Here is a 57,671-nt window from a genome sequence, read left to right on the forward strand (position 1 = left end):
GGTAGAACCAGGGACTCCGCCGGTAGAACCAGGGACCCCGCCAGTAGAACCAGGGACCCCGCCAGTGGACCCAGGGACTCCGCCGGGAGATACTGAGACCCAACCAGGACAACCAAAGACACCACCAGTAAGTCCAGAGAATCTACCAGTAAACCCTGAGACCCCATCCACGGAAACCAATGTGTCAACTGAAACCGGTTATAAGGAAAACGCAGGTAAAAATCCTAATACAAAAGTGGAAACCACCGCGCTGAAGAAACTGCCAAAAACCGGCGAAGGCCTTCCGGTTAAAAATATTATCGATTTCGGAATTGCCGGTCTTCTTGCATGCTTACTATTATTAACTTTACGCAGAAACGGCAAAAAACAAGGCTTATAGATAAAGAAGATGTCGAGCAGACAAGTAGGTGACCAGTTGACTCTGATAAAAAAAATAATCCTATTTCTTCTTATTGGATTAATGATAATTAGAGGGTATTTATTCTACACTGACTGGTCCCACAATAAAGCAAGACAAGCGGCAGAGGAAATATTTCAGGAAACCATCTATAAAAAAACAAACAAAGCGTCCCAGGAAGCAGTGGAACTCAAAAAGGCACCTTTGCTCCCTAAGAATAATGCTGAAATCATTGGCAGGATTGAAATTGATGCTCTCCATCTTTCGTATATTATTTTGGAAGGTGTCACAGAGGAAAATCTATCTATATCTATAAGTAAAGTGACCGGTCCGCCAATCCATTCAAAAGGAAACCTTGTCCTTGCTGGTCATAATATGAGAGATGGAACATTGTTTGGAAAATTGAAGCATTTGAAAGTTTCGGACTCCATTCGGCTTCAGGATTTAACAGGAGTATCAAAAGAGTATATTATTTATGATAAAAAAATCGTAAAAGACACGGACCTTTCACCTTTAAACCAATTCATTTCCGAATCGCCAATTGTTACGCTCATTACTTGTACCACCCAAGAGGATGAACGGGCGATTTTCTTTGCTGAACAAAAATAGTAGAATAGAATTATCTATTAAAAATACATAAAAAGTTCCAATGGAACCACTTTTGTGTATTTTTTTTGTATGTAAAAAGGGGGTAGCCAGGTGGAAGGGAAATGGCTGATTGCAGATCGCGACTTAAACGAACGAGAAGGGCTTAAGTGGTTGTTAAAAACGTCGTCGATTCCGGTTACCAGCATTATCTTGGCAGCCGATTTTCAGGAATTTATCGTTTTATTCGAGAGAGAAGTTCCGGATATTTTGTTTATCGAACTTGATATGATTGCCAAAGAGGATTGGTCAAGTTTCCGAAATTTGATGCAAATCTATAATCCAATTTTAGTTTTAACAAGCGCCGAGGCTACCTTTGAAAAAGCGCGGCAGACCATCGAGCTGCAGGGGTTGGATCTAATGATCAAACCATTCTCTTCAACGAAAATTAAGTCGGTATTTCAAAGTGCTTTCCGTAAATTGGCCAGGAAAAATTCGAATGGCGCTTTCCCATCCAATTCCTATAAAGATGTTTCCTATGAACGTTTATTTTTGCCAGAGCCTACCGGGGAGGATCATTACCATATTGCCGCGTTCCAGACTGAAAGTAGGGAAGGGATCAGCACGCTATATTCATTTTTATCGGAATATCCGTTTAAAGACGATCAAGGAATCTTTGGATTGAGTGAGTCTGTTGTCGTTTTGTTTAAGGATTCCTGCAAAAATATGACAGAACAGTGCCAGAAAGCGATGCGCAAATGGGAGGAGGAATTCTCGGAACCTCTCGCAATTGTAGCGCATTGGAATCAAGCATCCCAGCTCCCTTTAAATGAGAAATACCTGCAAACGAGGAAGATGCTGGATTTTACCTATTATAAAGGATATCGACAAGTGGTCGAATTTTCCTCCTACCCGGAATGGGTCCATATCGATCCGTTTTTGGCACCTCCTGAACAGAGGGACTGGGTGGACATGCTAGCAAATTTTGATTTAGAAAAAATCAAAAACTGGTTATATGAAGAATTTCTAAACCTTCAGGAACCCTATCCGGACCCTGGACTCGTTCGAATCCGCTTGACTAGTATCCTTGCACAAATCAGAAGGTTCATGAAGACCAATCATCTCGATGAAGAGTCACGATATGAAAAGGAATATCGATATATATTTAACTCGATTCTGTATGATGCCGTCCTGTATAGGACCGTACAAAATCTTATTTTGTTCATCCAAAAAATTTTTGTTGGAACAAAAGAAAACATTCAAAATTTTAAACAAGACCCGATTGAACGGGGGATCGCGTTTATGGAGGCCAATTTTTCCAACAGCGGGTTAAAGCTAGAGGACGTAGCCAAGTTTGTCGACCGCAATCCGTCCTATTTCAGCCACCTAATTATGACGAAAACAGGGTCAAGCTTCACGGATGTCTTAGCAAAGATCAGATTAAAGGAAGCGAGAAGACTGTTAGTTGAAACCACGAAGCCAATTAAAGAAATTTCGATGCTGACAGGCTATCAAAATGCCAATTATTTTAGCAGGATGTTTAAGGAATCCACCGGGATGTCACCCAGGGAATATCGGATGAATACAAATAGACATGGATCAGTTTGAAACACTGGTCCTTTTTCTATCTAAAAATAAGTGTGGTTTTCTAAAAAATTTATTGTTTTTGGACAAAATACCTAAAATTAATCCTGTTACAATCAAAAAATATTTTCCTTTATCCAATGAACAGGTTATATTTATCAGAAGATTCCATCTCTATAATAATAGTATGAATTACTATAGGGAGTGGAGATTATGGAAGCGCATACAACCAACAAAAGAGTTGTCAAAAATTATAAGGGTACGGAGTTGCATGCAAAGGGCTGGATTCAGGAAGCGGCATTGCGGATGCTGCTTAATAATTTGGACCAGGAGGTTGCCGAAAGACCGGAGGATTTAGTCGTTTACGGCGGAATCGGAAAGGCGGCACGGAACTGGGAATCCTTTGACGCGATTGTGAAAACACTTTTGGAATTAGAAGAAGATGAAACATTATTAATTCAATCCGGGAAACCGGTAGTTGTTTGGAAGTCCCATAGAGATGCACCGCGGGTATTGCTGGCCAACTCAAACCTGGTTCCGGCTTGGGCCAATTGGGAGCATTTCCACGAGCTTGATAAAAAAGGTCTGATTATGTACGGGCAAATGACAGCGGGTAGCTGGATATATATCGGCAGTCAGGGAATTGTCCAAGGTACGTATGAAACGTTTGCTGAGCTCGCCCGTCAGGAATTCGGCGGTTCTTTGAAGCATACGATTACGTTGACAGCAGGTCTTGGCGGCATGGGCGGCGCACAGCCATTGGCCGTTACGATGAATGATGGTGTTTGTATTGCCGTTGAAGTAGATGAAACGCGCATCGACCGGCGAATTGAAACCCGTTATCTCGATGTGAAAGCTTATGATTTGGATGAAGCATTAAAGATGGCACATGAGGCTAAAGCAGCCGGAAAGGCTTTATCCATTGGCTTATTAGGAAATGCGGCGGAAATTTTGCCATTAATGATTGAAAAAGGCTTTTATCCCGAGGTGCTGACAGACCAAACTTCAGCACATGACCCGCTGAACGGTTATATTCCAGTAGGCTATACACTGGAAAAAGCAGCGAAGTTACGCCAAGAGGACCCTAAACAATATGTGAAGCTGTCCAAGCAAAGCATGGCGCTCCATGTAAAAGCAATGCTGACGATGCAGCAAAAAGGCGCCGTTACTTTTGATTATGGCAACAACATTCGTCAAGTCGCCAAAGACGAGGGTGTGGAAAATGCGTTTGATTTCCCTGGTTTTGTTCCGGCTTACATTCGTCCATTATTCTGCGAAGGAAAAGGGCCGTACCGCTGGGCAGCGCTTTCCGGCGATCCGGAAGATATTCGAAAAATTGACGAAGCATTGCTGCGTGAATTTAAAGATGACGAGCGTCTTTGCAAATGGGTTAGAATGGCTCAGGAGAAAATCGCCTTCCAAGGTCTGCCTGCCCGGATTTGCTGGCTTGGCTATGGGGATCGAGCGCGCTTTGGGAAGCTGATTAATGACATGGTAGCTTCCGGGGAAGTTTCGGCACCTATCGTTATCGGCCGCGACCATTTGGATGCTGGTTCCGTTGCTTCGCCAAACCGTGAAACGGAAGGCATGAAGGATGGAAGTGATGCAGTATCAGATTGGCCAATTTTAAATGCATTAATTAATGCTGTAGGCGGTGCCAGCTGGGTATCGCTGCATCATGGCGGCGGGGTTGGCATGGGTTATTCCCAGCATTCTGGTATGGTCATTGTTGCTGATGGTACGAAAGAAGCAGAGGTCCGTTTGCAGCGGGTATTAACGACCGATCCTGGAATGGGGGTTGTCCGTCATGCCGATGCCGGCTACGATCTCGCGATTAAAACCGCAAAAGAAAAAGGCATTAAGATGCCTATGCTGAAGCAGGATTAAGAGGGGAGGAATGACGGATCTTGACAAAACCAATTTTTATTAGGAATGCAGCTCAGCTTGTCACGTTACAGGGTAGTTCTGATGCGCCACGTGTAAAGGAACAAATGTCCGAACTTGGCATCATTGAGAATGGCAGTGTTTGGATTGAAGACGGAGTTATTCAAGCTGTTGCAAAAGATGAAGAGTTGATGGAGAAATATAGCGCCCGCCTTGGTGAGGCGGAAGTAGTGGATGCTAGCGGCAAACTTGTCACACCTGGTCTGGTTGACCCGCATACACACCTAGTTCATGCCGGCAGCAGGGAAAATGAATTTAATATGCGCCTTCAGGGAAAAACGTACATGGAAATCATGAATGCGGGCGGCGGGATTCATGCAACGACACGGGCGACAAAAGCGGCGTCACACCAACAGCTTTTTCAGGAAAGCTATGAGCGCCTGAACCAATTCTTGAAGCATGGCGTCACAACGGTTGAGGCAAAAAGCGGATATGGAATGGAATGGGAAACGGAGCTTAAGCAGTTGGAGGTGGCGAAGCAACTCCAGGAGAAACACGTGGTCGATGTTGTTTCCACCTTTATGGGGGCACATGCGGTTCCAAGGGAGTATAAGGAGAATCCGGATGAGTTTGTCCGGGTACTGGTGGAAGAAATGATTCCTAAGGTGGCGGAGCTTGGTCTCGCAGAATTCAATGATGTATTTTGTGAGCATGGCGTGTTTACACCAGAACAATCGAGGGTAATTTTGGAAGCTGGGAAGCGTTATGGCCTCATCCCGAAAATCCATGCCGATGAAATTGAACCCTATGAAGGAGCGGAGCTTGCGGCAGAGGTCGGTGCCATCTCGGCGGACCATCTTTTAAAAGCTTCCGAAAAAGGCATCATGGCAATGGCCGAAAAGGGCGTAGTCGCAGTGTTGCTGCCGGGAACAGCTTATTTTTTAATGGCAGAGTCGGCAAACGGCCGGAAAATGATTGACCTCGGAGTGCCGGTTGCCTTATCGACTGACTGTAACCCCGGGTCTTCCCCAACTGTCTCGATGCCGTTTATTATGAGCCTTGGCTGTTTAAAAATGGGCATGACACCTGCAGAGGTCATTACGGCAGCAACAATCAATGCTGCTCATGCGATTAACCGCGGCAAGGTGGTTGGCTCACTCGAGGTAGGGAAGAAGGGTGATGTTACCATCTTTAATGTCGGGAATTATATGAAGCTTCAATATTCTTACGGAATGAATCACACAGATACCGTGGTGAAAAATGGACGGGTGGTTGTTAAGGGAGGTCAATTGGTTGAAGAGCTTTCTTTATCCTAAACTGAATCCGCCAAGTTTTACATGGGTACGACCCGAAGCAGGCAGGTCTTCCGCTGCCAAAGTTCATGAATGGATTGAGCCGCTATCGGCAGCTTCCGATCCTGAAAAAAGCAAGGAGGCGGACTTCGTTGTAGTGGGTGTTCCGCTTTCCCGTTCTTCGATTAGTGCATCGGGTGCTTCGGAATTTCCGGATTCATTCCGGCGTTCCTGGAAAGGATTTACCACCTACAATCTGGACGAGGATGTCGATCTCGCAGAAATGACGGCGGTTGATGCCGGTGATGTTCCGATGCACGTAACCGATATCCGCCGCTGCCATGACAATATTATTGCGGCTTCGGCGGAACTTCATCGGCATTTTAGAGGTTCAAAGATTTGTGCCATTGGCGGCGACCATTCTATAACAGCAATGATGGTCAAAGGGCTGAAACAGGCAAGACCACAGGAGCGGATCGGAATTATTCAGTTTGATACGCATTTTGACTTACGGGACATGAGTGATAACGGTCCATCCAATGGTACGCCGATGCGGAATCTAATTGAAAGCGGTGTGGTGCGAGGCTCGGATATGTACAATATCGGCCTTCACGGGTTCTTTAACACGAAAGATTTAAAGCAGTATGCCGACGAACAGGGTGTTAACTATATAACCTTGGGCAAGGCTCGCAAAAAAGGGATCGAAGCAACGGTTGAGGCATGTTTGGAGGAATTGGCAGCGAAAGTGGATACCATTTACTTAACAGTCGACATGGATGTCTTGGACATCGCCTATGCCCCAGGGGTACCTGCCTCAACGCCGGGGGGCATGGCAACTGCCGAACTGCTGCAAGGTGTCCTCGCAGCAGGTAAGCACCCAAAAGTCAACGCCATGGACATCGTCTGCCTCGACCCGCTCAAAGACAGCGCCGTCCAGCCAACCGTAAAACTCGGCACCCACGTATTTCTAACCTATCTAACTGGGGTAATGTTGCGTTAGGTGTATTGGTGTCAGGCACCACAAAAAGACATTTTTGAGTATTTGTCCACCAGGGGTGGACAAATACTCAGTTAATGGATTAATCAACCGTATAGGGAATAAAGGGTGGGTTAATCGAACAAATGTTATGAAGGATTATTAAGGGGGATGGAGTATGGCAAATCATTCATTAGAAACTGGAAAAGTGGTACAAACTGAGGTACCGAATGGTAATATGTTGAATGTGATGAAGTTCTTTGTGTTTAGTGCAATTGGCATTTTTGTTTTCTTTGTACCTGTTACTATTAATGAAAAGTCTTCAATCATGCTGGATCATTTTGTTTCTTTTATTCAAACCGCGGTTCCTGGAGTGCTGCCTTATTATGCGTTACTCGTTATTTTGCTTGGGGCAGTTTATCCTTTCTATAAGAATACATGGAATAAGGATAAAGTTACGCTCGTGTTTTCAATTCTGAAAGTAATAGGTTTTGCCGCTGGGGCGATGTTTGTATTTAATGTTGGACCGAAATGGTTCTTTGACCCGGACATGGCTCCATTTTTATATAATAAACTAGTCATCTCGGTTGGATTACTGGTGCCAATTGGTTCTGTGTTTCTAGCCTTATTAGTAGGCTATGGCCTGCTTGAATTTGTCGGAATATTCATGCAACCGGTTATGAGACCAGTCTGGAAGACACCCGGAAGGTCTGCAGTCGATGCGGTTGCTTCGTTTGTGGGAAGTTATTCGATTGGGCTGCTCATCACCAACCGCGTATTTAAAGAAGGAAAATATTCGATTAAAGAAGCAGCGATTATTGCGACCGGATTCTCTACAGTGTCAGCCACGTTTATGATTGTTGTCGCGAAAACGTTGGACTTGATGAATATGTGGAATGCTTATTTCTGGGTAACGTTTATTGTGACATTTATAGTAACCGCTATCACAGTCCGAATCTGGCCATTATCAAAAATGAGTGATTCCTATTATCAGGATATGGAAGGCGAACAAGAGGTCCTTATTAAAAAGGACCGTGTAAAAACGGCGTGGAAAGAAGCGATGATTACTGCAAGCCAATCACCAAGCTTCGGTAAAAACATTTGGGACAACTTAAAAGACGGCTTTATCATGACAATGGGGATTCTGCCTTCTATCATGTCAGTAGGGCTCTTGGGACTTATTTTAGCTGAGTTTACTCCGGTGTTTGACTGGTTGGGCTATATTTTCTATCCGTTCACAGCCCTTGTCCAATTGCCGGAACCGATGCTGGCGGCAAAGGCAAGTGCTGTCGGAATTGCGGAAATGTTCCTGCCTGCCCTGTTAGTAACAGAAGCAGCACTTGTGACGAAGTTTGTTATCGGGGTTGTTTCAGTTTCATCAATTATTTTCTTCTCAGCGGTCGTGCCATGCATCCTGTCAACCGAAATTCCACTGACTGTCGGCCAACTTGTTGTCATTTGGTTTGAAAGGGTTGTCCTCACTATTCTGCTTGCAGCGCCGATTGCCTACTTAATTTTGTAAACTAAGAATCTTTTTGAAGCCTCGAGAAAAAACCTTGATTTTTTCAAGGTTTTTTCTTTTCCCCAACTGTATTCGGAAATTACGCTTTCACAAAATAGTCCTTTAGATGCATGATACAAGCCTTAACCAATTTGTCCATATATGAATTTACTATAGAAGGAGGCAGAACAAATTTTAATATTGATAACAATGGAGAACAGTCTTGGATCACGATGGTAGTGTTCTTCATTTTTGTCAAATGAACTCCAAGAAGGGAGGAACAAAATGAATATTGGACATTTGGAAATGATGATTGGGGGCATTCAGGTTGATAAAATGCCAAGGGGCGATGTAAATGTGATCAACTATTCCCAATTATACATGCTTGGAAAAGGACCCCTAGGAGCCATTTTCCACTATCAAGACGGTATTGGTGTGATGGTCTTTGCAAATGAGGATGACTGCAACCATGTCTTTAATGCCCTCAAACCCGGAGAGGATACCAATTTGGTGCCAAAGGTTTATGCTAAAGGAAGGCATTATATTGCAATTGAAATCGTGAAAGGGGTGGATATGCAGGAATATCTCAGAAACAGACCATCTTCAAACGTACTCTCAGAAAGATTAACATCTGTACTGGATGAACTGGTTACAAAAATCAGAGTTGAAAATAAAATCAACGCTGATGTGGATGTCGTTAATGATTCAGGGCTTGAAATGATGGGCAAGGGTCGGCAAGGTGCCGTTTTCCGTTATTCGGATGGCATTTGTGTAAAGGTTTTCGGAAATGAAGAAGACTGTAAGCGCGAATATTACGCCTTGTCACTTGGCCAGCACACCAATTTGTTTCCCAAAGTTTACGCGAAAGGGACGCTATATATTGCTATGGAGATTATCAAAGGGGTCGACTTGCGTGAATACCTACAATCTCAGCCATTAACTCCTGAACTTTCACGAAAATTAATTGAGATGCTGATAATCTTTAAAGAAATTGGCTTCGAGCGAATAGATCATCATAAACGACAGATTTACTTACAGCCTGATGGAAGTTTAAAGGTCATTGATGTTGCTAGAACCGTCTGGCGTGACCGGGTTTATCCTTATCCGCGCAAGCTCCTGATATCACTGGGTGAGGATAACAAAGCAGTGTTTATGTCACATGTTCGAGCAATGGCACCGCAGCTTTATGAGGAATGGCTGCACTACATCCGAATGGAAGAGCTGTCACGGAGAATTTATTCTGTACTGATTGAAACCTCTGACAAAAATAAAAAATTGAAAATCAACAACCTCCTAACCACAGCTGACGATCAAAACTACGTTAATTTGCTAGCTGGTCTCATGCACAAGGTTTTTAAAGAGGAATGGGTAAAGACAATGCTGGCTCGCGGTAACGATCCTGAGGAAGTCATGGCAAAAATCGATAAGTTTTTGGAGAAACGCGGACAAGGGGAAAAAATCGACCTTGGATTTGGAAAATGGGAGGATTACAACTTAGCGCAGGATTTTTCGGCCGAAGAGAAGCGTGATAAAGAAAAAGACAAGGACAAAGAGCGCAGTAAAAAGAAGGGCTATTCCAGAAGGTATGAAGGTCATCGTGAACGTGACCGACATGGCCGGGACCGTCATCATGAAAAGGGAAAAGGAAAAGGCCATCATAAATATGATGGACACCGTAAGCATTAATCAATATTTTGGGAGGAGAAGTCAGCAAAAGAGAGGTGAAACAAACGATGAAAATACTTGTCATCTGGCGTTTACTCACAGTTGGCGGGGTAAATGCCGGTTGGCGCAACCGCTCCATTTATTTTAAAAAACACGGGATTGAAACGGAATTCCTATACACTACGGACCATGGCGGACTCCATATCATGCAGGATGTGGCAAAAGTTTACCTTACCAAAGATGGGCAGGAGATTATTAAAATCATTAAACGAAATAACTATGGCGCCATTATAGTTTGTGATACAGGCGCCGCTTACAAATGGATCCGCAAAGCCCAATTTAAAGGTCCTGTATTGATTGAAGCCCGCACCCCTGAACTAATCAAGTTAATGCCCCATTTACAATCATTTCGTGGGATCAAACCACAATTAATAGTCGTTCCCTCCCATTATCAAAAGCGACTCGTCTCGATTCTGACCGAGGATATTCACATCCAGGTCATCTACAATGGTGTCGATACAGCTTTTTTCAGGGCGTTGGAAGAATCGGAAATTGATTACATTAGTTTGCCGGAATTGCCCAAGGGAAAGAAAGTCATTGGCTGGATCGGCCGGACCGACAAACGAAAAAACTGGCCGATGCTGATTGAAGTGGCCAAAAAAATTAAAGAAGAGCGGGATGACGTTGAGATTTGGCTGATTGGCGGCGCACAGAGTGTCCAGCGTGAGGAATTTTCGGCAGCCAGGGAGCAGGAGCAGCTTACCGATGTGATTAAATGGTTCCCGGTTATACCGTACCAGCAAATGCCTCATGTCTACGCAAAAATTCGGCAGTCCGGCGGATGTACCTTGGCAACGACCAAGTCTGAATCCTTTGGCAATACGTTTATTGAATCGATGATTTGTGGTGTTCCTGTGGTAGCATCCAATATCATGCCGATAAACGAATTGGTGGTAAATGGAAAGACCGGGCTTTTGTATCGCGGCCAGAATGTCGATGATGCGGTTGCAAAAATTTATGATGTTCTAGATAACGAGGGACTTCATCGTCAAATGTCCCTGGCTGCTATTAACCATGTAGAAAAAACATTTGCTATTGAAGTCGTTGCTGACCAATATGTTCAATTATTAAAAAAGATTATTGCTGGAAATAGCGAGGTCGGAAATCATGATAATGCCTATTAGCTATCAACGGAAACTTGATGGTAAGTCTAATGCTCATTTAATCACGTTTGATGATGGCAAGGACTATGTGGTGAAATTTATGCAACCGGGATTTGAAAAATCATTGCCAAATGAATGGGTCGGCTATTGCTTGGGGCGGTATCTTGGTATTCCAATTCCTTTTGCGAGAATAATAGAAATCCCGCGCGATTTCTGTGAACAGGTGCCCGAGCTTGCCGAGATGAGTGAATCGAAATTTCAATTTGCTTCATTATATATTCCGGATTGTAAAAATGGTCATCAAGTTTCGATTATTCCACAAATCAAAAACCAGCAGTGTTTAGCGGGTATTATTGTTTTTGATTACTGGCTCCAGAATCGCGATCGAACGCGCAAAAATATTCTTTTGCATGAAAAAGCGCCGAATGTTTACCAGCTTTGGGCAATTGACCATGCGGAGGTTTTTGGCTCCTACAATTGGCATCAGAATGAGATTGAAAAACTTCCTGCAAGATTAATAAAAAGTGCTACCCATCAATTAATGGCGAGCTTTATTAAGGACGAAAAGCAATTTTACGAGCAGTTGGAAATCGTCCAAACCATTCCTATTCTACTAATCGAGGAGATTGTGGGGTTAATCCCAGACGATTGGAATGTAACGAAGGAAGAGAAAAAGGCGATGGTAACGGCGTTAGTAACCCGACGTCAAAAGGTGCTTCCAAACTTAATAGATAGATATATAAAGAGAAGATATCGGCCACTTCATAAAAAAGGAAAGGAGAAAATTTGATGAAAGTCCGAAAGGCCATTATTCCAGCCGCCGGCCTTGGTACTCGGTTTCTGCCTGCTACAAAAGCACAGCCGAAAGAAATGCTTCCAATCGTTGACAAACCAACCATACAATATATTGTTGAAGAAGCAGTTTCATCGGGGATTGAAGAAATCATCATGATTTCTGGCAGGGGAAAAAGGGCGATTGAGGATCATTTTGATAAATCCTACGAGCTGGAAGATACACTATTGAAAAAGAATAAGTTGGCGGAATTGGCGGAGGTCCAGAAAATATCCAATATGGCAACGATGTATTATGTACGCCAAAAGGAGCCGTTAGGTTTGGGACATGCTATTCTTTGCGCGAAAAGTTTTATAGGAAATGAGCCATTTGCGGTTTTACTTGGGGATGATATTGTCGTTTCTGAAACTCCATCTTTGAAACAGCTCATTGACGTTTATGAAAAAAAGAAAAACTCGGTGATCGCTGTTCAAAGTGTACCGGATATGGATGTTAACAAATATGGAATTGTAAAGCCGAAAGGGACAGCGGGTGAGGATCATCTTTATTATGTAGAATCCCTCGTGGAAAAGCCCACGATTGACGAAGCACCCTCCAATCTGGCGATTATGGGCCGTTATGTGTTGGCCCCGGAAATTTTTGAAATACTGGAAGGACTTCCGATGGGAACAGGGAATGAACTGCAGTTAACTGACGCCATCAATGAATTAAACAAAACTCAGGAAATAATCGCCTGTGATTTTAAGGGAACCCGCTATGATATCGGCGACAAAATCGGATATATCAAAGCAACAATCGACATTGCCCTTGGGCGGGAAGATACCAAACAGGCTGTTATGGACTATTTACACGGATTATTGCTCGGGAAAGCGCAGGAATAGACATTTCTCGAGAGGGTTTGTCGAAGGTGGGCGATGTTTGAGAAGGCTCGAGCAGGTCATTATATCACCAGTTTGATATAATGAAAAAAACAAATAATACTGGGAGAGGCGCAATGAGCAAACATATAATTGTTTATACCACCAACGACTGTATCGAATGTACAATGGTCAAGAAAGTTCTTGCTGAAGAAGGGGTCTCCTTTGAGACACGGAACATATTAGAAAATCTTGAATATCAACGGGAAGTGGAGAAGTACGGTTTTCTCGGAGTCCCGGTTACGGTTTTCGAAGGTCGTGTAGTGAAGGGCTTTACGAATGAACTGAAGGAACTAATTGAAATGGCGAAAGCAAATAACTAGTAGCAATGTGAAAATGGTGTAAAACAATGTGGTTTTACGCCATTTTTATTTAATTGAAGGGAATTTTGAATCTTTAAAGAATTTATACCTTATAGAGGAAAATCAAATTTGGAAGGGGGCATTCGGAATAATGAATTCAAAAGGAACCTTATCTAAGTCCGGAGTTTTTGTCTACGAGAGTTATAAGGATAATATCATCATAGACAAGTATAATCGTGTCTTTAGTAAAATGAGGGGTTCTAAGCTTGAGGCCATTCGGAGCATTAATAGTGAGGATTCGATGACCTGGAACGCTTTTCGGACACTGCAAAAAATTGATCCGGAGATTTGGCTCCCATTATTGTTTCAGCAGACGTTCCAGGAACAACGTTGTGATCTTGTTGAAAATATGAAAATATCACTGTGGAAAAGGCTAAGTCCGCCTGTGGGATGGGGATTGCGCGAGGGGGATTCCGAAATCGATGTCATGCTGGAAAATGACCATTTTGTTTGGATCATCGAAGTGAAATATAAGAGTGATGTCAGCATGGGGACCACCCATGATAAAACGAGAAACCAAATTCTCCGGAATATTGACCTAGGAACCGATTATTCCGGCGATAAGGATTTCTATTTTTCACTGTTAATCCTGGATGAAAAACACTCCCCAAAAGGAATCGGAATAATTGAAAAGTATGGAAATACCGGAGAGTCGGTGGCGGAAGAACTCCCACACCGGGGCGGGCAATTACGGAACCTGAAGAAGATCTCGTTATTGAAATGGCAGGAGTTAAGGGATCTTTTCGGTTATTGCGAAGAGAACGCCCTATACGAAGACGAGCAGCTGCTGTCAAGGCTTGCTAAAAATGATTTGGAGCGTAGGATCATAGGGCGGTAATTCACTTTGGATTTTTTTAACTCAAACACGGGGGAGTTTATGGGTATATCGTCCTTAGAATTAGCATAAACATGGCTATGTCTATTATAACGGGGGAGGAAGAATATGCGCGTAAAATTGGTTCGTAATGTTGTGTTGACAAGTGCATTATTGATTTCGGGTATCTTTTCAACTTCGGCAGCAAAGGTGGAGGCACAAAAACCGGTTGTCGGGACAGAGGCCTACCAGCATGTTTATCATTTAACCGAAAACATTGGATCAAGGGTTGCCGGATCTGTAAACGAAGGAAAGGCTGGAGATTATATTTTTAATGAACTAGAAAAGCTTGGCTATCAACCTAGCAAACAAGATTTTACATACACCAGAGCAGGCAGGACAATTAGTTCAGCCAATATTGTTGGAATCAAGGAGAGCCGTTCCAATAAATATAAAGACAACCCGCAAGTTATTATTGGGGCCCATTATGATTCCGTAAGCCTTGGCAAAGGGGCGGATGACAACGCCTCGAGTGTAGGGGTTATACTAGAAACTGCAAAAGCTATTCAAAAAAGAAATCTTCATTATGATATCAAGTTTGTGTTTTTTGGTGCTGAAGAGGCAGGATTACGAGGTTCAAATTATTATGTTTCGCAAATGTCCCAAGAAGAAAAGGATAGAACCATTGTTATGATCAACCTCGATAGCTTGCTTGCCGGTGACAAAATCTATGTATATGGCAGCCCTGGTGAAGATGGCTGGATTCGTGACCTAGCCCTCGATATTGCCAAAAAGAAAGATATCCCGCTGGAAACCAATCCAGGAATCAACCCAGAATATCCGAAGGGAACAACCGGAGATTGGAGCGATCATGCCCCATTCCAGAGAGCTGGCATTCCTATCGGCTATCTTGAAGCAACAAACTGGGAGCTTGGCGACTTAGATGGATATACACAAACCGTCAAACACGGCGGGGTTTGGCATACGAAAAATGACAACCTAGAATTCCTTGAAAGGGAGTTCCCGGGCAGGGTGCAGGAACATCTTCAGCACTTTACGGAGATATTAACACAATTATTGTTGGATATGAAAAAAGTTCAATAAAACATTGGGGACTTTTTCCTATTTTAAGGTGATTCACCCTTATTATGGGCAATTCCCTTTACATTTGAAGGTTAAAAGATTAATCTGTACTTAAATTCATAGTTTGTAAAACTACTAGGGGTGCCCTGTTAGCGGGCTGAGAGAAAACGGCAACGTTTTTAACCCTTCGGACCTGATCTGGGTAATACCAGCGTAGGAAAGTAGAGTATCTATCATGACGGTTTCTCACTCTTACTAAGCCAGGTCCAATTATGGATCTGGTTTTTTTATTTTTTCAAAAAAGGGGAGAGCAAATTGGAAAAAAACAGAGTTTATGAGATCTTGCAAAAGGTGAGGGAGGAAAATCCGCTTGTCCACAACATCACCAATGTGGTTGTGACCAATTTTACCGCAAACGGCCTTTTGGCACTGGGAGCTTCACCAGTCATGGCCTATGCGGCAGAAGAAGTGGCGGAAATGGCACAGCTTGCCAGTTCATTAGTCTTGAATATTGGAACACTAAACACCCAAACGGTGGAGTCGATGCTGCTTGCCGGAAAGGCGGCCAATGAAAAAGCTGTCCCGGTGATCTTTGACCCGGTCGGGGCAGGTGCTACCCGGTTTCGGACTGAAACGGCCAAGAAAATCATGAACAAGGTCAAGGTTGAAATTATTAGAGGCAATGCCGCTGAGATTGCCAATGTGGTGGGTGAAAAGTGGGAGATAAAAGGTGTTGATGCAGGCGAAGCGCAGGGGAATATTTTCGAACTCGCGGAAACAGCCGCAAAGAAACTAAATTGCATTGTAGTGATTACGGGTAAGGAAGATGTGATTACTGACGGCGAAACGATCTATCTTGTTGGCAACGGACACCCGCTGTTAACGAAGGTGACTGGTGCAGGCTGCCTGCTTACATCGGTTATTGGGGCATTTGCGGGAGTCGAAAAAGATTTACTTGCATCGGCTGTCGCGGCGCTGACATTTTACGGGATAGCGGCGGAAAAGGCTGCGGAAATCACAGCTGAATGCGGACCCGGCAGCTTTCAGATCGAATTTGTGAATCAACTATCACAAATCTCCCAGGAAGATATTAATCTCAAAGCCTCATTTAAAAAATTGACTGGAGCTGAAATGTAAAATGAAAAAAGCGCTAACAATTGCTGGTTCGGACAGCGGCGGTGGAGCAGGAATCCAAGCCGATCTCAAGACTTTTCAAGAGCTCGAAGTGTACGGGATGTCGGCATTGACTGCCGTAACCGCCCAAAATACATTAGGGGTCCATGGGGTTTACCCAATGACGGCGGAGGCAGTGGATAACCAAATGAAAGCAATTGGGGAGGATATCGGCACAGATGCAGTAAAAACCGGGATGCTGTTTAATGCAGAGATTATTGAGATTGTTGCTGAAAATCTCAAAAAGTTCCAATGGCCAAACGTAGTCGTGGACCCGGTGATGATTGCAAAAGGGGGTGCGTCCCTTCTGCAGCAGGAAGCAATTATAACGATGAAAAAGTACCTGCTGCCCCTCGCTAAAATCGTTACACCGAATATTCCTGAGGCAGAGGTGCTTACGGAAATGACGATTTTAACTGCAGAGGATAAACGTGAAGCCGCGAAACGTCTTTATGAATTTGGTGTTAAAAATATTGTGATTAAAGGCGGTCATGAGGAAAATCAGTCAGACTCGATTGATTTATTGTTTGATGGCAACGAGTTTTATAGTATTACCAGCAAGCGGATACATACAAAAAATACCCACGGGACCGGCTGTACTTTTTCAGCGGCGGTCACGGCAGAACTGGCTAATGGATCTTCTGTCAATGAAGCTATTAAGCTTGCAAAGGAATTTATTCAGGCAGCAATTGAAGATGGGATTGTGATCGGACATGGTCATGGCCCCACCAACCATTGGGCGTATCAAAAAAGAAAAATCGAGTTGGTGGAATCATGAATCGGCTGCGGGATGCATTGAAGGTATATTTTATTATGGGAAGCACCAATTGTCTTAAGGACCCGCGTGAAGTGTTATCTGAAGCGATTGAGGGAGGGATTACACTGTTTCAATTTAGGGAAAAGGGTGCAGGTGCATTGGAAGGTGAGGGAAAAATTCAGTTGGCCAAGGCGTTGCAAAAACTGTGCCGGGAACATGGAATCCCGTTCATCGTCAATGATGATATTGACCTTGCACTTGCGGTAGATGCGGACGGCGTTCATATTGGCCAAGAGGATGATTCTGTTGAAAATGTAAGGGAAAGAATAGGAGGAAGAATCCTTGGTGTTTCCGTTCATTCAAAAGAAGAGGCGCTTGCAGCCATTAAGGGCGGAGCCGATTATTTTGGAATTGGGCCCGTGTTTCCAACCAATACTAAATTGGATGCAAAGGCTGTTCAGGGAACGAAGTTGATTCGGGAATTGCGGGAAGCGGGATTTACCGTCCCGATTGTGGGGATTGGTGGAATCACGCCGGAAAACGCTGCATTGGTAGTGGCAGCAGGTGCTGACGGGGTTTCTGTCATCACCGCCATCAGCCATGCCAAATCGCCGTTGGAGGCTGCAAGAGCGTTATATAAGAGCGTGAAGGAGGTAGAAGTCAGTGAAAAAAACGCATAAAATGACATTGACGGCGATGATAATCGCAATTGGCACCCTGTCCAGTAATCTAGTCGTAATTCCAATCGGTTTTACCAAGGTGTTTCCAATGCAGCATTTTCTGAATGTGTTATCCGCAGTCCTTTTGGGTCCTTATTACGCGGTGGCCCAAGCGTTTTGTGTCTCCATGCTGCGCAACCTGATGGGCACAGGTTCTATTTTTGCCTTTCCGGGAAGTATGGTCGGTGCATTTCTGGCAGCGATGTTATTTGTAAAGTTTCGAAAAGTTCAATTTGCTTTTTTGGGAGAAGTAATCGGTACCGGTATTCTTGGGTCCTTGCTCTCATATCCGATTGCAACACTTATCCTTGGGCAAGAAGCAACTCTATTTGGGTTTATTCCACTTTTTATCTTTAGCTCAATTGCCGGAGCACTTCTAGGGTTTGTCATCCTAACTGTATTCATGCGAAAGAAAGTCATACCCATGAATATGAATATATGAAGCTGCTTCGAGAGTAGTATATTGCTAGCAATAAGATATCAATATTATAGCAAGCGCTATTCATTAATTTATCATGGCCTCAGGCACCGTTCACATTACATATATAGGGATTCATTGGTAACTGTCCACCCCAGGCGAACAAATGTCCTCGAACGGTGCCTGACACCATTTCTCACTCCATCACCTTAAAAATGATAAATAATAGGGTCTGGAGATCATGGTCATGAGGTAGGCTGATATGTTCGCGTTTTCTCTTCGTTTTTTGTTTAGGAAGTCGATGATGGTCTTGGCGTTTTGGATGCCGACTCCATGACCATAGTATTGGTCGCCGCCAAAATAGACTACGTTTTCGGCACGCCACCACGGTTCCTTTGGGCTGAAGTCAGGATTGTTGAAATGCAGGACATCTCCGGGCAGGAAGTCGTCCCCATACCTATGAATGACGGGCAGGTCTTCGTCAAATTGCCAGCTTAACAAGTAGAGCCTGTTAAACAGCAGGTCAAATCTACTGCTTCCGATAGAGTAGAGTGCAGCAATATAGAAGACAATGGCAATACCTGTTGTACAATCAGTGGCATATAGCTTACCGTTTTTCAGAATATCCAAAATGGCAGCAGATGGACTGACATTCGGCTTTAACAGGAAACCGCCATTACTTAATCGATCCCAGTATTGCTTATTGCAAAATGCATAGGCAAACGTTGTAAAATGGAGACCACTTTTATTAAGCTCTCTTGCTGCACGCATTGTATTGGTTCTAAATTCCAGTTCAAACTTTAAATGCTCAACCGTTAAGTATGCATACACTTCACTGTAGGCGGCCATTTGTTTAACGATGTTTCTTTGTTCGGTATTTTTTATCTCCTTGAATAGTGCCTCGGGTTTGACCGTTTGATTATTTATTCTTATCATAACTCTCCCCCCAATTCTCCTGCTTTCTTAAAAATATGTGAAATAGCAAATATTTATTTATATTGTTTCAAAAGAAAAAGCCAGGGCAAGTGAAGCCCTAGCTTTTTGCAAATGCCGGTTTGTTGTTCTTCATGAATTTAACGTACATGAGCAGGAACACGAGGGCACTCATGAATCTCAACACAGTGCTGATATTAAGAGCTGGAATCATGCCGGTCAATTCGAGCAACCCGATGCCGATCTGCGGAGCGACAAAGGCGACGAAGGATAGGAGAACATTGTAGGTTGTGATGCAGTACGTTCTTTTTTCCTTCGGTGATTGTTCCAGCAACAAATTAAACAACAGCAACATCGTCCCAGACACGAAGAAGCCCGATGTCATGCTGACGAAGGTCAAATAATATAGATTCGTAGATAAGGCGTTAAGGAATGGAGCGGTCGCCATTCCGAGTGCAACCCAAACTAGCATCAACGTATTAGACTTTTGATCGGCCCACTTTTTCCAAAGTGGAAACGAAAAGATCTGAACCAATTGGTTAGCCACGGAAAAGATGCTAATCCAAAGAATCGTCGCATGGGCATATTTGACATTGTAAATATTGAAAAGCCCCCATGCCATCTGCCAGGTAAAATTAAAGGTTAAAGCTGCGATGAGGAACCATTTATAGCCCTGGTCTTTAAAAATCGACCAATCCATAGTGGCATTCCTTTGCCCCTTAGCGGCTTTGTGTTGCACTGTTTCTTTATGCTTCATTAAGAAAACTACCTCAAGCAGGCCAAAAGCAAAAGCCAGGCCAAACAAGATTTGATAGGCAACGGCACTGTTGGACTGATTTTTCATGACAATCCCGATGATGAGCATGGTGATCATCCCAACAATCGTTAACAGCCGGTTTCGGTCGCTAAAAAAAGCTCCCCTTCGTTCATCGGCAATCATCCCGCTAATCAGCGTTTGCCAGCCGACGTTGGAAATGGTTCCGGGCACATTCATTAGCGCAACAATAATGAGAAAGGTCCACGCTTGAACCGAAGGTTGCAGGTAAACCACTCCGGCCAGCAGAAAAAACATAAGCCTGCTCCATAATACATTCATTGCCACCGTTTTCTTTTGCTCGTCCAGCCGGTTTAAAATAATCGCTGCCGGTATAGTCATAATCAAAGCAACCAAAGGCGGCAGGGAACTGATTAAGCCGACCTGATAATTGGTTGCTCCGAGGATGGATATGGCGAAAATCGGATAATAGTTGCTGGCTAAATTCGCTGCTACGGTTGATACCATTCCATGATAGATGCTGATTTTTTCATTGTAAGTACGCATGGGCTCACCATTTTCTATTAATATACAAAGCTATTATACAGCCAAATTTCTTCGTTGCACTAAATATTTTTTTAAAAATGAAAAACAACGACAAATTCTTTCGATTTCCGGCATTCTATCCGGACATGCTATAATGAAACCACAAAGAAAGTGGAAGGACGTGAAAAAATTGGCAGCCCAACAATCGCAGCTTCAAAAACAGACACAATACATACCGCCAAAGAGCGACTACGCAACCTTTTTGGATGAGGCCCATTTTAAGGAGAAATTGAAGGAGTGGGGTCTTCCCATCGCAAAAAAGGAATTTTTGTACAAAGACCGTGGCTTTCAAACGGTTGTATCGATCAAAGGCTATGAAAGCTATGGTATCACAGGCGAATACAACACGTTGGTCATTGAATTTGATGACGGCAAGTTGAGCTTAATCCATCCTGCGTATTTAAAAGAAATGCAGTCAGCCAGTTTTGGCAAGGAAAGCCTCGTGCCGCTTGAAGAAAAAAGCAGCGGTGGGGCAGAAACGCTGGAAGGGGAATCGGTGGATACCGCACCCGCTAAAACGCAATCTCCGATGAAAGTGGAACAGGAAGCCGCGAAAGCTGATCCGGCTACACCAAAGGCAGTGAAACCAAAGGAGACAAAACCAAAGAAAGAGAAGGCGCCAAAGCTGGTGCTTCCGGCGGATAAAGTCCATTTTACCGCCACAGTTAAACAATTTGCCTTAACATATAATCCATTTAATGAAGAAAATGACGAAGTCGTAGTTCTGGAGAATGTCCAAATTGTTCAGGACGAGCCACTTGAATTGGGCCTTTCCTGGTGCAGCCACAGCAAAACCTTGAAAAAATTCGATCTCGCTCCCGGCAACCAGCTTGAGTTTGATGGGAAAGTAGCGGCGAAGAAACTGGCAAAGGGGAAGGACGCAGCGGAAGAATTCATTGTCGATGAACCGGTGTTATACAAAATCAATAATCCATCCAAAATTGTAAAAAAATAAAATGGGACTGAAGCCAGTCCCATTTTTTGCTTTTGAAAAGCTAATCTTCCAGGCGGTTCGTTGCGTTCCATAAATATAAGGGAAATAGGTTAAGATTCATGTGCATAGGCTTCCACCCATGCCCCATTTGCCAGGGTCACATACACTATTTTGTACCAAGTTTGAGGAGGAGGAAAAGAGAGATGGATCAACAAGGAAGTTTAGGATTAGGCGGCGCTCCAATGATGGGCATGCCAGGCATGGGAATGGGCATGCCAGGCATGGGAATGGGCATGCCAGGCATGGGAATGGGCTCACCAGGCATGGGAATGGGCTCACCAGGCATGGGAATGGGCATGCCAGGCATGGGAATGGGCATGCCAGGTATGGGAATGGGCGGCTATTATCCAGGGCATGAATATGGTCACGGCGGTTTTTATCCTGGTTATGGCCACCACTATGGACACGGAGGCTATTATCCAGGCCATGGCTACCACCATGGTCACGGCGGCGGCTATTTTCCGGGCATGGGCTACCAACACGGCTACGGCGGCTCCTTTCCGGGGCAAGGTTATCAACCCAGACCTGGAACATGCTCAGGTGGCCAAGGTTGAAAAAGATAATAAAATGAACAGGGTGTTCATGAATAAAAGCGGGAGCAATCCTGCTTTTTTAATTTGTTTGCCAAAAACGACCCGTAGTAAGATATAATACTATTTTGGATGTTATTATTTTGAGGAGCTAGCATTATGAATCAAACTTTTACACTTATGGAAAAGACGAAACAAATTTTCGTTTTGTTAATCCCTATTCTTATTACGCAGCTTGGGATGTTTTCGATGGTGTTTTTCAACACCATCATGTCGGGAAAATATAACTCCTCTGCCTTGGCCGGTGTCGCGATTGGTTCCTCGATTTGGAGTCCGATTTTCGTGGGATTAAGTGCGATTTTGCTGGCCGTTTCGCCGATTGCCGCCCAATACTTTGGCGAAAAGAAAAGCCATGAGGTCTCATCTGTCGTCAAGCATGGTGTTTTTCTTTCGGTCATTATTACATTTATCATCCTTGTTATGGGCGTTTTTCTGTTAAATCCGATACTGGATAAAATGGCCTTGCCTGCGCAGGTCCAGGAAACGGCCTTCCGATATCTGGTCGGACTTGGTTATGGAATTTTGCCACTATTTTTGTTTAACGTTTTGAGGTCATTTATCTATGCACTGGGGAAAACTCGAGTGGTGATGGTAATCATGATTTCCACGCTGCCGGTGAATTTTCTGCTGAACTATGTGTTTATCTTTGGAAAGTGGGGCTTTCCGGAGCTTGGCGGAGCCGGGGCAGGTTATGCAACCTCCATCACATATTGGATCGTTTTGGCTTTGACGATTGTTATTGTCAAAACACAGGTGCCGTTCTCAACCTTTCCTGTATTCGCAAATATGACGCAAATATCCTGGCAGAAGTGCAAGGAGATCCTCAAAATTGGCGTGCCGATGGGACTTTCTAGTTTCTTTGAGACCAGCATGTTTGCCTGTGTGACGATTTTGATTAGCAAGTTTAACGTGACAACAGTTGCCGCGTATCAATCTGCACTAAACATCGTCTCGTTCCTATACATGGTTCCGATCAGTATTTCGATGGCACAGACCGTTTTGGTCGGTTATGAGGTTGGAGCCCGCCGCTATAAAGATGCGCATGTTTACAGCTGGCTTGGCATCGTCTTGGCCATCGTCATTGCCACTGTGACCGGACTGTTGGTGGTTGCCTTCCGTTACGATGTAGCCGGACTTTATTCAAATGAGACGGCAGTCATTAGTTTGACCGCACAATTCTTGATTTTCGCCATGTTCTTCCAAATATCCGATGCGATACAGGCGACAGCCCAGGCGGCATTAAGGGGTTACAAAGACGTCAACCTGGCCTTTATTATGACGCTAATCGCCTACTGGCTGATTTGCTTGCCAGCCGGGTATTTATTAGCTCACTTCACCGGGCTCGGGGCAAGAGGCTACTGGATTGGCCTTACAATCGGCCTGCTCGCCGCAGGCATCGCCTTATCCCTACGGCTCATCTACATCCAAAAGCGGAAATTTGTCAACGCTGGGATGAAAGAAGTAGGTAGACCTTACTAGAAAAACTATGAATCTAAAAAAGACGCCAATCTATTAACTGGCGTCTTCATTTTTAATATTAAATTTAAAAAAGCTTTTTTAATCCTAATAATTTCAACAATGGATTTTGATTTTTATCCGTAATAATTAACTCATTCATAATCAATTTTTCCTGATTATCGCTAATCCATTTTTTTAATTCGTGCTTGTCTTTGCATTGTGTATAATATGTTTCCCCACCCTTACCAAGAGCATTGACAACATACCTACAAGTGTTCCCCATAGTGCCCACCTTTATAATGTGTAATGTAACTCTATATTGCATTATAACAGGCTTTTAAAAATAGTCCATCGTTATTTTATATCATATTTCTACATTTTTTTCATGAAAACGTTTGTATTCTATTAGAATATAAAAAACGTTTAAAAAGACTGGTGGTTTATTTCGTAATTTGCTGGCAACACAGAAAATAGGAATAAATACACCTATAAATTGCCAACTTTTTTCACTTATAGGGCCAAATTGTGTTTGGATACAATAAACAGTGTAATGCCATATTTCGTGGAAGCAACCTTAAGTTATTTTTTTGAAAAAAATAGGAAAGGTTGTGGATGGTTATGGGAAAATGCAATGTATATGTAAATGAACATAAGCTGCCCAGATTAAATCAGGGGAGCGATGGCCTGCATGTAGTTTGCGGATGGATTGTTCCGCATTCTTTAGTTGGGGTTCTTCGGAATTCGCTTGCAAATTCATTTCATGAGCTTAAAGGGAAAAACCATTTTCATAATCGAAAAGGAAGAAAGCTCCTCAAGCAATTAATCATTCAAATGCTCGAGATGGGCTGTATTCCGATTACCTCTATCAATGATCAACAATTTGTTGCTTCCGCCAAATTGGGCCGTTTGCTAAACGACGCTATTAAAACACCAGTGCTACATAAACTGAATGTTGCCGTAAACGAAGAAAACACGGTCCTTTTCGCCGATATGCTGGTGAAAAAATGTCCAGAAGAGGTACAAGAATTTCTACAGCTTTCCAAAAACCCCGACAAGCAAAAATTGAAGGTTTTATTTAAAACGTTTCGTCAAAAACTTTTAAATGAGCGGACTATGTTCGCTCACCTTTTTTCCGAACGAGTGATTAATTTGGACGAATTGGTCACCACATTAAAACAGAACAAAGCCCTTCATCCTAAAAAGGCTGCTTCCCTTTCTAAAACACCAATCTTTACCCCGCTTATTTCCTCGCTTGAGACTTTTGGCAGAAAAAATGAGGTCAAGTTGCATGTCTACGGAAATGAGTCCACTCCGATGATGGACCATTTCAGAACATTTTCTGCCGGCAGCTTAACGCATGTTAAATATCGAGGGATGGTCAAAGGGGACAAAGAACCGTTAATGAAAATGTCCGAAGTGTTATCGTCATTAATGAACTCGTTGTTTTCTTACGATTACACTGGGGGCGAGGACCGCGATTTGTCGCTCATCGGCTATTTGGTCATGAAGTATTCAATGAAATACCAAATGCTGATCAATTTGATGGACATGAATAAATTCTCTGTGCATGTGAGGGAATGGCGACAAACAAACGGGGCACAAATCGTGAATTAAGTGTAAAAAAGTGTAAAACCAATTATAGGGTTTTACACTTTTTGTTTTTTGCGTCTAATAAAAAACCATCTGAGAAAAGGGGGGACAGCAAAATAAATGAAAAACAGCCGGAACAGCTGGTAGCCGGTAACCATTGATAAATCGGCATTAATCTCGTGCGCCATGATTCCCATTTGGTCCATACCGCCGGGTGCTACGCTTAAGAAACCGGTTGATGGCGTGAGCTGATCATACATGACAAGCAAATAGCTTAAACCCAATGAGCCTAAAATCATCATCATCCCGCTAATCAAAGCAAGGCTGATGATTCGTGATTTATGCTCCAATTTTTCAGGCTTTAATAATAACCCGATATATCCGCCAATCATAAATTGCGAGAGGTCCAAAATGGCAGGTGGCAAGGACGGTCCCCGTAGCCCCGCAATGGTCAATATGGCGGTGATTAGGATGGGACCAAGTAAATACGGGGTTGGTGCTTTTATTTTTTTGGCGATAAAGGCGGAACCCGTACATAGTGCCGCAAAAACAATCAGATTTGGAATCGTACCATGCAATGTGGGACCGGAAAGGATTGGTGCCTCCTGAATGATGACATCCTGATGAAAAAACGGACCGAAAATTAAAAATGGCACGAAAAAAATAATCATCATCAATCTGGCCACCTGTAGGAAGGTTACCGTCGTGATATCAATCCCTTTCATTTCCTCGGCAAACGTAATCATTTGCGAAAGCCCACCAGGTATACTGCCAGTTAGCACTGTCGGATAATCGACGCCTGTCAGTTTCGAAACCACAACGGCGATGCCTGCGCAAAATACAATCAGTGTTACCGTCATGAGCAGCATCATGGGCAGTTTGGCAATGATTTGAAATAGGGCGGCTTTTGTAAAAGAGAGCCCAATCGAATAGCCAACGATTATTAACCCGGTATCCCTGACCCAGCTTGGCCAATAAAAGGGGATCTTGGTGAATCTTGCACCAATGAAAACAGCCGCCATCGGACCGAGCAACCAGGGGATGGGCGTATGGATGCTTTGAAAAATGAGCCCTCCGGTAAGGGCGGCCAGGAGCGTTACCAAAAATCGTTTTATCATAAATTTAACCTTCAATCTTAAAAAAGAATAGTAACTTTCTTAATTGTAACATTATGAAACAATTTCCGGACCGTTACCGTCTATTTCTATATTATGGAAATGTATATTTTTATAGATAGGTAGATTGGGGTGTTTTAATTGGAGAGGAACAATGTAACGAGAAGGCAATTTTTAACGTATACACTTACTGGGGTAGGCGGGTTTATGGGGGCTGGTACACTGATGCCGATGCTGCGCTTTGCAATTGACCCCGTGCTGCAGCCAAAAACAGATGACGGTATGGTAGCTGTAACGAGGGTTGAAAAGCTGACCAGCAAGCCGCAAAAGTTAGTCTACAAGGTCCACCAACTCGATGGTTGGTACGAGGATGATTTTCCTTATACGGCCTGGATATATAAGGATAAAAATGACAAGATTGTTGCGTTGTCACCGGTGTGCCAGCACTTGGGTTGCACGGTTAGCTGGTACGACGAAGGGGACCATGCCAACAAATTCTTTTGTCAGTGCCACGGCGGGTTATATGAAAAGAACGGCAAGAACGTAAAGGGCACACCACCGTTGCGCCCGTTGGACTTATATGAGTATAAGGTGAAAAATGGAGATCTCTATTTGGGAAGAACGGTTCCGAATAAGGTGTAATCAGGAAATCGAACCTGGCGTGTATTTCGGTTCGATTTTTTTCTGTGGAAAAATGGTCCCAGTGGGCCATCTGCAGATATATTTGGATTTTCGCAGATATATTCGATTTATCGCAGATATATTGAAATTATCGCGGATATATTAGTCGGAATCGCAGATATATTCGATTTTACCGCGGATATATTTTTCAAGAGTGAAAAAAAGGCCCATTTTTACGGGAAAAAGTTAATGACAGGGGTGTCATTCGAATTATGGTATGTTTTTTTGTAAGGGAGGGACTAAAAATGGACAAAAACTACGTGTTTGTATATGGCACATTACGCAGGCATGAACGTAATCATCGGTTACTGCAGACTGCGGAGTTGGTGGCTGAGCAGGCGTGGACAAAGGGTGAACTTTTCGATACCGGACTCGGTTATCCGGCATTGAAGCTGTCGGAAACGGGCACCGTTTACGGCGAGCTCTACCAAGTTTCGGAGCAAGAGTTATCCTTGTTGGACCAGTTGGAGGGTTACAAGGACAATGCCCAGGATAATTTATATGAGCGGCCCAAACGAACCATTTATCATGATCGCGGTGAAACAGAGGCGTATGTTTACACGATCGCAAGCCATAATGAAGGCATGCTTCGGACCCTGATTCCATATGGTGATTGGCGGGTTGCTCTGTTTGAGAAGCAGCAGAGCAATGTCCTGTATTTTGCTTATGGCAGCTGTTTGGATGATGAGCGGTTTAAGCTTGCCAGTGCGGATCATTATTTTCAACAGGTTGTCGGGTGCGGTGTACTTAATGGGTACACGCTCCGTTTCACAAAATGGATGGCAGACGGTGGCCGGGCCGATATCGTGGAAGAGGGCGGTGTGGTCGAAGGAAAAGTGTATGACGTTCCTCGTGAGTGCCTGACCTATTTATACCGACGGGAAGGAGTTCGGTCAAGGCTCTACCGTCCGGCATTGGTGGATGTTTCTGTGAACGGAGAGACGTTAAAGAATGTATTGACCTTTATTGTGGTGGAAAAAGATCCGGAGACCGCCCCGCCGGACCACTATCTTGAGGAAATCGTCCGCGGCGGGACTGGATTTTTAAGTGATGCCTATATGGCAGGGTTGAAAAAGCATGTAGAAACACTGGAAAAATAATTGACAGGCACGTAGAGGTTCTACGTGCCCACTTTTGTGAAAAAACAGGTTATTGGTCATGTAGCGGCATGCGTGCCCGGTTGTGCATACCATCTTACCGCCTAAATCTCGATAATAACCGGCAAAATCATCGGTCTTCTTTTTGTGTTGGAGAACAAGAATTTTCCGACCGATTTTTTAATTTCTCGTTTAATGACATTCCATTGACGGACATCGTCATCTTGCAGGTCATTTACCGTCTTTTTAACGAGGCGATTAATTTCCCGCAGCAAATCCTCGGAATCCTTCACGTACACGAACCCGCGTGTAATCGTGTCAGGGCCTTGAATAATTCGTTGATCCCGCTTGCTTAACGTCAAAACGATCACAACCATTCCATCTTCGGAAAGCTGTTTGCGATCGCGCAGGACAATTTCACCGACATCGCCGACACTTACCCCGTCCACATACGTATCGCCAGCAGGTATGGTTCGGGTCTGCCGGGCGACCCCGTCCCGAATATCGACCACATCTCCATTGCGAATAATAAAGGTATTTCCTTTTTCTACACCGACTGATTCCGCCAGTTCCCGGTGATGGTGCAGCATCCGGTATTCGCCGTGAATCGGTATAAAGAAGGTTGGTTTTATCAAGGTGAGCATGAGCTTTAAATCTTCCTGATAGCCGTGCCCGGAAACGTGCATCCCTGTTGTGCTTCCCGAACCGTAAATCACGTGCGCACCAAGCTGAAATAAGTTGTCGATAATCTTGGATACGCCCTTTTCATTACCGGGAATAGGAGAGGCGGCCATGATTACGGTATCACCGGGATAGATGGAAGCGTCCCGGTAATTGCCGGTTGCCAGTCGAGCAAGGGCGGCATTTGGTTCCCCTTGGCTGCCGGTGCACAGGATGGCCACCTTTTCAGGAGCAAAACTTTCGATTTCGCCCGCCTCAATCAACATCCCCTCCGGAACGAGCAAATAGCCCCGCTCGATCGCCACATCGACCACATTCACCATGCTTCGGCCAAGCAGCGCCAGTTTTCGGTCAGTCCGAATGCATGCTTCGACAACCTGCTGGACACGATTGACGTTTGAGGCAAAGGTTGATACGAAAATTTTTCCATCCGCTTTCATAAACGCTTCATAAAGATGATCGCCCACCATTTGCTCTGATGGGGTCAACCCTTTGCGCTCGGCATTCGTGCTCTCCGACACTAACGCTAGCACACCTTCCTGACCGATCTTCGCCATTTTATGAATATCGGAATACTGGTTATTTTCCGGAGTTAAATCAAATTTGAAGTCGCCGGTATGGACCACTCTTCCTTCAGGTGTGTCAAACACAATCCCAAGACAATCCGGAATACTATGGCTGACCCTGAAAAACGAAACTTTAATTTCTCCAAACTCCAGTTCGGAATTGGAATCAATTGTGACGAGTTTTGTATCGCGAGCTAATCGATGTTCATCTAGCTTCAATTCAATCAACCCAAGGGTAAACCGGGTTGCATAAATAGGGACATTAATTTTTTTCAAAAAATAAGGGACCCCGCCAATATGGTCCTCGTGGCCGTGTGTCACAATCATCGCCCGGATTTTCTCACGATTCTCCTCCAAATAGGTCATATCTGGGATAATTAAATCAATGCCAAGCAAACTTTCATCCGGAAACATTCCGCCGCAGTCGACAATCACAATGTTGTCATCATGTTCGATGCAATACATGTTTTTCCCGATTTCGTTAATACCGCCTAAAGCAAAAATGGATAATGTTTTCACTTTCATTGCCTCCAATTCAAATCGGATGTTCTTAATATTCCCGGAAAATGTTGTATCTATGAACCCAGAATTAATTGCGGAACAACACCATTATTTTGCGTGTTTTCTATAATTTCCCACCTTATAATGAATATAAGGATATTTACGGAAAAATATATAAGAGGAGGAAGATTATGAAGGAATACCAATCCCGAAATCCAATCGATGATCCGCTTGATAATGATTTAATAAAGTACAAAATTGTCGCCGATCATACATCAGATGTCATTGTACTGGTCGATAGCAGGGCAATTGTCCGGTATGTATCTCCGTCCATCGAGACCACAACAGGATATACCGTTGAACAATACGAAGGCATAGATGCGTTCGACATTATCCATCCTGAAGACCGTGACCATGTCCGTACTATGCATAATCAGGCTGTTCAAACCAAAACGTCCGTTACAATTATGGAATATCGCATCATTCATGCACAAGGCCGGACGATTTATTTTGAAGGAAAAGTTAAGCCGGTATTGGACAGTTTCGGCAATGTTAAATATGTGGTTGCCGTGGTTAGGGATATTACAGAGCGGAAAAAAACTGAACAGCTTTTGGAACGTATTTTGGAAAATGTCAATTCTGCGGTTTGGTCTACAGATAATAATTTCAGATACTTTAATTATTGTTCCAAAAGCATTGAAAAAATTTCCGGCATCCCCCGGAAAGAAATCATGTTTAATCCTATTCGCTTACACGATCATATTCACCCGGAGGATAATGAAATGCTTAGGGGTGAAGTAAAAAACAAACTGAATAAAGGAATCCCAATGACCAAGGTAGTCCGATATATTCATGTTGAAAATGAAACGAAATGGGTCAGGATCATTGTTCATCCAATAATGAACAATAAAGGTGTGGTTGAGCGCTGGGATGGAATGAATATGGATATCACCGAGTTGAAAAAATCGGAGCAGGCATTAGAAGAAAGTGAACAAAGATATAAGTCTTTATTCGAGAATAACTTGGATGGTGTTTTTTCGATAGATTTAAAGGGGAATTTTGTTCATGCCAACCAGTCGTTCGAAAAAATTACAGGGATTCAAATCGAAAAACTCACAGACCGCTGTTTTATCGGCTTGATTTATGATGAAGACCATCGCCCGGTTTATCAGGTTCTATCAGAGGTCATGCAAATGCAGGAACCGCGAGATGTCGAATGCCGAATTATCCGGCCGGAACGTGGCGAGCAAATTGTGAGTATCACGTTTGTGCCTATTTTTCAGTTTGGAAAACTGATTGGGGTTCATGGCATTGTTAAGGATATTACCGAGAAAAAGCGGGAGGAACAGGAATTAATCAAAAGTGAAGAGAGATATAAAACCCTGCAGCAGAGTATTAATCGGTTTTCCAACGACCTCGCGAATGTAATGAAGGTATCCGAACTGGAAAATAGGTTGATGGAAGAAGTGAAGCAGGTTTTACCCGTTGCAAGTGTTTCAATTGAGGAAGTGGCGGGGGAAACTCCAATTAACGAGGACAATCATGAAATATGGGCGAAAATTGCCGAGAAGGAACACCAGATTTACTTGAGGGTCAAGATTTCCCATCCGCTTTTAAAAATGGAGCGGGAGTGGCTGGAAACCGCTGTTCATTATGTGACGATTCTCTATGATAATCTCCAGTTTATCGAAGATTTGATGAAACGCCTCGAGTATATGGTTGCAAGTAATGACAGGCCGAAATGGATGTTAAGGCTGTTGTTTAGGCTTTCGGAAAAAGAGCGGGCATCGCTGTCTAGCGACCTGCACGATTCCGTTCTGCAGGATTTGATTATTTGGTATCGAAAGCTTGAATCGTTGCGATCCACCAGTACCTTCAACAAAGAAATAAAGGGTGAACTGATTGAAATTGAAGAGGGACTGTTGGATGCAATTCACCAAATTCGGATTACTTGCAATGAACTCCGTCCGCCGTTTCTCTTAAAACTTGGATTGGTAGAGTCATTGAAAAGTCTATTTTCTTATTCTAGAATGTTTTCAAATTACGAGATTGATTTTACCGAAGCAAACCTGAACCAGCCGCTCAATGAAGATCAAATACTCGGGCTATACCGGATTGTACAGGAGTTATTGAACAACGCCAACAAGCACTCGCAGGCTACCAGGGTCACCATTGCTTTGAAGGATCATGGCGAAACCATCCATTTTTCCTATAAGGATAATGGGGTAGGGATGGATTTGTCTCAATCCGAGGCCTCATTTAAACATATGGGTCTTGCCGGAATTCAAAACAGGGTTGTAAGCCTGGATGGGGAAGCCAAAATAAAATCTGCTCCTAAGCAAGGAGTCCAGGTCGATATTTTAATACCAACAACAATGCAAAAAGGTGATTATTATGGAAATCTTATTGGTGGATGACCACAGGTCGGTCGTCGAGGGGACAAAACTGTTGATTGAATCTGAACCCGATATGAACGTCACAATTGAAACAGACGTTTATTGTGTATCGGATTTGGTGCGTCTTAAAAATTTTGATGTGATCCTATTTGATTTATACATGCCCAATATTAACGGTGCTGATTTGGCTCGCAGGGTGCTAATGGATGTGCCGGATGCAATTATCTTGATTTATTCGGGATTCGATATTGCCCCGCATTTTAATTTGTTAATGGAATCGGGTGTGTCTGGATTTATTTCCAAAACTTCAACCAGAGAACAATTGATTCAAGCCATCCGCAGCGCGGCAAGGAAAGAGGCGGTAATCCCGATGGGGCTTCTAAAACAGCTAAGGCGCCAGGAGATTGAGGTGCATAGTGAAACTGGGGCCGAAACGACGGTCATTGGCAAAAAGGAAGAAACACTCCTCCGTGAATTGGCCAAAGGCCATAGCAATAAAGAGATTTCCAAGACATTGTTAATCAGCCAGCGCTCGTTGGAATACAGCCTAACAGAACTTTTTCTAAAATTAAATGTCAATTCGCGGGTAGAAGCCATTAAAAAAGCCAAAAACCTCGGGATATTACCGACTGAAGATTTATATTAACAGAGAAGACCTTAGCCATTGAGTTAGGGTCTTTTTTTGTGGTTTGAGAGTAATTTTTGCTTATCTGAGAGTAAATGTTGCTTATCCGAGAGTAATTGAATCCCATCCGAGAGTAAATGCCTCTAATGCGAGAGAGAACCAATTTTATCCGAGAGAAAAGCCTTCTGCTTAATGACATCCTTCAAAAATCGTGCGGGGATGCCCGCTTTTTCTGCGGTGGTTCTCAAAATGTCTGCGGTTTGTGAAGTCGGAAACCACCGTAGAATGAAATCATCGAATCAGGGAGGTAAGAGAAATGACAAATCAAAAGAAGAAGGGCAAAAAGAAGATTGTACTTTGGACGATCGGCGGGCTTATAGCTGTTGGAATAATTTCAAGTGTATTATTTACGCCGAAGGGTCCAGGTGCTTTTGAAAAAGAAACAGCACAAACCGAAAACATTATAACCTACTACAGTTTTTCAGGAGCAGTAGAAGCAAAGACCAAGAAAACGATTAACAGTGAAGAAGTCATGCAAATTAAGGAAGTAAAAGTCAAAGTGGGGGATCAAGTAAAAGACAGTGATGTCCTCCTGGTAACGAAACAAGGAAAGAAAATTAAGTCAACCTTAAACGGTGAAATTACAAAAATCCATGTAGAGAAAAATGCCGATGTGATGGCAGGTGTGCAACTAGTGGATATCGTTGACTATAACGTTTTGCAAACAAAAGTGAAGGTCGACGAATACGACTTAAAGTATATCGCTGTTGGCCAGGAAGTGAATGTTGCCATCCATGCACTTGAAAAAGAAATTAAAGGAACGGTTTCGGCCGTTTCAAAAGAAGCGGTAAACGAAAACGGGATTTCCTACTTCACGGCAACCATTGACCTTGCCAAAGACGACACGGTTAGAGTCGGCATGAGTACGGAAGCAAAAATTTTGAAACAAAACGCTTCGTCTGTCATAACCCTTTCAATGAAAGCCATTAATTTTGATAGTAAAAATAAGTCATATGTTTTGATTCCATCCGAAGAGGGAGCGCCAACGAAAAAATACATTCAAACCGGAATTAACGATGGAACAATTATCGAGGTAAAAGATGGGATTAACGCTGGTGATGAAGTAATCATCAACGATAAAGAGGATGCTGTTCCGGTCATGATGCATGGAGGTACTCAATAATGAGCAGCCATATTTTAACAATGTCACAAATTACAAAAACCTACATGATGGGTGAAGAAGAGCAAGTGGTGTTAAACAATATCAATCTGGAAGTAAATAAAGGGGATTTCGTTGCAGTTCTGGGACCATCGGGATCCGGGAAATCAACGCTGATGAATATCATTGGCTGTCTTGACTCCCCAACTAGCGGCGAATATATCCTATCGAATCAAAAGGTTGATGAGCTGGACGAATCGTCACTTGCGGTGATCCGCAACAAGGAAGTAGGCTTTATTTTTCAACAGTTCCAGCTTTTACCAAGGCTTAGCGCGATACAAAATGTGGAACTGCCGCTGGTGTATGCAAGAGTGCCGGAAAAGGAACGAAAACGGCGGGCAAGCGAAATGCTCGAAAGGGTGGGCCTTGGTGATAAATTGCAAAATCGCCCGAATCAGCTTTCAGGCGGGCAGCAGCAACGTGTTGCCATTGCCCGGGCGATGGTGACAGAGCCGACAATTTTACTGGCAGATGAACCGACGGGTGCACTCGACCAAAAAACAGGCCAGCAAATTATGGAACTGTTTCACGAACTTCATGAAGAAGGAAGAACCATCATCATGATCACGCATGATGTCGAGATTGCCAAACACGCCAGCCGAATTGTCCGGATATTGGACGGCAAGCTAAGAGAGGAGTTTGCCTATGTTTAAGGAAAATTTCAAGATGTCGTGGATGAATCTCATCCATAACAAAATGCGCTCGTTCCTGACGATGCTTGGCATTGTTATTGGTGTTGCGTCGATCATCGCCCTTATTACGATCGTAAAAGGGGCGATGGACGGAATGACAAGTGAGTTTTCGTCCTTTGGTGCCGATAAAATTACGGTGCAGGCGATCGGTACGCCGCTAAAGCAAGGCCTGATGGATAATGATATTGAAAAACTTTCTGAAATTGAGGATGTGGCCGGGGTATCTCCAACCCTTTCCGGCAAAACGACGGTGGTCTATGATGGAAAGGAGAAACCGGAAGTATCTGTTCAAGGGAAGAATGACGTTTATTTTTCCAAGACAAAGGACCTTGTGGAAACAGGAAGGGGTCTAAATATTTTAGATATTAATAGTAAAAATAAAGTGTGCCTGATTGGTGCTGATATTGCCGACGAGTTGTTTTGGGGAGAAGACCCTGTAGGTAAAAAAATGCAAATCGCGGGGGTCACCTATACAGTCATTGGAACATTGCAAAAGTCAAGCAGCTTTTCGGACTCATCCAATAATGGTGCAGTAATTATCCCATACACGACCGCCATGGGCATTCTTGGAACCGGGTTTATTAATAATGTTGATGTGTATATGAGTAATGCCAATAAATCTGAAAAAATCACCAGCGATATCGAATCTGTTTTAAACCAGGCGTTTAATTATAATAAAGATGGTTTTATGGTCATCAATATGGAGGATATGCTGTCATCCATTAATAAGGTGACTACGATGTTATCGCTGATGCTTGGCGGGATTGCCTCGATTTCCCTTGTGGTAGGGGGCATTGGTATTATGAATATGATGTTGGTCTCGGTTACGGAGAGAACGACCGAGATCGGGTTACGGAAGGCTCTTGGGGCCGAACCGAGGCGAATTCAACAGCAGTTTTTATTGGAGGCAGTGTTTTTGTCGCTCTTCGGTGGGACGATAGGATTGTTGCTAGGTGCTGGAATTGCCTATGTAGTCTGTTTTATCATCGGGGCAAGTTATACACTCGCCACCTCAACTATCCTCCTGGCGTTTGGGTTTTCTGCGGCTATCGGAATTATTTTTGGCCTTGCTCCAGCGAGAAAGGCATCCAAGCTGAATCCGATTGATGCTTTAAGAAGTGTATAGATATTTATGAAAGGGCCGGTCATCCGGTCTTTTTTTGTATGCAAATAAAGTGAATTGCAGGGCTTCCCCATTTTTTTGCGGGGGGAACTACAATATTTGCGCGTGGAAGAGTCCCTAACTGAAATATGATGATTTCATAAACACATACGTTTAAAATGCTTGAAAGGATGAAGAGAATGACTATTCTATTACTGCAGTGGGGGCTGTTCTCGTTTATGATCGGCATCGTATTGTCGCTGCCGCTAGCGGCCGTTTACTATCAAAAAGATTCGCTGGCAAGAAAAATTTTCACCAATGCCAGAAAGTTGAAATCGGCGCACCTCGACTATTTTATGCAAGCCTTTGCGGTTGGGGTCGTATTTTTGCTGGAATTTGCCACAAAGACCGAATTGCCACTATATGTCGTGATCCCTCTAATTTACGGCACCATCATGAACCCGACGATTTTCTTGATGGAAGCAACACCCTACATCCGAAGCGGCACAACACGAGTTGTTTATCAACTTCTCAAAGGGACCAGCCCTGTTTCGCTTTTGTTCGCCTGGTTTGCCATCGCCTATTTATACTTGCCTTTATTTCTAAAAATTTCACTTTTGGTTATTATCGCCATTGGTTTCATCATGTTCGGGTATCACTACTTGCAAGCTAAAAAACAAGGGAAAGATCATCAAACAGCTCTATAGCAAAAAAACGGCCTTAACACCTCGTGTTAGGGTCTTATTTTTTGCAAGCCCCCTGCAAGTTTTTGCGGGTACTGCCCCAAAACCTTGCGGCGGCCCTCTGAAACAGTGCGGTTTGCCTGGGGTAGATTCTAAGTAGAATGAGACTATCAAACTAAAAAAACGGAGGTTACAAAGATGATTACCATTCAAGATATTTCAAAGGTGTATTCATTAGAATCAGGTGAATTTTATGCATTAAAGAAAAATAATGTCCAGATCGAAAAAGGAGAATTCGTCGCGGTCATGGGGCCAAGCGGCTCAGGAAAAAGTACGCTGCTCCAGTTGATCGGCGGCCTTGATCAGCCTACCTCTGGAAGCATAACCGTGGACGGAGTGCAACTAAACAATCTGGGTGAAAAAGACATGACACTGTTCAGGCGGGCGCGTGTGGGGTTTGTTTTTCAAAACTATCAGCTGCTGCCGATGATGACCGTTGGCGAAAATATTGCGCTATCCATGGCGGCCAATAAAGCATCCAAGTCCGAAATCGATACACGGGTAAAACAACTCCTGAAAGAAGTCAATCTGGAAGGGAAAGAAACACAATTCCCATCGCAACTAAGCGGTGGACAGCAGCAACGGGTGGCCATCGCCAGAGCACTGGCAATGAAGCCGAAACTGATTTTGGCCGATGAGCCAACCGGCAACCTGGACCAGAAGAATGGAGAGGATATTTTACAGCTCCTCTCCAGATTAAACAAAGAAGAGCAAATAACGATTATCATGGTTACCCATGACCAGCAAGCTGCTGCTTCAGCAGAACGGATTATTGTGATTCGCGATGGCGAAATTACTGCAGACCGAAAAAAAGGAGTGATGAACCATGAATCAATGGTTGGTAGCATGGCGTAACTTAATGCGCAGAAAGATGCGCTCATTCTTGACGATGATGGCTATTGTCATCGGGGTGGCCTCGATCTTCGGAGTCATCGCCGCCGTAGACTCAGCCGAAAAAACATTTCCAACCTATTTAAAGCAGACCTTCGGAAAGGCAGATTTTAACCTGAACGGAAGCGATGCCTATTTTTCAGAGGATATATTTAAGGATCTTAAGGAACTGGATCAAGCCGCTGCAGTAGCGGTATTGAAAGAAAACTCCAAGCTCCACCTGGAACAAAGCGGAGTCTCAGCGATTCAAAAACGGGTTCATCTGTCCGGGTACAGCGATTTGGATACGCGGATTACCGATTTTAAAGTGATTGAGGGTAATTTGAAATCCGACGGTGCAATTATTACGGATAAAACCGCAAAAGTATGGAAAAAAGAGGTCGGTGACACGATTTCATTTGATACGGATAAGGGCGTTAAAACGATTAAAATAACCGCAATTGTCAACTATACAGTTGAACTGATGGGGCCATCCAGCTGGATGATGGCAAAGTATCACCCATGGTCAGTGGCGGTTCCATTAACAGTGGTCCAGGATTGGTATGACCTATCCGGAAAAATCGATAATGTGCAAATTAGGGCAGCCAGTGAATCTAGCTTAAAATCAGTGGAAAAACAGTTAGAAGCATACGTAAAACAATACGACGGAATTTATATGACACCGGTGGTCCTTGATTTTGAAGCTCAATTTAAAATGTTGGATTCCTTCTTCCTTGCTTTATATCTCGCCGGATTTCTCGGTATCGTGCTTAGTGCATTTATTATCTTCAATTCTCTATATGTGAGCATTAAAGAACGAAAGAACGAGTTTGCGGTATTGAAAACGATTGGCTATACACCATCACAGATTCAAACCATGGTATTTTTTGAAGTGCTGCTGCTATCAGTCATCGGGACCGTTGCCGGCTTGGTATTGGGTTATGGCTTAGGGATCGGCTTGAAAGCACTCATCTTCCTGATCAGCAGTGTTCACAGTGAAGGTAGCATGGTGTTGGGTAAAGGTTTGATGATCTCCGTCCTTGCCGGTATCCTTGTACCTTTGGCAGCGTCTTATTATCCGATTCGTCAAGCTGGAAAAATTAGTGTTATCGAAGTGTTAAAAGAGAACCGGGCAGCGGCGTTTAAACCGAATAAGTGGCTGGCTGGTCTTGGAATTTTGCTTATTTTGTCCGGATTCTTTATCAAACATTTGCTGCTGATTGTTCCATTAATGGCCGGCATCGCATTACTGTTTCCATATCTATTCAAAGCGTTCGATTTCTTTTTAAAAGGAATCTACCGTCTGGTGTTTGGAATGCCTGGTGAACTGGCCAGCCGCAATCTCAATCGGAACCTGGGCCGGACTTCGATGACTTCGGTGATTCTTTGTCTGGGGATTGCGATGATCGTATTGATGAGTTCGTTGAATTCGGCACTGCTGCAGACATATGAAAAAGTAATTTATTCCTCCTACGGCGGAAACTTAGATATCATGCTTCACCATATTGAAAAAGACGATTTGGAAAATTTGAAAAAGGTGGAAGGGGTGGCTGATGCGACTACCTACTCCATGCAGGCAATCATTTGGTCCGATGGGGATAAAAAGCGGAAACTGCCTGTCTATGGTGTTGGCGAAGAGTGGATTGACCGCTTCCCGCTGTTTACCACAACAGATAAAACACCTGGGGATGTAATCGGTGACCTGGCAGCAAATGAAATTGTAATGGACAGAATTTCCTATAAGATTTGGGGAGGGAAAATCGGAGAATCGGTTACCCTGGATACCCAAAAGGGCCCGCAAGCATTTAAAGTGGCAGCCGTTGTCGATACGATGAAAAACAGCGGTTACGGCGCTTTTATGAAAACAGACAGCTTTAAGGATAGCTTTGGAATCAATTATGAACGAAACGCGCTTGTGCTTAAAGATGAAACAACCAGCCCGCTGCAATTGAGGGAAAATATTTTCGCCCTTTTCGGTGAAAGAATTGAAGACATGTTCGGTCCTGAAGATTGGGTGTCCGTGATAAGTGCTTCGTATACAGGATCGTTTTCGATTATCAATGCCCTAGTCGTATTGGCCATCATTGTTTCCGGTATTGGCATCACCAACACGCTGCTGATCAGCATTTTGGAGCGGATCCGTGAAATTGGGATGATGCGTGCTGTTGGCGTGACAAGCGGGCAAATCATCGGGATGATTTTATTGGAAGGGTTTGGAATCGGGCTGGCAGCTACGGTCATTGGTTCCTTGTTTGGGGTGCTGCTAATCTTTCTGTCTTCAACCTTTGTAGAAATTAACTCGCTCACCTTTGAATTCGGTGTAACCTGGTGGATTATCCTTGTCATTTTCTTGTTTGGGATTCTGGTCAGTTTGATATCCAGCTTCGCACCCGCATCAAGAGCGGCTAAAACTCAGTTAAGTGAGGCGTTACGGTATGAGTAAATGGATGTTCCTATTCATATTGCCATTCGTTCTATTGTTGTCCGCATGCAGCGGTGGAACGGATGAATCTTGGGAAAACGAGGAGGTCACGGAGGCGAGCACACGCCTCCTGGCTGATGATGTGGTGGTTCTTTGGAAGGTTGATGGTTCTACAATCAAACTGAAAATTGTTCAAGACGATGGAAAGCCAATAGAAAAATTCGACATTAACCATGAAAAGCTGCTTCATTTGATTATTGTCAGCAAGGATCTGTCGTATTTCAATCATATTCATCCCGAGTATAAAGGAGCGGGGTTGTTTGAGATTACTAACGACTTTCCTTCTGGAGGCGAGTACAAACTAATTGCCGATTTCAAACCAGCGGATGGCGGGGCAATGACGAAAATGGAATGGGTAAAGGTAAAAGGGAAACAATCGGAAACGGTTCCTTTAGTGGTCGATGAAACTTTGGAAAAAACGATGGATGGAAAAAAGGTAACTTTAAAAACGGAGGCACTTGGGGCGAGCAAAGAGCTGACCCTTAAATTTACCCTTTTGGATGCTATTTCAGGGCAGCCAATTACCGATTTGGAGCCTTACCTCGGGTCGATCGGGCATGTAGTGGTAATGTCAGAAGACGGTGAGCGTTACTTGCACGTGCATGCTGTTGACGGTCAAGGAAGCGGACCAGAGGCATTGTTCGAAACAAATTTTCCGAAAAGTGGGGTTTATAAGATTTGGGCCCAGTTTCAGAGGGATGGCGAAGTATTTACGGTGTCATATGTCGTGAAAGTCTCCTAATCCGGTAAAGGAAGTAGTCGGTGGTAACATTGAGGGGGTCTTACGTGCCCGAAAAGTGTTTGGAAGCCAAAAATAGGTAACGTAGAGGCAGTCTACGTGCCCAAAAATGGTATGGAAGCCGAAAATAGGTAACGTAGAGGCAGTCTACGTGCCCGAAAAGTGTTTTGGAAGCTAAAAATCGGTAACGTAGAAACGTTCTACGTGGCCAAAAATGGCTTGGAAAACAAAAATCGGTAACGTAGGAGCGTTCTACGTGCCTAAAAATGGTTTGGAAAACAAAAATCGGTAATGTAGAAGCATTCTACGTGCCCGAAACAGGTCCGGAAACCAATAAGCGGTCACGTAAATCTAAACTACTCATTAAACTAAAAAGGTAGAGAATCTTTTTCTATGGGAGAAACTACCTATTGATGATAACCTAGATGCATAAAGGAGTGAAATAATGTGGTATATGATGTGGTAGTAATTGGCGGTGGCCAGGCAGGTTTGGCAATGGGCTACTTCCTAAAACAAACTTCCTTAAAGTTTGTCATTCTTGATAACCTAGAAAGAACTGGTGATGTTTGGCGGAAAAGGTACGACTCCCTAGTGTTGTTTACCCCCCGCTCATACAGCGCATTACCTGGTCTTGCATTATCCGGGGACCCGGATGGTCTTCCAGCAAAGGATGAAATTGCTGATTATCTTGAGCATTATGCACAGAATTTTGATTTGCCAATCCTGCATAATTGTAACGTTCAAAAAATTAAACAAGAAAACAATCTATTCACGATCGAAACAAATGAATCACGGTTAACGGCAGAGAAGGTCGTTGTAGCAACAGGCCCCTTTCACACTCCAATAATCCCACCCTTTGCCAAAGATCTACCAAGCGATATTCTCCAATTGCATTCTTCGGAGTATAAAAACCCTGCCCAGCTTAACAAGGGGGCTGTCCTAGTAGTCGGCGGTGGCAATTCCGGAGCGCAAATCGCCGTAGAATTATCGGAGCATTATGAAACTTTCCTTTCTGTGGGACAAAAGCCTCGGTTTCTTCCTTTAACAGTGGTTGGAAAAAGTATTTTCTGGTGCTTTGATAAAGTGGGACTCCTGCAAGCAGACCGAAATTCCCGGATTGGCAAAAAAATTCAAAGCCAGCCCGACCCAATCTTTGGTTTGGAGTTAAAAGACAAATTAAAGAATAATAGAATTACTCTAATAGGCAGGACAAAATCAATAGTGAATAACCAAATTCAGTTTGAAGACTCCTCCACGATTGCCGTCAAAAATATCATTTGGGCTACAGGTTTTAAGCAGGATTACTCCTGGATTGAGATTCCAAATCTTGTAGATCATACTGGAAAAGTAAAACAAAATCGGGGTGTGACAGATATCGAGGGGTTATACTTCCTAGGACTGCCATGGCAGCATCGAAGAGGATCCGCTTTGCTGCTGGGGGTAGGCGATGATGCGGAATTCCTATCTCAAAAAATCACGGCACAAAATCTAGTCTATTTGAATTAATTCGCAGGCTTCCAAACTGGAAGTCTTTTTTTTGGTTTTTTTCACATGATCCCCCCACAAAATCTTGCGGGATAACTCAAAAACACTGCGGCTGTGTTCGAAAAGAATGCGGTTGGGAGGAGCCGGAACCGCCGTAAAATGAGAACAAATAGATTCGTGTGAAAGGAGTTTCCCAAAATGAAAGATTTTAAGTTATTTTTACCGTATGTTAAGCAAGTCCGCAGTCTATATATAATTGGTTTCGTCGGCAGTCTGTTTCGCTTTCTGATCCCGTTGTTTGTACCGCTCATATTAAAATACATTTTCGATCAGCTGTTGCAAAACGAGTCATTAACCCGCGGCCAAATGCTAGAACAATTACTGTATATCGCCGCTGGCATGATTGTCGTTTTCCTATTCATCCGTACACCGATGGAATATATGAGGCAATTCTGCATTCATAAAGCCAATAACAATATTATCAAGCAACTCCGAAGGGACGCTTTTAAAAAAGTTCATTCGTTAGATGCAAAGTATTTTGTCGATAACAAAAGCGGCGAAATCGGCACGCGATTTTTTGATGATATCGAAAAGGTGAAAGGCTTCCTGACAGCAATGTTCGGTAATATCTGGATTGAGATGATCGTTCTCCTGTTTGTCATCGCAGTAATGATGACACTCAATATAAAATTGGCAATCCTTTCTGTCCTTCTTGTCGGTTTTCAATTTGTAATGGCCCATATTCTTTCGAAAAAATTTAAGCAATCCACTGGCAGCATGATGAAATATCGCTCTGTGATGAGCGGGTTTATTTTTGAAAAAATCCAAGGGGCTTTCCTTTCAAAATTGTTCGCTGCAGAACAGCGTGACAAAGCGGAACTAGAGCAGCACTTAACCAAGTTTGACAGATTGACAGACCACCAAGCCAAAATCAACGCGGTTATGCTTTCCCTCGTGAACGTACTCAGTGACATGACGCCGTTTATTGTCGCCATCGTCGCCAGCCTATTCGTCATCGATGGCAGCTTAACTGTCGGCAGTTTAATTGCCTTTTTTGCCTACGTGGATAAAATGAGAAGTCCGGTTGCTGCACTCGTAAATGCTTATCCGGCTATCACTGAAGGCAGTGTCGCCCTAAACAGAATCTTTTCCTTTTTCCATACACCTTCAACGATTAAAGAAATAGAAAACCCGGTAGAACTAAAGGAGTTTACAAATTCTATTGAATTCGAGGATGTTTCTTTTTCCTATGATGGCAAAAAGAACACACTGCAGCATGTTTCCTTAACGCTTGAAAAAGGGAAATCATATGCATTCGTCGGGGAGAGCGGGGGCGGCAAGAGTACAATCCTCCAGTTGCTGCTGAGAATGTACGATGCAACAGGAGGTGAAGTATCGATCGATCATATCAATATCAAAAACTACTCGTTAGCCAGTCTCAGGGATCACATGGGTATTGTCACCCAAGATAACTTTTTATACAGCACATCGATTAAAGATAATCTTAAAATGGGGAAGCTTGATGCGACCGACGAAGAAATAATCGCGGCGGCCAAAAAGGCCTATGCCCATGAGTTTATTTCGATGCTGCCCCAGGGGTATGATACCGAAATTGGAGAGCGGGGCGTTAAACTTTCCGGAGGCCAAAAACAGCGAATTTCACTCGCTCGTGTCTTTTTAAAGGATCCTTTGATTATGATCCTCGATGAAGCGACTAGTGCACTTGATAATGAAAGCGAAAAGCTCGTTCAGAACTCGATTAATCAGCTTGCCCACGACAAAACGATTGTCATGATTGCGCACAGGCTTTCGACGATCTTACATGCGGACACAATTTTCGTCGTAAAAAACGGGGAAATCATCGAAAGTGGCAATCATCAAAGCCTACTTGCGTTAAATGGCTATTATAAGGACCTTTACATGAAACAAAATAAACCGTTAGAAGAAAAATTCCCAATTGGGAAAGTCGGCCAACTGGCCAATGTTTAGCAAAAATTTTTAAAATTCAGAAGGAAATTAACATTCCCAACTCGTATATGGTAATAGGGGACCTGCATAAAAACGAACATTGGGGGAATGGGAATGACAATTCAACGAATCGAAGGGAAGCTTTTGTGGGAACCATCGCAGCAATTTCAAGATGAGTCCAATATGAAAAAATTTATGGCATGGCTTGAGGAAACGCGGGGGTTACGTTTCCAAACATATGAGCAATTATGGAATTGGTCAGTCACCGACATCGAAGGGTTCTGGTCCGCGATTTGGCATTTTTATGAGGTTCAGGCGAAAACACCTTATGATCAAGTATTGGCAGATAAGAAAATGCCAGGGGCCAAGTGGTTTCCCGGGTCTACATTAAACTATGCCGAGCATATTTTTCGCAATGAAGTTCCGGAAAAAGCAGCGATAATCTACCAATCTGAAAACAGGGCACTTGGTGAAATCACTTGGTTCAAACTGAAAAAAGAAACAGCAGCCATCGCCGCTTATTTGAAGTCATTAGGCGTTCAGCCAGGTGACCGTGTCGTGGCCTATGCTTCCAACATCCATGAAACCATTACGGCCTTTTTAGCTTGCGCCAGTATTGGTGCCGTATGGTCGAGCTGCGCGCCGGAATTTGGAATCATGAGTGTGATTGACCGCTTCAAGCAAATTGAGCCAAAGGTGTTGTTTGCAGTCGACGGCTACCGCTATGGAGGGAAGGACTTTAACCGCACCGAGTTGGTAAAGAAAATTCAAGCGGAATTGCCGACATTAACCCAGACGATCATCATCCCTTACCTTCAGGAGGAGCCACATTTGGAAGAATTGAAGGATGCTGTCTTATGGGGCGAGGCCATTGAAAAGAACAAGGGCGAAGTCTTAACCTTTACGCCAGTGCCATTTGACCATCCGCTCTGGATTCTATATTCTTCCGGCACAACCGGAAAGCCGAAAGCGATCGTCCAAAGCCAAGGTGGCATCTTGCTGGAACAATTGAAAATGATTGGCTTGCAGAAAAATGTGAAGCCTGAGGACCGGCTATTCTGGTTTACCACTACTGGCTGGATGATGTGGAACGTTGTTGTCAGCACATTATTGACGGGCGCCACCATTTTGCTTTATGACGGAAACCCCGGGTATCCGAATTATGATACATTATGGAAGTTTGCTGAAGAGACTAAAATGACCGTTTTCGGCACATCAGCAAGCTTTATTACCGCCTGCATGAAAGCGGGAGTAAAACCGAAGGAACACTTTGATTTGTCTCATTTAAACAGCATCGGTTCAACTGGGTCGCCGCTTCCGGTCAGCGGCTTTGATTGGGTGTATGAAGAGGTGAAGAAAGACCTTTGGCTAGTGTCGACCAGCGGCGGAACTGACCTTTGCACTGCATTTGTCGGCGGTTCGCCGCTATTGCCGGTTCATTCAGGGGAACTTCAGTCCCGAGCGCTCGGGGCCTCTGTAAAAGCATTTGATGACCAAGGACAAGAATTGGTTGATGAAATTGGCGAATTAGTGATTACCGAACCGATGCCGTCGATGCCGATTTATTTTTGGAATGATGAAAACGGCGATCGCTATCACGACAGCTATTTTGACGTTTATTCCGGCATATGGCGCCATGGCGATTTTATTAAAATTACTACAAAAGGGAGCGCCATTATTTACGGGCGTTCCGATGCAACCATTAACCGTGGCGGGGTGCGTATGGGCACAAGCGAGATCTATAGCGCACTTGAAAGCGTGCCGGAGGTCATCGATAGTTTGGTAGTGGATATTCCGATTAGCAGCGAACAATCGTATATGCCGCTGTTTGTAGTGATGAGGGAAAAAGCATCACTTACGGATGACGTGAAATCAAGAATCAACCAAGTCATCCGCCAGAACTGCTCACCGCGCCATGTGCCGAATGAAATTTTCCCAGTCGAAGAACTGCCGAAAACGCTGAATGGAAAGAAGCTTGAGGTGCCGATTAAGAAAATCCTGATGGGCACCCCGGTCGAAAAGGCAGTCAACATCGGCTCATTGGCAAATCCGGACACTATTCAATATTTCGTAGAGTTTGAGAAAAATATGAATGGAACACAAGGATAAGGTAAAGAAGGCCGCTCACATTTGTGGGTGGTTTTTCAACGTTTAACTTCAATTGCCTATGGTCACCGTCCGCTCTTTGTCAAAAGACTCTTAATTGCCTGACTAGTGTCAGGAAATGTTCATTAAACATCCATAAAAGAAAATGAAATTAGATAGTAAAAATGCATGATTCCATGTACGATGGAACCATGCCTTTTTTTGTTTGATTCATGAATATTAATAGAAAATGATATATAGCGCCTTGGAGGATATAATGATAAAAATTATAGCGGATTCAACATGTGATTTATCTGATGAAGTACTACAAATGTACGATATCAGCTTGGCACCTCTAACGATAAACATAGAGGGGAAAACCTATAGAGATAGGGTTGATATCCAACCAGATGAATTCTATGGAATGATGGAAGCATTGCCTGAGTTTCCGACTACTGGTATGCCAAGCCCAGCCGAATATCTAAGTATAATCAATCAGGCCGTTGAGGCTGGTAATAAAGAAATACTATGTGTCTGTATGTCCAGCGGGACTAGTGGTGCGTATCAATCAGCTGTTCTAGCCAAGGATTATTTCTATGAGGAAAACCCGGAATCAATTGTAAAAATACATGTAGTAGATTCGAAATGTATGAGCCATGGAAGTGGCTGGCTAATCATGAAAAGTGCGATTAAGAGGGAACAGGGCGCTTCGTTCGAAGAAATTGTTTCATTTAATGAAAAATATAAGAAAAAAGTAAAACACTTCCTATCCGTAGATGATTTAGACCATTTAATAAAGAGTGGCCGGCTCACGAATGCGAGTGCCATAATAGGAAAGCTCCTATTGCTGAAGCCTGTTATGACGATGAAAGATGGAAAAGGGGCTATAGTTGGAAAGGAAAGAGGATTGAAAAGAGTCCTTAAGCATTACACTCAAGAATTTATCAAGAGAAATGATAAGGAAATGACGAACTTTATCATAATTGGCTATACATCAGATCGAAAAGTAGCCGAAAATCTTAAAGCCAAAATCCAAATGGATACTGACTTTTCGGGAGATATCCATATTATGCAAATGGGAGTATCGGTTGGGACTCATGTTGGTCTAGGTGCCATTTCTATGTTTTTTATAGAAAGGTGATGAAACTGTTGAAAAAATTATAAAAAAAGTGCCAGGTGCCTTCCAGAAAAAAATCTGTTGGCCCTGGCACTTTTACTTTCTGAAAAAATTAATGATGCTGCATTTGTGCAATTTTCACCTGCTTTGCCTGCTTCATTCTCTGCATTGGCAGCATCGCAATGGCTCCAATGATGAACAAACTGGATGCCATCACGTAAAGCATCCCAAGAGGGAACTGCTCTTTCAATATCCCTACGAGGCTCATGTTCAGCACCATTCCGCCGATAAACAGCGGATTTAAGATCCCGTTAACTCTTCCTACAAATGACTCCTCAGCATTTGTCAATATCAGTGTATTACAGGCAATATGAATCGGCGGGCCCATGACTCCTGAAAGGAATTGAGCGATTAGGGCAACCGCAACTAATTTAACATTTCCTAATACGGCAACAGATACAGCACTGGATATAAACCCTACCAGGAGCATTGTCTGGGGTTTGACCTTTTGGGACAATACCATTGCCCCGACCCCGCCAAGGATCATCCCTACACCATTAATAGCGGTAAACCATTGCAGGTTTTGCACTGATAATCCCAGATTATCGGTGACCAAAAAGATGCCTAGCGGATTAATAAGACCAAGACCCATCCCGGCAGCCAGGAAAAATCCACCCATGTAGAGAAAAAGCTTATTAGAAAATACGTATCGCAAGCCCATTTTCATTTCTTGAGATACTTCGGTTTTCACTACTGTTTCTACCTTTTGATCAGCAGGCAAGAAGGCTAGCACTAGTGCGGATACAAGGAAGCAGGTTCCCATGATGGCGATTGAAACATAAATCCCGAATTGAAAGTAAATCAGCGTACCAATAATCGGCCCCAGTACCGTAAACAGGGATTGAATGGTTTGGTTCATCGACATTCCCATTTGCATTAACGACTCCGGAACATGAAGCTTAAATAACTTCATGGCAGAAGGCTGTGAAAACTGAGATAGGACGGATGAAACTAGTGTGGCGAAGAAAATCGCCTTCCAGCCCCCAAACACCAGTGCCAGCAGGACGGCAAACACAGAAAGAGCGCTTAACAGATCACAGACAACCATCGTCAGTTTCGGCCTCCAGCGGTCAGCAAACGTTCCGCCGATGAAGGAAAACAAAAAGATGGGAGCGAATTCCGCAACCGAAATCATCGAGATCGCAAATGGATCTTTATGGGTTTGCTCGGTTACAAACATCAAGATCGCAAAATTACGTACCCATATTCCTAATTGCAAAAACAGACCTGATAATAAGATTGATTGAACAAAACGATTGGCAAACAACGATTTCATAGATGGTTTATTCATAATAACAACACCTCTCCTATTTTTTTGATTGTAAAATTTGAATAAATATAGCTAGTTGTTTAGCGGTTTTATCAACTCCTTCTCACCGGCTTTATGATCTATGGACTCAGTTTACTCCAGCTAAGGGATGTCAAAACCGCAAAGATACCGTTCAAACGCCGCAATCATTTGGTGAGCATCCGAAAGGGGGGCTTGCGGCGACCCGCATGAATTTTGCGTGGAGTGACGCGAAATTAGCGGGAGGCAGTGCAGTCTCCAAAGATAAGATAGAAGTGTTCAAATAAATTAGAGGAGAGATGAAATTGAATCAACAATGGAAGGTAGGAATTTTATTATTTGAAGATGTCGATGTGCTGGATTATGCAGGACCGTTTGAAGTGTTTTCACTTACGGTCTATGAAGACGACAAAATAGCGCCGTTATTAACCACAGGTTTATCAAACGAAGAAAAACCATTTATCGTTAACACGATTTCCCAAACGGGGGAGTTGATTTCCTCGCATAATGGCCTCAAAATTCAACCGGATTTTGGTTTTCAATCGCCGGATTACGAATTTGATATCCTAATTGTTCCGGGCGGTCCCTTATATGCGATAAAGAAATGCATCGAAAATAAGGAACTTATTAACTGGATTTCAGATTTTTATAACGCTGGTGGTATAGTTGCCTCTGTTTGCTCCGGTTCCATTCTGTTGGCGGAGGCAGGACTTCTTAATGGAAAAAAAGCTACGACCCATTTCTTGGCTTTGGAGTATTTGAAAGCCATGTATCCAAATACGACCGTAGTATCAAACGTTCGTTATGTGGATCAGGGTGATCTTCTTACCTCTGCCGGGGTATCGGCAGGCATCGACATGTCGTTGTATCTCGTTTCAAAATTAATGGGAGAAAAGGCAGCGGCCAGAACCGCAGCGACAGAAGAATATCCATATGACTGGAGAATAAAGGAAGAAAATCGATAGTTTGACCAGCGGGAAAGGATGCCTTAAGCGGCATCCTTTCTTTTTATAAAACGAATGAAACTTTTCTCTATTCAGTTTTCCACTCATAATGTAAAATGGAATTTATAGGTAATATTATCCATAGGCGGTGGGATATTGGAAAAATTAAGCCAGAGTAACTGGGAGTTTGAAACGATTTCGAAGCATACACAGGATATCCTTTTAATAGTTGATCAACAACAAATCGTCAGGTTTGCGACGCCTTCCATGGAATCTATTTTGGGCTACCATCCTGAAGAATTCATTGGGGAAAATGCCTTTGACCCCCTTTTTCCGGAAGACAGAGATCGGCTAATGGCCTCGCATAGGGAAGCGATTGTCACAGGTGAACCCAGGGTGGATGAGTATCGGGTGTTCCATAAGAACGGAGAGTTAAAATATTTCGAATCGCGGGTCATGCCAGTTCAAAATCATCCTGATCATCTTATTGTGGTTGCTATCAGAGATATTACAGCGAGGAAAAGGATGGAGTCAGAGCTAGAGCGCCGAAAGGACAGGTATCAAGAACTGCAAAATAGTTTAAAAAACTATTCGCAGGACTTATCTAAGGTCATGAAGTTGTCTGAACTTAAGACCAGACTGCTAAATGAGCTAAATATTATCATTCCTGATGCCCAACCGCAAATCATCATCTATAATCGGGATAAACAATTAATCCAAGGGGAGTACTATGCAAAACTGCCCTCCGATTTTTCAAGTTTAAATGTAGGCAAGCTGCAAGAGGATAATGGTCAGATTTATATTCTAATAGGCGATCGCAAGGAATTGGCCTATATCCTTACAATTAAAGCCTCTGCCATGAAAGAATCAATGGATACCATTTGGCTTGAGACATTGGTTTATTACACCATAATGGTTTTTGAAAGTTTATTAGTGATTGAAAGCCTCATGGACCAATTGGAAACAGCCCTGCAAAAAAGCGAGAAGCCTCAGTGGATCTTACGGCTAATGTTTAATTTATCGGAAAAACAAAGAATGGAATTATCTAGTGATTTGCATGATACCGTTCTGCAGGATCAAATGGCGTTATTTCGGAATTTAGAAAGTATTATAAAGGAATATCGGTTTGACAGCGAAGTGGACCAGCAGCTGAAAGAAATTGTTCAGGGGCTGGTGGACACGATTCATCAAATTCGAATGACCTGCAATGAGTTACGTCCGCCGCTGTTAAGAGAAGCAGGCCTGATTAGCGCGCTAGAGAATTTATTTGATTACACTCAGGTTTCGTCTACCTTCAAAATCGGCTTTACCACAGGGAATACTGCAGATTTGGAATTAAATGAAGAAGAAACCCTCGGCATTTATCGAGTTATCCAAGAGCTCCTAAACAACGCCGCCAAACACTCGCAGGCTGCCAATCTCCTTTTTCATATTGAAAGACAGGATGAGCATATTCATCTTCGCTATTCCGATGACGGCAAGGGATTTGCTTCCGATAAATTAACGCCGTCCTTTTCAAGCATGGGGTTTTCTGGAATGCGTGAAAGAATTCGTAGCCTGAACGGTTCGATTGAATTTCAATCGGAGCCTGGAAAAGGACTCGAGGTTAGCTTACAAATACCAATCAGTTCAAAGGTCAATCCTTTTTGAAAAAAAGCCACAGTTTGTGGTTTATTTTTTTTGCCCGAAAAATGACCTGCGGGACCCAGGCAAAATCCTGCGGGGGTTCCCAAAAACATTGCGGTTTGGAAATAAGGCCGTTTTTATACAATAAAAATGTAAATAAATTGAAAAATACAAGGAGAGATGAGAGATGGTTCAAGTAACGTTAGCTGTTAAAGGTATGTCTTGCATGCATTGTGTGATGGCTATTAAAAGTAGTGTTGGAAAACTGACAGGAGTAAAGAAGGTAAAAGTAAATTTAAAGGAAGCCAATGTAACTGTCACGTTTAACGCGGATCAAGTGGCCTTAAATCAGATAAAAGATCGGATTGAAAGTAAAGGATATGTTGTTTGCCATTAGGCTCCGAAGCCTTTCTGAATAATTATAAGAAAGGAAAGTAACCATGAGTATAAAAGACGCAAATCTGCAAATTACGGAAAAGGCGGAATTCCTGATCACCGGCATGACCTGTGCCGCCTGCTCGGCAAGAATTGAAAAAGGACTAAACAAAATCGATGGGGTAGCCAAGGCTGTCGTGAATCTGGCGATGGAAACGGCAACAGTGGAGTACCATTCTTCCATGGTGGAGGTTCAGGACCTTTTTAAAAAGGTCGAACAACTTGGATATGGGGCAGAACAAAAAGAGGCGGCAAGCCAAGAAAAAGCTGACCCGCGCGAGCTGGAGCTGCAGCAGCAAAAGGGCAAGTTTCTGTTCGCAATGCTACTATCCTTCCCGATGGCTCTTGTAATGCTGGCTGATATGGCCAAGGTGCCTGACACCCTTGGAATCCAGGCCTTCTTTATGAATCCATGGGTGCAGCTGGTCTTGGCTGCACCTGTACAATTACTCATCGGGCTGCAGTTTTATAAGGGTGCTTATAAAGCAATTAGGAGCGGCAGCGCGAATATGGATGTCCTAGTGGCGCTGGGAACATCCGCTGCATTTTTCTATAGTTTATATGTATTGTACGATTCCTATGGAACGGGCGCGATGATGCTGGAGGTTTATTTTGAAACGAGTGCTATATTAATTACGCTGATTATCTTAGGAAAGATTTTTGAAGCAAGTGCCAAGGGCAGAACCACGGAAGCAATCAAAAAACTGATGGGATTGCAATCAAAAATGGCTGTTATCGAACGGAATGGCCAGGAACTGGAGGTTCCGCTTGAAGAAGTGGTTGTTGGCGATATTTTGTTAATTAAACCAGGTGAAAAAGTGCCTGTGGATGGGGAGATTATCGAGGGAAGAACCGCATTGGATGAATCGATGTTAACCGGCGAAAGTGTTCCGGTGGATAAGTCGATTGGCGACATGGTCATCGGCGCCACGATCAATAAAAATGGTTTTATCAAGGTACGGGCCACCAAAGTGGGTACGGATACGGCGCTGGCTCAGATAATAAAAATTGTCGAAGCCGCTCAGGGCTCAAAGGCGCCAATTCAAAGATTGGCGGACAAAATCTCGGGGATTTTCGTCCCGATTGTCGTGGGTATTGCAATCTTAACATTCTTGTTTTGGTATTTCTGGGTAACCCCAGGAGACTTTTCTGGAGCATTGGAAAAATTAATTGCCGTTCTCGTCATTGCCTGTCCGTGTTCGTTGGGGCTGGCGACCCCCACTTCAATCATGGCGGGATCGGGCCGTGCTGCCGAATTTGGCATCCTCTTTAAAGGCGGAGAACATCTCGAAAGAACCAGCCGTCTGACCACAATTGTATTGGATAAAACTGGAACAATTACAAATGGGGAGCCTGTTTTAACCGACATCGTCATTGATGGAAACGTGAGCGAACAGGAATTTTTAGCAATTGTCGCTGCGGCTGAGAAACAGTCTGAACATCCATTGGCTCATGCGATTGTTCAAGGGGTACAGGAAAGAGGAATTTCCTTAAAGGAGTGCACAGACTTTGAATCCATACCAGGGTATGGTGTAAAAGCAATCGTTGAAGGAAAGAAAGTCTTAATTGGAACTCGCAGGCTTTTGGTGCAGCACGGTGTGTCCTTTGAAAAAGCCGAGGCTAGCATGGAGAGTCTGGAGCATACCGGGAAAACAGCAATGTTAGCTGCGATTGATGGAGAATATGCCGGTATAGTGGCAGTGGCGGATACAATCAAAGCTTCGTCCAAAAAAGCAGTCCAATGCCTGAAAGAAATGGGCTTGGAAGTCATTATGATAACAGGTGACAATAAACAGGCGGCCCTAGCGATTGCCAATCAGGCAGGGATTAAGCACGTATTGGCGGAAGTACTGCCAGAAGGAAAAGCGGAGCAAGTCAAGAAGCTTCAGGACCAAGGAAAAATCGTTGCTATGGTGGGAGACGGCATAAACGATGCACCGGCGTTGGTAGTTGCCGATATTGGCATGGCAATTGGAACCGGAACGGATGTGGCGTTGGAGGCGGCCGATATTACCCTGATGCGCGGAGATTTAACGAGTATTGCCGATGCTATCCATATGAGCAAGAAAACGATGCAAAACATAAAGCAAAACTTATTCTGGGCATTTGCCTACAATACGCTTGGAATTCCAGTTGCCGCATTCGGTTTTCTGGCCCCGTGGCTCGCGGGAGCTGCCATGGCTTTTAGTTCGGTCTCGGTCGTCTTAAATGCACTTCGCCTTCAACATGTTCATGTTGGAACCGAAAAAGCCGCACTAAACCCGAAACGATGGCTCCTTCCGGCATTATTGTCACTGGTGGTTCTGTTTGGCGGTTTTTTTATCTATAACAATTTGGTAGAGGAAGCGAAATTACAGAGGTTAGTAGATGTTTTTTTAAAGTGAATTTTTAAAAAGTAAGGAGTAATCGAAATGAGAAAATGGGCACTAGCAGGCATGCTTTATGTAACGATTGTGATCGTCGGTTTTCAGGCATATGACAAATGGTTTGCTGATGAAAAGGACACGGCGCAGGCAGGTATGCAGGATATGGGAAAAATGAATGACACAAAGAGCAAGGGTAAGGGAGAAAATATGGATAACATGGAAGATATGGATGACAAAGAGCACAACGAAGAAGCCACAGAAAGTGGCGGCCACGGGGAGGAAGGTAGTCACGGCCATGGAGGGGATTCTTCACATGGCGATGGTAGCCAAGTCAATGCATTTGTGTATAATGACGAAAACAACATCAAAATCATTTTAAAGGATAAGGCCGGGAATCCAATTGATAATTTAGAAGTCAACCATGAAAAGATCCTTCATCTCATCATGGTCGATGAACAGCTCCAGAAGTACTATCATGTCCACCCGGAACGAACGGCGAAAGGCGAATTCACAATTGGAAATTCGCTTCCTGCTGGCTACTATAAAGCATTTATCGACATTAAGCCAACATCCTATGCATACGAAGTAGAGCCAGTTCCGTTCGTGGTTGGGACTCCGAAAATGGAAGGCCATGGCCATGCATTGGTGCCTGACACCACTTTTACCAAAACGGTCGATGGGGAAACAGTAACCATGAACTTTAATTCCTTTAAGGCGGGGGAAACGGTCAAACTTTCCTTTGACTTAGATAGAACAAACCTGACTCCATATTTGGGGGCAATGGGTCATGTGGTGATTCTGGATGAATATGGCAAGAAGTTCCTTCACGTACATCCTTCCAATGAAACGGACACCGTTTTTGAAACGACGTTTGATAAGCCAGGAATTTATAAGATTTGGGCAGAGTTCCAGCAAAATGGCAAGGTCCGAGCCTTCCCGTTTGTAATTGAAGTAACAGAATAAAGAATGATGTAAGATATGGGGGGAGGGCGTGAGGTCCTCTCCCTTTTCTAATACGAATAAAGCCAAGCTGACCTTCACAAAAAAGTCGCCCGTCACGCAAGAATTTTGCGGTTTGTGGAGAATACGATTCCGTTAAACTAGTAGTAGAAAGTAAGAAATCCAGGTGGTGTTTTTTATGAACGGCAGTCAGAAATTTTTTCAGTACATTGCAGATCACACAAGCGATGTACTCATGATTGTAGATCGAAACCGACACATTGTCTATGTAACCCCAAATATATATGAAATCAGTGGTTATCGTCCTGAAGAAATTCAAAATAGAGACACATTTTTCATGGTTCATCCGGAGGACCGGGAGTTTTTGGAGAAACGGCATGAAAATCTGCTGGAATCAAAACAAAGCAATTCTTCGGAATATCGGGTTGTGAAGAAGAACGGGGAAATCCGGTACTGTGAATGTAAAACAACGCCACTTCCTGACACAGAAAATTACCTTCAGGTTGTGTCGACAAGGGATATTACCGACCGGAAGTTAATGGAAATGGATCTGGCGTACCACAAGAATCGTCATGAAATGCTTCAAAACAGCCTGAAGAACTTTTCACAAGAACTATCTTACGTGATGAAACAACCCGACCTCGAAGCAAGACTGACCAGGGAAGTGGGAACAATTTTACCAAACTCCGACCCTATTGTTTTGAAAACATATCCGGAAAATATGGTACTATCAACAGGAAAAATAGAGATTGTTGGCGAAAAAGTATTTATTAAAATTGGCGACCACAAGCAAGTCCCGCTGATCCTATCCATTCGCGCCGAGGCGATTCGTGAAAAAATGGAGTCCATCTGGCTGGAAACATTAGCATTTTATGCGATGATGGTGTTGGAGAATTTAAATATGATAGAGAACCTGATACAGCAGCTGGAGACCGCCACCCATCAAAAGGAAACGCCGCAATGGGTGCTGCGGATGATGTTTAACCTCCAGGAACAGCAACGGTTAACGTTATCGAGCGACCTCCATGATACGGTTTTGCAGGATCAGATTGACTTATACCGAAGACTGGAAGCTTTGCTAAATCGCCATGACTTTGAAAAAACGGCCAAAAACAGGCTGACCGAGATTGAACAAGGGATGCTGGATATCATTCATGAAATACGGGCAACGTGCAATAATTTACGGCCGCCATTGTTAAGGGAATTGGGACTCGAACGGTCGCTGGAAAATTTATTTGAACATATCCAGATTTCGTCCACCTATCGTATTATTTTTTCGTCACAAGACCTTTCACGAATCGGTTTAAGCGACGAGCAAACCATCGGAATTTACCGAATCGTTCAGGATTTGCTTCACCATGCAGAAGAATATTCTCGGGCAGACCAAATTAGGTTTGATTTCTATCATGAAAATGAATTTTTGAAAATGATGTACCGTGATGATGGAACTGGATTGGATGCAGACAGTTCCGAATATATAAAACTAACAACAATCAAACAAAGAGCGAAAAGTCTTGGAGGAAAAATGGATCTCCACATTGTGTCCGAAGGCGGATTAATCGCCACTTTGGAGATTCCGATCACTTTGGAAAGGAGTTTTGTGTAATGGTAAATATATTAATTGTTGATGACCACTTGTCGATTATTGAAGGAACTAAAATGCTGTTGGAACAAGAGCCTGATTTTAATATTACTGTGGAAAGCAGTTCATTGAATGCGATGAACATCATCAAATTGAATCATTATGATGTCTTGTTATTTGATTTATACATGCCACACCTAAATGGCCTAGAGTTGGCTAAGCAGGCATTGGCCTATAATCCGGACCTAATTATTTTAATTTACACCGGATTTGACATAAAGCCTCACTTTAATTTACTCGTGGAAGCAGGGGTTGCGGGCTTTCTTTCAAAGACCTCCTCAAGGGATGATTTGGTTACCGGGATTCGCTGTGCCTTAAAGCGTCAGGTCGTACTACCGCTTTCGCTTGTAAGGGAACTTAGGAGGCCAGGCATAATTGCCGACAGTTCCAGCCCAACCCAAAAAATCGCATTATCGACGACCGAAGAACAAATCCTGTCAGAACTGTCCAAAGGAAAAAGCACACGCGAAATGGCCGCCACATTGGCCATGAGCCAGCGGTCATTGGAATATAATTTAACCACGCTTTACCAAAAATTTGGCGTACGCACACGCGTTGATACCATTGCCAAGGCGAAACAGCTAGGGTTGATCCCAGAGGAAGAATTAAAGTGAAATATCTACAAAAAAACTGCCAGGGTGACTACCTCCGGCGTTTTTTTTTTGCCCAAAGCCAGCAAAGAAGGCTGTTCGATGTACCTCAAAATCATGCGTGACTCTTCAAGAACAATGCGGTGATCCTCAAAAAGACTGCGGTTTGCTCAAGGTCATTCCTTCGTACAATGTAACTATAGAAAAGGTAATTTTTATAAGGAGATGAACGAGAATGACTCTCAATATTTTATCTTTATCGGTGACAATTAAAAAAAGGAAAATAAGTCTGGAAAAAGCAGTTCAACAGGAAATGGTCAAAAAGCTATATGAGGAAAATCATGATCGGCTGCATGCCATGAACCATTGGTTTCTGTAAGGAGGTTTGGTTAGGTTTTGAAAAAGATGAAAGGATTACCAGGATAGCGCCGCTCCCATATGTGGGCGGTTATTCTACTTTTTCCAGTTAAAATTTAACTTAAAAACTATGAAAATAATATTAAATAATTTGAATCTATAAATAATAGTGATAAACTATAGACAGGCAATAATTGATCCAGAAAAGGTATGTGACGAGTTGCGCACTTG

Annotated in this window: 50 protein-coding genes, 1 pseudogene and 1 riboswitch; of the genes and pseudogenes, 45 read left to right on the forward strand and 6 right to left on the reverse strand. The window is 43.4% G+C overall.

Going from position 1 to position 57,671, the window contains the following annotated elements; all coding sequences use genetic code 11:
- The 18 genes and pseudogenes from AR334_RS30130 to thiW all read left to right on the forward strand — a co-directional run.
- Positions 1-379 (forward strand): annotated as a pseudogene (locus AR334_RS30130) (hypothetical protein); the annotation flags it as partial.
- 36 nt (positions 380-415) lie between these two features.
- Positions 416-1,006: a sortase gene (locus AR334_RS09380; protein WP_066308659.1), complete on the forward strand. Its 591-nt coding sequence runs from the start codon at positions 416-418 to the stop codon at positions 1,004-1,006.
- A gap of 90 nt (positions 1,007-1,096) precedes the next feature.
- On the forward strand, positions 1,097-2,590 hold the full coding sequence (locus AR334_RS09385) for a helix-turn-helix domain-containing protein (protein WP_066308663.1): 1,494 nt from the start codon (positions 1,097-1,099) through the stop codon (positions 2,588-2,590).
- A gap of 189 nt (positions 2,591-2,779) precedes the next feature.
- A complete protein-coding gene (gene hutU / locus AR334_RS09390) occupies positions 2,780-4,453 on the forward strand; it encodes a urocanate hydratase (RefSeq protein ID WP_066308666.1) in 1,674 nt (557 codons plus the stop codon).
- Positions 4,454-4,473: 20 nt separating this feature from the next.
- The gene (gene hutI, locus AR334_RS09395) at positions 4,474-5,766 is read left to right on the forward strand and encodes an imidazolonepropionase (protein ID WP_066308669.1); all 1,293 of its coding nucleotides are present in this window, start codon (positions 4,474-4,476) and stop codon (positions 5,764-5,766) included.
- Positions 5,744-6,742: an agmatinase family protein gene (locus AR334_RS09400; RefSeq protein WP_253701239.1), complete on the forward strand. Its 999-nt coding sequence runs from the start codon at positions 5,744-5,746 to the stop codon at positions 6,740-6,742. The genes hutI and AR334_RS09400 overlap by 23 nt, the downstream gene beginning before the upstream one ends.
- A 214-nt stretch (positions 6,743-6,956) precedes the next feature.
- Positions 6,957-8,240: a YjiH family protein gene (locus tag AR334_RS09405; RefSeq protein WP_066309376.1), complete on the forward strand. Its 1,284-nt coding sequence runs from the start codon at positions 6,957-6,959 to the stop codon at positions 8,238-8,240.
- 264 nt (positions 8,241-8,504) lie between these two features.
- Entirely contained in the window at positions 8,505-9,905 is a 1,401-nt protein-coding gene (locus tag AR334_RS30135; RefSeq protein ID WP_216638018.1) for a hypothetical protein, read from the forward strand.
- A gap of 47 nt (positions 9,906-9,952) precedes the next feature.
- Entirely contained in the window at positions 9,953-11,068 is a 1,116-nt protein-coding gene (locus tag AR334_RS09415; protein ID WP_066308672.1) for a glycosyltransferase family 4 protein, read from the forward strand.
- Positions 11,052-11,837: a HipA family kinase gene (locus tag AR334_RS09420; protein ID WP_066308673.1), complete on the forward strand. Its 786-nt coding sequence runs from the start codon at positions 11,052-11,054 to the stop codon at positions 11,835-11,837. The genes AR334_RS09415 and AR334_RS09420 overlap by 17 nt, the downstream gene beginning before the upstream one ends.
- Complete coding sequence (gene galU / locus AR334_RS09425; RefSeq protein ID WP_066308679.1) at positions 11,837-12,721, forward strand: UTP--glucose-1-phosphate uridylyltransferase GalU; 885 nt, start codon at positions 11,837-11,839, stop codon at positions 12,719-12,721. The genes AR334_RS09420 and galU overlap by 1 nt, the downstream gene beginning before the upstream one ends.
- Positions 12,722-12,834: 113 nt before the next feature.
- Positions 12,835-13,080, forward strand: a complete 246-nt coding sequence (locus AR334_RS09430; RefSeq protein ID WP_066308685.1) for a glutaredoxin family protein — start codon at positions 12,835-12,837, stop codon at positions 13,078-13,080.
- Positions 13,081-13,210: 130 nt separating this feature from the next.
- Positions 13,211-13,957, forward strand: coding sequence for a hypothetical protein (locus AR334_RS09435; RefSeq protein WP_156431229.1), 747 nt, complete (start codon positions 13,211-13,213; stop codon positions 13,955-13,957).
- A gap of 105 nt (positions 13,958-14,062) precedes the next feature.
- On the forward strand, positions 14,063-15,037 hold the full coding sequence (locus AR334_RS09440) for a M20/M25/M40 family metallo-hydrolase (RefSeq protein ID WP_066308689.1): 975 nt from the start codon (positions 14,063-14,065) through the stop codon (positions 15,035-15,037).
- 106 nt (positions 15,038-15,143) lie between these two features.
- Positions 15,144-15,253, forward strand: a riboswitch (TPP riboswitch).
- A 78-nt stretch (positions 15,254-15,331) separates the two neighbouring features.
- Complete coding sequence (thiM, locus tag AR334_RS09445; protein WP_066308691.1) at positions 15,332-16,153, forward strand: hydroxyethylthiazole kinase; 822 nt, start codon at positions 15,332-15,334, stop codon at positions 16,151-16,153.
- Position 16,154: 1 nt separating this feature from the next.
- Positions 16,155-16,967: a bifunctional hydroxymethylpyrimidine kinase/phosphomethylpyrimidine kinase gene (thiD, locus tag AR334_RS09450; protein ID WP_066308698.1), complete on the forward strand. Its 813-nt coding sequence runs from the start codon at positions 16,155-16,157 to the stop codon at positions 16,965-16,967.
- Entirely contained in the window at positions 16,964-17,626 is a 663-nt protein-coding gene (gene thiE / locus AR334_RS09455; RefSeq protein ID WP_066308701.1) for a thiamine phosphate synthase, read from the forward strand. The genes thiD and thiE overlap by 4 nt, the downstream gene beginning before the upstream one ends.
- Entirely contained in the window at positions 17,610-18,107 is a 498-nt protein-coding gene (thiW, locus tag AR334_RS09460; protein WP_172799192.1) for an energy coupling factor transporter S component ThiW, read from the forward strand. The genes thiE and thiW overlap by 17 nt, the downstream gene beginning before the upstream one ends.
- A 180-nt stretch (positions 18,108-18,287) precedes the next feature.
- On the opposite strand, the gene AR334_RS09465 is transcribed toward thiW, so the two are convergent.
- Together AR334_RS09465 and AR334_RS09470 are read right to left on the reverse strand one after the other, a co-directional pair.
- Positions 18,288-19,019 (reverse strand): protein-glutamine gamma-glutamyltransferase, encoded by a 732-nt coding sequence (locus AR334_RS09465; protein WP_066308704.1) that lies wholly within the window; start codon positions 19,017-19,019, stop codon positions 18,288-18,290.
- Between the two features lie 97 nt (positions 19,020-19,116).
- Complete coding sequence (locus tag AR334_RS09470) at positions 19,117-20,337, reverse strand: MFS transporter (RefSeq protein ID WP_066308707.1); 1,221 nt, start codon at positions 20,335-20,337, stop codon at positions 19,117-19,119.
- 160 nt (positions 20,338-20,497) lie between these two features.
- On the opposite strand from AR334_RS09470, the gene AR334_RS09475 reads away from it, so the two are divergent.
- From AR334_RS09475 to AR334_RS09485, 3 genes are all read left to right on the forward strand, one after another.
- Positions 20,498-21,331, forward strand: coding sequence for a hypothetical protein (locus AR334_RS09475; RefSeq protein ID WP_156431244.1), 834 nt, complete (start codon positions 20,498-20,500; stop codon positions 21,329-21,331).
- A gap of 182 nt (positions 21,332-21,513) precedes the next feature.
- A complete protein-coding gene (locus AR334_RS30140; RefSeq protein ID WP_216638019.1) occupies positions 21,514-21,924 on the forward strand; it encodes a hypothetical protein in 411 nt (136 codons plus the stop codon).
- A gap of 135 nt (positions 21,925-22,059) precedes the next feature.
- Positions 22,060-23,439: an MATE family efflux transporter gene (locus AR334_RS09485; protein ID WP_066308710.1), complete on the forward strand. Its 1,380-nt coding sequence runs from the start codon at positions 22,060-22,062 to the stop codon at positions 23,437-23,439.
- Positions 23,440-23,503: 64 nt separating this feature from the next.
- On the opposite strand, the gene AR334_RS09490 is transcribed toward AR334_RS09485, so the two are convergent.
- The gene (locus AR334_RS09490; RefSeq protein WP_066308714.1) at positions 23,504-23,701 is read right to left on the reverse strand and encodes a hypothetical protein; all 198 of its coding nucleotides are present in this window, start codon (positions 23,699-23,701) and stop codon (positions 23,504-23,506) included.
- A gap of 329 nt (positions 23,702-24,030) precedes the next feature.
- On the opposite strand from AR334_RS09490, the gene AR334_RS09495 reads away from it, so the two are divergent.
- Entirely contained in the window at positions 24,031-25,032 is a 1,002-nt protein-coding gene (locus AR334_RS09495) for a hypothetical protein (protein ID WP_066308717.1), read from the forward strand.
- Between the two features lie 32 nt (positions 25,033-25,064).
- Here AR334_RS09495 and AR334_RS09500 read toward each other — a convergent pair whose 3' ends face one another.
- Complete coding sequence (locus AR334_RS09500; protein ID WP_066308720.1) at positions 25,065-26,126, reverse strand: AbrB family transcriptional regulator; 1,062 nt, start codon at positions 26,124-26,126, stop codon at positions 25,065-25,067.
- A gap of 138 nt (positions 26,127-26,264) precedes the next feature.
- On the opposite strand from AR334_RS09500, the gene AR334_RS09505 reads away from it, so the two are divergent.
- Positions 26,265-26,765: a ubiquinol-cytochrome c reductase iron-sulfur subunit gene (locus AR334_RS09505; RefSeq protein WP_066308730.1), complete on the forward strand. Its 501-nt coding sequence runs from the start codon at positions 26,265-26,267 to the stop codon at positions 26,763-26,765.
- 284 nt (positions 26,766-27,049) lie between these two features.
- A complete protein-coding gene (locus tag AR334_RS09510; RefSeq protein ID WP_066308738.1) occupies positions 27,050-27,904 on the forward strand; it encodes a gamma-glutamylcyclotransferase in 855 nt (284 codons plus the stop codon).
- Between the two features lie 101 nt (positions 27,905-28,005).
- Here AR334_RS09510 and AR334_RS09515 read toward each other — a convergent pair whose 3' ends face one another.
- Positions 28,006-29,673, reverse strand: coding sequence for a ribonuclease J (locus AR334_RS09515; protein WP_172799193.1), 1,668 nt, complete (start codon positions 29,671-29,673; stop codon positions 28,006-28,008).
- Positions 29,674-29,840: 167 nt separating this feature from the next.
- Here AR334_RS09515 and AR334_RS09520 point away from each other — a divergent pair, with 167 nt between their 5' ends.
- From AR334_RS09520 to AR334_RS09580, 13 genes are all read left to right on the forward strand, one after another.
- Positions 29,841-32,066 carry a PAS domain S-box protein gene (locus tag AR334_RS09520; protein WP_066308750.1) on the forward strand — a complete coding sequence of 742 codons (2,226 nt, stop codon included), beginning with the start codon at positions 29,841-29,843 and terminating at the stop codon, positions 32,064-32,066.
- Positions 32,044-32,691 carry a response regulator transcription factor gene (locus AR334_RS09525; RefSeq protein ID WP_066308756.1) on the forward strand — a complete coding sequence of 216 codons (648 nt, stop codon included), beginning with the start codon at positions 32,044-32,046 and terminating at the stop codon, positions 32,689-32,691. The genes AR334_RS09520 and AR334_RS09525 overlap by 23 nt, the downstream gene beginning before the upstream one ends.
- Before the next feature lie 295 nt (positions 32,692-32,986).
- Positions 32,987-33,853, forward strand: a complete 867-nt coding sequence (locus AR334_RS09530) for an efflux RND transporter periplasmic adaptor subunit (protein ID WP_066308763.1) — start codon at positions 32,987-32,989, stop codon at positions 33,851-33,853.
- An 11-nt stretch (positions 33,854-33,864) separates the two neighbouring features.
- Positions 33,865-34,542, forward strand: a complete 678-nt coding sequence (locus tag AR334_RS09535) for an ABC transporter ATP-binding protein (protein ID WP_172799204.1) — start codon at positions 33,865-33,867, stop codon at positions 34,540-34,542.
- The gene (locus AR334_RS09540) at positions 34,535-35,707 is read left to right on the forward strand and encodes an ABC transporter permease (RefSeq protein ID WP_066308773.1); all 1,173 of its coding nucleotides are present in this window, start codon (positions 34,535-34,537) and stop codon (positions 35,705-35,707) included. Before AR334_RS09535 ends, AR334_RS09540 begins: the two co-directional genes overlap by 8 nt.
- A gap of 176 nt (positions 35,708-35,883) precedes the next feature.
- Positions 35,884-36,390, forward strand: a complete 507-nt coding sequence (locus AR334_RS09545; protein WP_156431230.1) for a hypothetical protein — start codon at positions 35,884-35,886, stop codon at positions 36,388-36,390.
- Between the two features lie 174 nt (positions 36,391-36,564).
- Positions 36,565-37,281: an ABC transporter ATP-binding protein gene (locus tag AR334_RS09550; RefSeq protein ID WP_066308777.1), complete on the forward strand. Its 717-nt coding sequence runs from the start codon at positions 36,565-36,567 to the stop codon at positions 37,279-37,281.
- Positions 37,253-39,739 (forward strand): FtsX-like permease family protein, encoded by a 2,487-nt coding sequence (locus AR334_RS09555; protein ID WP_066308782.1) that lies wholly within the window; start codon positions 37,253-37,255, stop codon positions 39,737-39,739. Before AR334_RS09550 ends, AR334_RS09555 begins: the two co-directional genes overlap by 29 nt.
- Positions 39,732-40,520, forward strand: a complete 789-nt coding sequence (locus AR334_RS09560; protein ID WP_066308784.1) for a hypothetical protein — start codon at positions 39,732-39,734, stop codon at positions 40,518-40,520. The genes AR334_RS09555 and AR334_RS09560 overlap by 8 nt, the downstream gene beginning before the upstream one ends.
- 444 nt (positions 40,521-40,964) lie before the next feature.
- Positions 40,965-42,023: an NAD(P)/FAD-dependent oxidoreductase gene (locus AR334_RS09565; RefSeq protein ID WP_082692868.1), complete on the forward strand. Its 1,059-nt coding sequence runs from the start codon at positions 40,965-40,967 to the stop codon at positions 42,021-42,023.
- A gap of 177 nt (positions 42,024-42,200) precedes the next feature.
- Entirely contained in the window at positions 42,201-43,991 is a 1,791-nt protein-coding gene (locus tag AR334_RS09570; protein WP_066308790.1) for an ABC transporter ATP-binding protein, read from the forward strand.
- A 93-nt stretch (positions 43,992-44,084) separates the two neighbouring features.
- Positions 44,085-46,079, forward strand: coding sequence for an acetoacetate--CoA ligase (locus tag AR334_RS09575; protein WP_066308793.1), 1,995 nt, complete (start codon positions 44,085-44,087; stop codon positions 46,077-46,079).
- A 253-nt stretch (positions 46,080-46,332) separates the two neighbouring features.
- On the forward strand, positions 46,333-47,196 hold the full coding sequence (locus tag AR334_RS09580; protein ID WP_066308794.1) for a DegV family protein: 864 nt from the start codon (positions 46,333-46,335) through the stop codon (positions 47,194-47,196).
- Between the two features lie 88 nt (positions 47,197-47,284).
- Here AR334_RS09580 and AR334_RS09585 read toward each other — a convergent pair whose 3' ends face one another.
- The gene (locus AR334_RS09585) at positions 47,285-48,523 is read right to left on the reverse strand and encodes an MFS transporter (protein ID WP_066308797.1); all 1,239 of its coding nucleotides are present in this window, start codon (positions 48,521-48,523) and stop codon (positions 47,285-47,287) included.
- Positions 48,524-48,825: 302 nt separating this feature from the next.
- Here AR334_RS09585 and AR334_RS09590 point away from each other — a divergent pair, with 302 nt between their 5' ends.
- From AR334_RS09590 to AR334_RS28820, 8 genes are all read left to right on the forward strand, one after another.
- The gene (locus AR334_RS09590; protein WP_066308801.1) at positions 48,826-49,485 is read left to right on the forward strand and encodes a DJ-1/PfpI family protein; all 660 of its coding nucleotides are present in this window, start codon (positions 48,826-48,828) and stop codon (positions 49,483-49,485) included.
- A gap of 135 nt (positions 49,486-49,620) precedes the next feature.
- Positions 49,621-51,114 (forward strand): PAS domain S-box protein, encoded by a 1,494-nt coding sequence (locus AR334_RS09595; protein WP_066308803.1) that lies wholly within the window; start codon positions 49,621-49,623, stop codon positions 51,112-51,114.
- 163 nt (positions 51,115-51,277) lie between these two features.
- Complete coding sequence (locus AR334_RS09600) at positions 51,278-51,487, forward strand: copper ion binding protein (RefSeq protein WP_066308806.1); 210 nt, start codon at positions 51,278-51,280, stop codon at positions 51,485-51,487.
- A gap of 43 nt (positions 51,488-51,530) precedes the next feature.
- Positions 51,531-53,909, forward strand: coding sequence for a cation-translocating P-type ATPase (locus AR334_RS09605; RefSeq protein WP_082692870.1), 2,379 nt, complete (start codon positions 51,531-51,533; stop codon positions 53,907-53,909).
- 27 nt (positions 53,910-53,936) lie between these two features.
- Positions 53,937-54,854, forward strand: a complete 918-nt coding sequence (locus tag AR334_RS09610) for a hypothetical protein (protein ID WP_066308809.1) — start codon at positions 53,937-53,939, stop codon at positions 54,852-54,854.
- Between the two features lie 175 nt (positions 54,855-55,029).
- On the forward strand, positions 55,030-56,457 hold the full coding sequence (locus AR334_RS09615) for a PAS domain S-box protein (RefSeq protein ID WP_066308811.1): 1,428 nt from the start codon (positions 55,030-55,032) through the stop codon (positions 56,455-56,457).
- Positions 56,457-57,107: a response regulator transcription factor gene (locus tag AR334_RS09620; RefSeq protein WP_066308815.1), complete on the forward strand. Its 651-nt coding sequence runs from the start codon at positions 56,457-56,459 to the stop codon at positions 57,105-57,107. The genes AR334_RS09615 and AR334_RS09620 overlap by 1 nt, the downstream gene beginning before the upstream one ends.
- A gap of 211 nt (positions 57,108-57,318) precedes the next feature.
- Positions 57,319-57,462 (forward strand): YrzI family small protein, encoded by a 144-nt coding sequence (locus AR334_RS28820; RefSeq protein WP_082692871.1) that lies wholly within the window; start codon positions 57,319-57,321, stop codon positions 57,460-57,462.
- Positions 57,463-57,671 lie beyond the last annotated feature (209 nt).

This window comes from Bacillus sp. FJAT-29814 (genome assembly GCF_001510715.1).
Lineage (GTDB): Bacteria > Bacillota > Bacilli > Bacillales > Cytobacillaceae > Neobacillus.

Bases quoted from the DNA above. Each gene is read 5' to 3' on its own strand.
- AR334_RS09420 (WP_066308673.1), top strand. From the start codon at position 11,052: ATGATAATGCCTATTAGCTATCAACGGAAACTTGATGGTAAGTCTAAT.
- AR334_RS09510 (WP_066308738.1), top strand. From the start codon at position 27,050: ATGGACAAAAACTACGTGTTTGTATATGGCACATTACGCAGGCATGAA.
- AR334_RS09605 (WP_082692870.1), top strand. From the start codon at position 51,531: ATGAGTATAAAAGACGCAAATCTGCAAATTACGGAAAAGGCGGAATTC.
- AR334_RS09575 (WP_066308793.1), top strand. From the start codon at position 44,085: ATGACAATTCAACGAATCGAAGGGAAGCTTTTGTGGGAACCATCGCAG.
- AR334_RS09500 (WP_066308720.1), bottom strand. From the start codon at position 26,126: ATGATAAAACGATTTTTGGTAACGCTCCTGGCCGCCCTTACCGGAGGG.
- AR334_RS09520 (WP_066308750.1), top strand. From the start codon at position 29,841: ATGAAGGAATACCAATCCCGAAATCCAATCGATGATCCGCTTGATAAT.
- AR334_RS09560 (WP_066308784.1), top strand. From the start codon at position 39,732: ATGAGTAAATGGATGTTCCTATTCATATTGCCATTCGTTCTATTGTTG.
- AR334_RS09405 (WP_066309376.1), top strand. From the start codon at position 6,957: ATGTTGAATGTGATGAAGTTCTTTGTGTTTAGTGCAATTGGCATTTTT.
- AR334_RS09465 (WP_066308704.1), bottom strand. From the start codon at position 19,019: ATGATAAGAATAAATAATCAAACGGTCAAACCCGAGGCACTATTCAAG.
- AR334_RS09440 (WP_066308689.1), top strand. From the start codon at position 14,063: ATGCGCGTAAAATTGGTTCGTAATGTTGTGTTGACAAGTGCATTATTG.
- AR334_RS09430 (WP_066308685.1), top strand. From the start codon at position 12,835: ATGAGCAAACATATAATTGTTTATACCACCAACGACTGTATCGAATGT.
- AR334_RS09530 (WP_066308763.1), top strand. From the start codon at position 32,987: ATGACAAATCAAAAGAAGAAGGGCAAAAAGAAGATTGTACTTTGGACG.
- AR334_RS09600 (WP_066308806.1), top strand. From the start codon at position 51,278: ATGGTTCAAGTAACGTTAGCTGTTAAAGGTATGTCTTGCATGCATTGT.
- AR334_RS09610 (WP_066308809.1), top strand. From the start codon at position 53,937: ATGAGAAAATGGGCACTAGCAGGCATGCTTTATGTAACGATTGTGATC.
- AR334_RS09585 (WP_066308797.1), bottom strand. From the start codon at position 48,523: ATGAATAAACCATCTATGAAATCGTTGTTTGCCAATCGTTTTGTTCAA.
- AR334_RS09580 (WP_066308794.1), top strand. From the start codon at position 46,333: ATGATAAAAATTATAGCGGATTCAACATGTGATTTATCTGATGAAGTA.
- AR334_RS09470 (WP_066308707.1), bottom strand. From the start codon at position 20,337: ATGCGTACTTACAATGAAAAAATCAGCATCTATCATGGAATGGTATCA.
- AR334_RS09525 (WP_066308756.1), top strand. From the start codon at position 32,044: ATGGAAATCTTATTGGTGGATGACCACAGGTCGGTCGTCGAGGGGACA.
- galU (WP_066308679.1), top strand. From the start codon at position 11,837: ATGAAAGTCCGAAAGGCCATTATTCCAGCCGCCGGCCTTGGTACTCGG.
- AR334_RS09495 (WP_066308717.1), top strand. From the start codon at position 24,031: ATGGTTATGGGAAAATGCAATGTATATGTAAATGAACATAAGCTGCCC.
- AR334_RS09615 (WP_066308811.1), top strand. From the start codon at position 55,030: ATGAACGGCAGTCAGAAATTTTTTCAGTACATTGCAGATCACACAAGC.
- thiE (WP_066308701.1), top strand. From the start codon at position 16,964: ATGAATCGGCTGCGGGATGCATTGAAGGTATATTTTATTATGGGAAGC.
- AR334_RS28820 (WP_082692871.1), top strand. From the start codon at position 57,319: ATGACTCTCAATATTTTATCTTTATCGGTGACAATTAAAAAAAGGAAA.
- AR334_RS09545 (WP_156431230.1), top strand. From the start codon at position 35,884: ATGACTATTCTATTACTGCAGTGGGGGCTGTTCTCGTTTATGATCGGC.
- AR334_RS09555 (WP_066308782.1), top strand. From the start codon at position 37,253: ATGAATCAATGGTTGGTAGCATGGCGTAACTTAATGCGCAGAAAGATG.
- AR334_RS09515 (WP_172799193.1), bottom strand. From the start codon at position 29,673: ATGAAAGTGAAAACATTATCCATTTTTGCTTTAGGCGGTATTAACGAA.
- AR334_RS09485 (WP_066308710.1), top strand. From the start codon at position 22,060: ATGAATCAAACTTTTACACTTATGGAAAAGACGAAACAAATTTTCGTT.
- AR334_RS30135 (WP_216638018.1), top strand. From the start codon at position 8,505: ATGAATATTGGACATTTGGAAATGATGATTGGGGGCATTCAGGTTGAT.
- AR334_RS09490 (WP_066308714.1), bottom strand. From the start codon at position 23,701: ATGGGGAACACTTGTAGGTATGTTGTCAATGCTCTTGGTAAGGGTGGG.
- AR334_RS30140 (WP_216638019.1), top strand. From the start codon at position 21,514: ATGGATCAACAAGGAAGTTTAGGATTAGGCGGCGCTCCAATGATGGGC.
- AR334_RS09435 (WP_156431229.1), top strand. From the start codon at position 13,211: ATGAATTCAAAAGGAACCTTATCTAAGTCCGGAGTTTTTGTCTACGAG.
- AR334_RS09570 (WP_066308790.1), top strand. From the start codon at position 42,201: ATGAAAGATTTTAAGTTATTTTTACCGTATGTTAAGCAAGTCCGCAGT.
- AR334_RS09415 (WP_066308672.1), top strand. From the start codon at position 9,953: ATGAAAATACTTGTCATCTGGCGTTTACTCACAGTTGGCGGGGTAAAT.
- thiD (WP_066308698.1), top strand. From the start codon at position 16,155: ATGAAAAAAGCGCTAACAATTGCTGGTTCGGACAGCGGCGGTGGAGCA.
- AR334_RS09550 (WP_066308777.1), top strand. From the start codon at position 36,565: ATGATTACCATTCAAGATATTTCAAAGGTGTATTCATTAGAATCAGGT.
- AR334_RS09540 (WP_066308773.1), top strand. From the start codon at position 34,535: ATGTTTAAGGAAAATTTCAAGATGTCGTGGATGAATCTCATCCATAAC.
- hutU (WP_066308666.1), top strand. From the start codon at position 2,780: ATGGAAGCGCATACAACCAACAAAAGAGTTGTCAAAAATTATAAGGGT.
- AR334_RS09620 (WP_066308815.1), top strand. From the start codon at position 56,457: ATGGTAAATATATTAATTGTTGATGACCACTTGTCGATTATTGAAGGA.